The following is a 57,671-nucleotide window of genomic DNA, read 5'->3' as shown; positions in this document are numbered from 1 at the left end:
ACATGTCACGATGATAGTCCTCATGGTAGCCATGTGTGTCTGCATATCTCGCGGCGTCCAGCCAGTTGAGAGCCATCCGTTCCCCGTAGGCTGATGACCTCAGCAACCGATCCACGACGTTCTCCCAGGCTGCACTGCTGCTGTCGGCGAGAAACGCATCCACCTCCTGCGGTGTTGGAGGAAGTCCCGTGATGTCAAAAGACACCCTTCGAATCAATGTGCGTCTGTCAGCCTGTGAAGAAGGTTTCAGCCCCGCAGCCTGTAGTCGCGCCAGTATAAAATGATCAACGGCATTCTTCGGCCACTCGTTGTCACTCAGCGGTGGCATCAACGGACGCTCCGGTGGAATGAACGACCAGTGTTCCTGCCAGTGCGCCCCCTGTTCAATCCATTGACGGATCAGATCGATCTGTCCGGCGGTCAGCGAGAGACCTGAATCAACTGGTGGCATGTGTTGATCCGGATCGGAAGAAGCGATCCGCCGGTACAGTTCGCTTTCCGAGGTCTTGCCTGCAACAAGCATTCGTTTTCCGTCTCGTTCCACGAATACATCTGCTGGTCGATCAAGTCGCAGACCCGCCTGGTTCCGATTCGTATCCGGCCCGTGACACCGGATACAGGCCTGCGACAGAATCGGTCTTATGTCACGATTGAACTCAACCGAGTCGGACGCTGACGTACAGCGACACACCGTGCACCCTGAGTACACCACAATTACGTACAGCAGAACGCACCCCCTGCTGTACCGTGCACCCGCAATCAGAAAGTCACCGAACCTGAGGCATCTCGCAACAACGTGCTGAGCACGTGATCTGCATTGGCCTGACCTGTTACCATTCATTTTCGTGCCCGTATAAACATGGTCCGGGGTAACAGCAGACCAGCATCGCAGGTTCCCGGCCCCAAAACAACAAAAGACCGAACGCGAAACGTCAGGCATGTCACACTTCCGATCCGGATTCCGGCCGGTTCAAAACCTCACGGCCTGCTGTTCCGGGGTCATCCAGGCTCAACAAAATGTGCGGTCGTTCCGGCTGAACAGGATAACGGTCTCCACTCCCGGGCGGAAACCGCTGATTCACGACCGTCAAAGCTGTTCGTTTACGAACGAAACGTGAAGAGCGGCTCCTATATGCAAAACAGATTCGTCCATTTTGAATTGTGGATGGTGCAGTCCGTGGACAGATCCTGCAGATTCGCTGCGGCAGCCAAGCCCCAGGAAACATGTGGGAACAAAAGCCCCGTAATATGAAAAGTCTTCGCCGCCCATCACCGCGCTGCTAATCGGAACATTGCCTTTACCGACAATCCGCTCACCCATTCCGACGACGTCCTCCCACAATTTCGGATCGTTTGCGGTAACAGGGTAATCTGTGCCCACTGCAACAAACTCTGCAGTGCAGTGATCCGCCGCAGCCAGTGTGCGTGCTATTTCACCGATGCGGAGTTTCAACCGATCTTTGTTAGCCACGGACAAGGAACGGATAGTCCCTTTGATCGTCACGTCTGTCGGAATAACATTGTACGCGGTTCCGCCGTTGATGGCCGTGATGCTGACCAGGCCGGCTTCCAGCGGATCCTGCTCACGGGAAATCAATGTTTGAACCCCGGTTACAATCCTCGCTGCTGCCATAACGGGGTCATTTGCCAGGTGTGGGAGTGCGGCATGCCCCCCCTGTCCTGTAATTTTGATTTCAAATGCACTGGTTGCAGCAAGAAAAACGCCAGGACGACCTGTCAGCTGACCGGACGGAATCAGTGGCCATACGTGAATGGCGAATGCTTTTTGAACGGCTGGACTGCGCATCACGCCTTCCTCGCACATTCTTTGAGCGCCGGCCCCGCCTTCTTCGGCCGGCTGAAAGCATAGTTTCACCGTTCCTTTAAGGCTTGATTCCCGCTGTTTAAGAATCCTGGCGGCACCAAGCAACATGGCGGTATGGCAGTCGTGTCCACAGGCGTGCATCCGACCGACATTGTTGCTCTTGAAATCAACGTCCGCTAATTCCTGAATGGGAAGAGCATCCATATCAGCGCGCAGCATGACACAGCGTGATTCATCATGTCCGATGGTTGCTACAATTCCGGTTTCGGCTATCCCCGATTCAAAGGCAATCTCCAGACGATCCAACTCTTCACGAACGATCTGCGATGTTTCATGCAGTTCATACAGCAACTCAGGACATTGATGCAGTCGGCGACGGATCCGGATCATCCACGGTTCAATTTCCCTGGCGAGTCTGAGTGTTGTTTCGCTGGCGGCTGCCGTCATACCGGGTCTCACTGATCAGGGTTAATTAAGGACTGTCGTGTGTCATCCGGTTCAGATCCGGGTGACGGAAACAGAGATACAAACAAACATCAATCCTCAGACCGGATAAATACGAATCAGGAAGGACACCGACAATAACCCCAGGTCTGAACCGGGCAGGACAAGCACTAGGGACGGAAACACTTCCAGTCCGCAGTTCAAGTGCTGTCGAAGGTGATCCAAAGTAGTGAGTATCTCCTGTCAGGCAGCATGATGAATGATTGTGATCAGAAAATCATCTGCGACCTGCGCGAGGATCAGTTTCCAGCATGAGTGAAGACGGACTGCTGACGAATGGAGAGGTTTAACAAAACTTTCGTCACTGGTGATGCGACAGGCCAAAGAGTTTTGCGGCCACGCCGCCAAATATGCCGTCACGCTCCGTCTGTGGCCGTGACGCCAGTTCGATCATCGGAAGACCCAGAGCATTTGCGTAGCCCTCGCGAAAGCTAACCGGAGGAAAATCACTGCCCCACATGACTCTTCCGGAAAACGCGTCACAGGCCCGCTGCAGGAGTGACAAACCTGCACGCTCGAATGGAAATGACTCCTCCACAGGAATTTTACGGCGACAGAACTCACCCAAACCATGAATTTTCATGAAGGCATTGGAAAATCGACCGAGGCCAAACACCGCGTCCTGTAAGACTTCCACCGATGATTCAGGGTGTGCCGTCATCCCGCCGAGGTGCTCTATGATCACAGGAAGGCCGGGAAACGACTGGAGGACTTCGGCAAACGCGGAAGACGCGAAGGTTTGAGGTGTTCCGGCACAGGAAACAATCATTCCCAATTCTGCAGCCTTGCTCCATATCCACAGTGGATCGTTCGGATGAAGCCGCACACCTTTGGCCCCCTGAGAAGCCAAATCCTGCAACTGCCCGCCGGCGGCGGTATCGCTGGTATCGACAAGTACGACTGACGCAAAACGACCCGGATATCGTGTCTCACATTCGAACTGGTAACCATTGTCGAATTGCCCCTGCATCTGGATCAGTACAGCTCTGTCCACACCAGTCCGATCCATCTGATCTACCAGACTCTCCACCGGTTCGTACCAGCATGTCGACACGTGACAGTGGGAATCTACAATAAACATGAGCAGTTGTACTTAGGTTTCCAGTGATCAAAACATCCGGACAAATCGTGCAACGCTGCTTTTGCCACCAACACCACCTGACATTAATTCAATTCTCGCTAAGCACATTCATGGACAAACACGAGTGGCCCATCAAACATCTCCCGGATAAGCAGATCACACACACACCCCTTCCGGTGTCAGATTTCCGGACGGGATTGGTCAGGATCAAATCACCGGCATGTGATTCACTGCCGCTGGCCTAATACCATGCGGACTTGTCAACAATATTCCGAAGCGGTCTGCCGGTCGCAAATCTCCGGGCATTGTCCAGTAGAATTTCAAACTGGCGTTCAGGAATATTATCAGCATCTCTGGCCGCGACATGCGGTGTCAGGATCACATTTGGAAGGTTCCAGAGCCTGTGATCTCTCGACAAGGGTTCCTGTTCAAACACATCCAGCGCACACCCGGCAATCTGTTCACCTTCGATCGCGGACACCAGATCGTCGAGTTTGGTGGTAAGTCCCCGTCCGATGTTGATAAAAAACGCAGATTGCTTCATGAGCTGGAATCTACCCAAATTCCACATACCCTCCGTCTCAGGTGTGTGCGGCACGGTCACCACGACAAAATCCGCCTGGGGCAGAAGCAAATCAAGTTCTTGAGGATAGTGTTTTTCCAGATATGGAACTTCGTATTCCCATCTGGCGTCAACACCGATCACACGTATTCCGGCTGCAGTAAATATCCTGGCTGTTTCCTGACCGATTCCGCCGACACCGACGATGAGTGCGGTCGATTCAGCCAGATCAATGTAACGGCTCCTGCGAGCGTCAGGGGCCCAGCGCCGCTGTCGCTGAGCTTCCAGGTAATCCGGTAACCCACGCGCCAGACTCAGGACATACATCAGGATATGCTGGGCAATGTGGTCGTTGAATGTTCCGCGCGGGTTGGTCACCACAACCGGATGCTCTATCAACGCCTGGTAGTAAAACTCTTCCGGGGGCGCAATCTGCGGGCTGTGAAGCCATCGCATTTTTTGAGCCAGTGGCAGTAATCGGGGAGGCACCCAGCCAAACACCGCATCCGCTTCGCCGATAACTTTCTGTGCTTCGGAATCATTTTCTGTCAGAACAATGCGATCGTCCGACAATGCCTCCTGCAGACGTGCGGCCCACTGCCGTTTGAGGTCGTCTACTGGCGGTGTGATGACGAGTTTAACCAATTTCTCAGGCCCTGGTTCACATTAAAAAAGACGGAAAAACGTTCACTTAACACATGCCCTGGATGTTCTGCGCGATCAACCAGTTTTTCACCGGCAGTTTGAGGACGCAACGCTGTTATTGGTTCGTTAAGTCTAACAACTCACCAAAACGGATATCAGTCACCCGCGGGAAGACCGACCGCCAGGTATTTTCGTCTCACGACACCCGTCGCCATCCAATCTGGGTGCACTGCAGATCATGACATATCTACATTCGAAAGACGTCATTAAGACTCCGTGCTTTTATCCACCGGTAAAGTCGTGGATGGAGACAGATCTAAATTCAAGATCCGTCGTCGGATCGTGCCCCTGTAAACTGATGTGCCCAGGTTCCAGACGTCTGCCTCGACGCGGATTTTCGTCAGCTTCACGGGTATCCTTCCAGTTAACCACCTGATATCCGTTGACCCAGGTTGCAATGCGATCACCCTGCGCAATCAACGTGCCGTAAAACCACTCATGGTCATCGGCGACGACGTAGCGGGCCGCAACACGACGAAACACGGCACCTGTCCCGGAATCGGCAGGTTTTGTACGGTCGTCATTTTTGAAACCATGGTGTATCTGAAATTCATAACCGTGGGACGGTGAATCTTTAGTGCCCGGCATCGCCCGGAAAAATATTCCACTGTTCAATTCCTTGCCATTCGTGCGAGCTTCCACATGAAGACAGAAGTCTCTGTGCACGGAATTTGTCTGCAGGAACCCTGGCCCATTGCTAACGTGGATCGCTCCATTGACCACACCAAACTCACTCTGACTGCCATCGACGACTGACCAGCCTTTCAATGATTCCCCATCGAACAGCTCCGTGATTCCAATTGGCCTGATGAACACATCGCGAAAGGCGATACGACCTTCCCGCATCTGCAGGCCAAGGACCCCGGTTGATCGCTGGCTTCCGGATTCATCGGTAAAATCCACAATGGACTTCTGGTCCAGCCAGACCTGAATGTGCGGTCCGTCACAGATGACGCGGAACAGATGCCAGGCACCTTCAACCGCCGGAACGTCAACGGCTTTGTGGCGCGCGACCAGACTCCCGGTGGGGAACGCTTCATGGGAATCGCAAATGTTCAACTCATAAGTATCAGTTGCCGGGTCGCGGGGATCCGCTGCTGTTCGCAGAAACACGCCACTGTTGCCATCGGGTTCCAGATAAAACTCGCATCGAAGTTCGAAGTTGTCAAATTTGAACGGAGTTGTCAGCAGGCTCTCTTCACCGCTGTCCGCAACAATGCAACCGTCTTCAACATGCCAGTTTGTCAGCGCGGGGACATCCCAGCCGAACAGAGTAGCTCCATCAAACAAGCTGATCCAGCCGTCGCGGATCTGTTCGGGAGTAAGATTCGGTGTCAGAAAATGAAACGGCTCTGCTTCCGCAGCCTCTGCAGTCTGCGAATCTGATCGTTCCCCGACCGGTGATTTGTCTCCGACCGCGCGTGGAACTTCGGTACTGTCGTGTTGACAACCTGACTGAAAGAGAGTGACGATCAGCGAAAAAACTGCGATCCGACATAACATATCAATATCCCTGTTTGCATCCTGAGTAAGACTCCGGCTGCCCGCTTCGTCTGCAGAAAACCTGGGCGTCCGACCGCGGATTGTCGTCTACACATCTACATTGCCGGCTGACCGGAAGCACACGGACCGTGAACTTAACAATCAAGATCAGATCATTCCCGCGAATTTATGAGTCCGAGGCTGAAAGCCGCCATCGAAGGAAAGATTCCAGGAAGGTATCAATTTCACCATCCAGCACAGGCTGCGGGTTACCAACTCTGGTCCCTGTGCGTGCATCCTTTACATACTGTTCGGGATGCAGAACATAGTTACGGACAGTCGCACCCCCAAAACCAATCTTGGACTTATCGCCGCGCCGAGCCGCTAGCTCAGCATCTCGCTTGTCAATTTCAATCTGGTACAGCCTTGCCTGCAGCATTTTTCGGGCCGTTGCACGGTTCTTGTGCTGGCTTCGTTCATTCTGACACTGTACGACAACACCCGACGAATGAGTCAAACGGACCGCAGAATCCGTTTTGTTCACGTGCTGACCTCCGGCGCCTCCGGCACGGTAAGTGTCTTCACGCACATCACGATCCCAGTCTATTTCAATCTCGCAGGTGTCACCAAGGTCAGGGCTGACATCAACAGCGGCGAACGCGGTATGACGACGACCGGCAGAATCAAAAGGACTGATTCGAATTAACCGATGGTTCCCGGTTTCTCCCTTGAGGTACCCGAAAATGTGGTCACCACGAATCAACAGTGTTGCATTGCGGATACCGGCTTCTTCACCTTCCGAAATGTCAACCTCCTCAACCTTACAGCGTCGTCGTTCCGCCCAGCGAACGTACATACGCATCAACATAAGCGCCCAGTCCGCCGAGTCCGTACCACCTTCTCCGGCCTGAATCTGCACGTACGCTGCACAGGCATCTTCCGGTTCGTTCATTGTCGCCTGCAGTTCAACGCCATCGACCTGCTTTTCCAGATCATCGGCAGCAGACTGCAGTTCTTCAGCGCTGTCGGGATCCTCTTCCGCAAACTCCATTAATACTTTAAGGTCCTCACCATCAGCAACCATTTGCCGAACTGGTTCTACGGACGCTTTTAAACGCTGCATCTCTGCGACAGTCTGCTGAGCTGATTCCTGATGGTCCCAAAAGTCTGCAGCCGTCATACGGTCATTCACTTCCGTCAGTCTCTTTTCCTGATTTTCCAGGTCAAAGACAATCTCGGAGATGAAGGATACGTTCTATCAGTTCATTGCAACGGGCCCTAAGTTCAGCTTCCATGATTCCTGTCTCACCGAAGTGAATCGAATACAGATTCGGGGGCGGGATTTCAGCAAAGTTGATGCCAACATGCAATCAGGAGCCGATATGCAAAACCGATAACGCAGAACTATTTCAACACCTCTCAACACACCATCATTGCCTATAATACGGACGGAGCCCGGCCCCACAGAATACGTTTCCAGTTGACTGGCCGCAGACCGGAGGCGACGCTACGCACTGAAAGCACCCCTTTCTGCATCCCAGCGATCAGTTAACGCACTGTCAGTTTTTCGTAAAGTACTGCGTCAAGAATGTCCAACCCGTCACAAGAAAGTAAACCTGAAGATCAGTCGAGATCCGATGATCTTGTTGATCGCACCATTGGTGAATTCCGACTGCTGCGTCGACTTGGTTCCGGGGGCATGGCCGATGTCTATCTGGCCGAACAGCCATCACTGCAGCGGGTGGTCGCCATCAAAGTCCTGCAGCCCGGTCGCATCGCCGGATTCGACAGTTCGATCGTGGATCGTTTTCAGCGGGAGGCCAGAGCAGCCGGAGGTCTCAGTCATGCAAACATCGTACAGGTGTACCAGACCGGTGAAGAGAACGGGATTCACTTTATCGTTCAGGAATACATTCAGGGCAACAATCTGGCTCAACAGATCCGCCGCGTCGGTCCGCCAAACCTGTATCAGGGTCTGCAGTGGATGCAGCAGATTGCTAATGCTCTTCATGCTGCCGATCAGGCCGGGATTGTCCATCGAGATATCAAACCTGAAAACATCATGCTCACCCGTGATCTGACCGTAAAAGTTACGGATTTCGGGCTGGCACAGCTCAGTCAGCAGGGAGATCAAAAGAATCTGACGCAAACCGGTATCGCCATGGGAACGCCTTTGTATATGAGTCCCGAACAGGTTCGCGGCAGTAAAGTCGATTTTCGGAGTGATCAGTATTCTTTTGGTGTAACGTGTTACCACATGTATGCAGGGAGGCCTCCGTTCTCATCCGGAAATCCGGTGACGGTTGCGGTCCAGCACCTGCAGGATCCACCGCCACCTCTCGCGGGTCATCGAGCCGACCTGCCACCGGAAGTCTGTAATACGATCCACCGAATGATGTCAAAGGAACCATCCGAACGATTCCAGTCCTCGGCCGAGGTCCTCAGGACAATCGCCCCTCTGCACCAGCTGCCGATCAACTCAAGTCTCCGTCAGTCGATCGGAATTCGACGCTGGTTTCCGGGTGCACTGCCTGCCTGGCGTCTGACTGTCGGAGTAATCGCTGCCACAATTCTGGCCGGCACACTGGCCGGTCAACGGTTGGCCCCTCGTCCACTGGTTCCCGATATCCATCCAGTCTCCATAACGCCCAAAGCGTCGGCTGCACAACAGTTCGCAGAGGCGATGCTCAATCCTCGCGACGAGTCGGGCTGGCTGGCGATCCGCGAACACTATCCTGACTCAGATGAGTGGCGATACGCTCAGCTACATCTCGCCATGTTGTATCTCAGTCGGATTCCACCAGAGAGTACTCAGGCGAACCTGATCCTGGAAGAACTGGTCACTTGGACTGATTTGAAGCCGGCAGAATACCGTCGTCTGCGCGCACTGGCTGTGATGGCAGAGGCCATGGCGGCACGTCAGGCTGGAAAACAGTCTGACGAACGCGTCTTTCTGCAACAACTTCGCGACGACGAACTGCTCAGTGAAGACGATCGTGAAGATCTGTCTGAGATTGCCCCCCCGCCATTACGCAATTACGCGAATCAAATCCTGCAACCGAATCCCGATCGCAGTCTGCCGCAGAGACGCAAATAAACACGTTGGATTCGACCGTCCGCAGAAAACAGCTTGCACACATCGTCAGCAGTTCAATGACTTTTGAAATCGTGCAATGTTTAACAGTGACAGATGTTAACGGGGTTTCAATTCGATCGTATCCAGGCGACTCAGGCAGCCGAGGTATCAATCAAACCGGCTGGTGACTCGGATCGGGGCAGTTTCAGCGTGAACTTGGTCCCTTTCCCGGGAACACTCTCAACCCGCATACGACCATGATGAGCTTCAATAATACGACGACACACGGCAAGCCCCAGACCGGTTCCACCCTGACCTCGTGCATCCGCCTGTCGTGTGGTGTAGAACGGATCAAAAATCTTTTGCAACTTGTCATGAGGAATTCCGGAACCATTGTCTCCTACTGAAATTTCCGCCCAGCCTTCATCGGAATTATCACGAACCGTCAGCGTGATACGTCCTCCTTCGTGCATTGCCTGTCGGGCATTCACAATTAAATTCATAAGGATTTGCTGTATCTGACTGCTGTTGACCTTAGCCCAGACCCCCGTGGTGACATCCCGGTCAACACCGATTCTGTGAATTTCAAGATCTTTCTGGACCAGCACCATCACGTCGTCAAGCAATCGGCTGAGTTCTGCCGGATCGTAACGGTCGCTGGTGTTACGTGAGTAGGCCAGCATCCCTGTGGTAATCTTGCTGGCTCGCTGACCGGCCGCCAGGATTTTGTCGAAGGCCTTGTCCCGGGTCACTTCATCCTTATGCCGAACACCCATTTTTGCATAGTTAATCACTGTCGTCAGGATATTGTTGAACTCATGAGTGATACTGCTGGCGAGAGCTCCCACAGAACTCAGTCGCTGAGCTCTCATCAACTGATCTTCCAGCTGTCGGATTCGATCCTCTTCTGATTCCACCTGCTCAATGCTCATCATTGAATGCCCTGATTCCGCTGACTTGATGTACAAACATTAATTATTCCAGGCGGGTCCGTTTTTTGGTCATCTCGACTCACTACGACCGGCACGATCCCTCCTGCAGATATTATCGGCACCCGGTGTTGTTCTGCGGCAACATGTGATTCAAATTCTTGTGCAGATTCTGCCGGTCTGCGAGACACGCCGGGAATAGGGGTTGGCCGCGGGACACAGCCATGTTGATCCCCGGCAACACTGAAAAATGCGAATTCTTCTGCTTTCGTGAAACAGCTTGCGACCGACGGTCGGTGATCTAAGTTTTCCCGACACGACTCGACCTACCGCAGTTACGGCAGACTTAATGACGCCCTGCCATCGCAGTACGCTGCAGGTCGTTCAGAGAGCAGCACTCGATGGAACAACCAATATTTCAAGGAAAGTCCGTAAGGAAACGTCGGGGCACGACACTGGTCGAAACCGCCGTAGTGCTGCCTGTGTTCTTTATATTTCTCTTTGGCTTTATCGAATTCGGTCATTGTTTCATGACGATCCACACGCTGAATTCGGCAGCCCGGCGTGCAGCCAGACTGGGTGTTGGTGAAAACGTAACGACAGAGCAGGTCAGAAATCTGGCTCATTCCATCCTGGATTCGGCAATCGATGCAGATCTGGAAGGCGTGAATATCTCCGTCCGGGATGCAGGCATCTTTGATACTGCCGGTGTGGATGCGTCTGCCATTAACTACAACGACCTGCCGGACATCGAGGTTGACGATGTCGAGTCACGCTCCCTGTTTCTCGTACGCATCGAGGTTCCGTATTACGAAATCGGGATCCTGGGACCAAGATGGATCGACACCCTGAATCTCCACGGCCAGGCCGTGATGAGGAAGGAGTGACGGAAATGAAACAACTTCGAATTCGAGAAGGAAGGAATGACCGGACCGGAATCGCCACCGTTGAGTGTGCGATTATTCTGCCGATGATGCTGGTTCTGGTGCTGGGACTCATTGAGCTGGGAACAGCACTCCGGGCAACCACGATCATGCAGTCAGCTGTGCGTGAGGCCGGGCGTCTGGCTTCCATGGACTGGCGGTATGTGGTCGAAGACGGTGATACACCAAACGATAAAGTGGAACAGGATATTCGAAACCTGGTAACAGCATCAGGACTCCCGGGAGAGGATCTGATCGTGAACATTGAATACGCCGAAGGAGACAGCGAGGGCTCAGCCTTTGATATTTCAAACCCGAACAACGAACTGGAACTGATGCTGATTGAAGTGGAACTGCCCTATGCAAGCATCAGCCTGTTCCCGGTTCGGTATCTGGGGGGAACAAATCTGCGTGCCGGTGTCGTCTCACGAGCGGGAATCGCCGGTGGCAGTCTGACTAACTAACCGACCTTATCATCAGACTCGAACACTTCCCTAGGAACACCACTGCCGGCGGTATCAGACGCGACGACCAGCGTCTGAATGACAACGAAAACAGTTACTGGTTGACAGACATCAGGCGAGATTGAATCGAGGGGAAATCCGAATGAATCGAACCAATCCAATCAACAGGCCTTCGGGATACAGACAGCAAAGGCGCGGCATCTTTATCGCCCTGGCTGCCCTGTGTCTGGTCGCAGCGATGACGTTCGTCGGGATGTCCGTCGACCTGGGAATGATTACTGTCACGAAAACTCGTATGCAGGCAGCCGCCGACTCAGCGGCTCTTGCTGCATCGCAGGAAATCGTAGTCGCGATTCGCGCGGCCGGTCAGGCAGGTGAAACCGACGTTCAGACAATCCAGGCGATCGCTGCTGCTGATGCTCGTGCGATGGCCGCACACGTCTGCGACCTCAACGGATTTTACATCGATCCGGCCACAGACGTGATTCTGGGCTCACGACTGCTCGCAGAAGACGGCGAGTCGTTTGTCGAAATATGGGGATCCCCCCCCTATAACATGGTCAAAGTAACGATCCGCAAGACCAACTCAGACAAAACGGCTCCCGATGCAAAGCTGCCGCTTTCGTTTGCCCCGGGTCAGGATGCCCGGTCACACACGCTGACAGCAGAAGCCACAGCGTTCATCGAGTCGCGTGACATTGTTGCGATCCTCGACTACTCAGGTTCCATGGCCTACGACAGTCTCATTCACTCCGCGACCATCAATCGAATGAGTCTCTCTCAGGTCGAATCGAGTCTGGACGAAATCTGGGATGCACTGGTCGCTTCCACTGTCGGATTTAGTAACGACAGCGGCACGATGAAATTTCCGTCCGGTGGTCTCGGTCGAATCGATTCGTACGAAGGATTCTACATCGGCAGCAACAGCGTCAACACAGTTTTCGATGCGCTGGAACTCGGCGGAGACGGCGAAGGAGCCAGGTTTTACAACAAGAACAACTACAAAAAATTCATGGTGGAACTGGGACCGGGAACGTATAACCTCAACGACATGAGCGGAAGCCTGGATGATAAAATCAACTCCTTCCGCGTGCCCGATGGATACACTGTCACACTATGGGATCTCGAGAATGAAGGTGGCTGGCAATATGGCCCGGTAACATCCGATGTTTCATCGATGGGCGGCGGATACAATAATGACGCAGAGTGGATCGTCATAAGCGACTCTGCTGGTTCCGATGGATACGTTCCCTTCCCACAGGAAGGGAAGACATCATCCGGCGGTACACTGAAAGGAAAACCGTCCGGGAGTACCAGTGAATCAATGTGGAAGGACTACATCGAATTCGTCATGACGGATAGTACGCTCAACACATACGGCTACCGGAAGAAATATGGCTACCGCACGTTGATGCACTACCTGATCTACAGACGGATGATGAACCACGAATCTGAAGATTTGTGGAGAGCTCCGATCTATCCGCATCACGCAGTGAAAGACGGCATGTCAATGTTTGCGGAGTTTCTCGACAATCTGGCATACGGTGACAACATTGGACTGGTCACCTACGCCACGACTTCACTGAGACAAACCGGGTTGTGGGATGACGGCACGGAGGTGACGGTGGATCTCAATGGAGAACACCTCACAGATAACTACGATGCCATTGATACCATTCAAAGACATAAACAGCCCGGTCACTACAATCGCGCAACAGGTATCGGATACGGACTGGAAGATGCTATTCAGCTGATTGAGGAACAGGGTCGTTATGGTGCCCAAAAATCGGTTCTGCTCATGACAGACGGCCAGCCCAATCAGTATCCGTCCGGGTTCGGCGAAGATGATCTGCCAGGAGGATGGGACTGGAACGACATCACAGATTTCGATGGTGACGGCCTGGCTGATTTCGAAATCGACAGCAGTTATGGCGGATGGGACTCCAACTGGCAGGCCGCACTCTACGCCTTCATGGTGGCAAAGGAGGCGTCGGATGCAAACATCGTGGTCCATACAATTTCCGTCGGATCCGGTGCTGACACCGATCTGATGGGGGCCATTGCAAGCATGACCGGAGGCAACCATCTGTGGGTGCCGGGTGGCTCCACGATTTCTGAAATGGAAGAGGATCTGCAGACAGCATTTGCACTCCTCGCCGGACAGGTTCCTCCGGCTCGACTGATTGCTGACGGGAACTGACCTGCCCCAGCCGCAAAAGTCACGACTGCCACAGGCACCGTTCAATTGACGACGCTGCCTCTGGCCTTGACGTTTTCCGTGTACGATCAGGCTGTGAACGTTCGCCGCCCGGATCCCGTTACTTCTGCCGCGGCAGAATAGATCGGCCGGATTAGTCAATTTTCAGTCGGAATCCTGGACACAACACGTCGGATGAGACGACAATCCCGACCGGCTGAGTCCACATTCAGTTCTTTGTCCGCCATTCCCCACAGAGTGATTTGAATGACTGAACCTGTCCCCCGACTGCCGAGCGTCATTTATCAGCTTGTGACATTCACATTACTGGTCAGTTCGACCGCCTGGGCCGATGTTCGTATGCCGGGCTACTATGGCGACCACATGGTCCTGCAGCAACAGATGCCGCTGCGGATTCGGGGATGGGCGGATTCCGGTGAACAGGTCACCGTATCTCTTGCCGGAAACACGGCAACAACTGAAGCCGGATCGGATGGACGCTGGACAGTCACCCTTCCGGCTATGGAAGCAAGCAGCACAGCAGTGATTCTCAGTATCACGGGCCTGAATACCATTAGTTTCAAGGACGTGCTGATTGGTGAAGTCTGGCTGTGTTCCGGACAGTCGAATATGGAATGGCGTGTGGCCTCCAGCACCAATGCCCCGGAGGAAACAGCGTCAGCAGAATATCCTCTGATCCGACATATCAAATTTGAACACCGTGCATCCCCGGTTCCGCTGGACGATATTTCTGCAGACTGGCAGCTCTGCTCACCGTCAACGGCAGAAAATTTCACTGCCGTCGGATACTTCATGGCTCGTGATCTGTACCGGGAACTCCAGGTGCCGATTGGCCTGATCAATTCATCGTGGGGCGGTACACGAATCGAACCGTGGACACCACCAACCGGCTTCGCACAGATCAGGGCGCTCAGTGGTCTGTACCGAAACATCCTTATCAGAACTCCAGGCACCGAAAAACACAAAACCCTGCTGCAGCGTCACATCCACGCAACAGAACGCTGGCTGCTGGAGGCCAAACAGGCACTTGCTGCTGACACCGAGGTCCCGGCCAGCCCCGTCTACCCTTCGGCGTTGTCTCCACTCAGTAACCGTCAGGATCCAACCGCTCTGTACAACGGTATGATTCACGCACTCGTCGGATTCCCGATTCGAGGTACCATCTGGTATCAGGGAGAGTCGAACCACACCGAAGGCATGCTGTACTACGAAAAGAAGCGGGCGCTTATTAACGGCTGGAGAAAACTTTGGCAGCAGAAAGATTTTCCGTTTTATTACGTACAAATCGCACCGTTTCAGTACGGCGATGAAGACCCCGAAATACTGGCAGAACTCTGGGAAGCACAGGCCGCTGCGCTGACTTTGCCAAATACCGAAATGGTCGTGATCAATGACATTGCCACTCTCGATGACATCCATCCTCCCAACAAACAGGATGTGGGCCGGCGTCTCGCTTTACTGGCTCTTCAAAACGATTACGGCCGCGAACGCGTAGCCCGCAGCCCGGAGTTCGATGAAATGACGGTCAGCGGCAAAACATTAACAATAACTTTCCGCCATACAGGTGGAGGCCTCAGAACGCGTAACGGCCAGGCTCCGACCCACTTTGAAATCAGCGGGCCGAATTCTGATGGCTATCAGACCGCAACCGCCAGGATACGAGGAGACTCGGTTATTCTCAGTGCGACAAACGTCTCCAGCCCGACCGCATTTCGTTTTGCCTGGCACAAGCTGGCCCGGCCCAACCTGACCGGGGGCACCGGCCTCCCGGTTGGTGCCGTTCGTGGTGGCGACGCGAGCCACTAAGCTGACAAGCCGATTGGAATTCTACAGCAACCGCGCATGCTGCCCGCAACAGTAATCAACCCAACCTGTTCTTTAAAGAATCCCCAAAACCTTTTGCACGCAGCCCCTGACAGTTGTCGCAACTCGACAGGGTCATCTGCGATGACGATCTACTGAGGCACGCGAAGCCTGATCGGAATACCGTCAGTCATCAGAACCTTCCGCAGCCCCAATCTGCTCAGAACCCGTTGACCACTGCGATAACTAAGTAACACCGTCTGTCGAATTATGTGCAACACCGTGCTGGTATCCGGACATAACCGGATCTCACTCACTGATCGAGACCTTCTGCCTGGCAACACGGCACCCGGCAAACACGTTCGGCAGACTCAATCATTCCGCAACAGCACGCTGCTTCCGGAGTATTCGTGACCTGCGTCACACGGTATCCGCAAAAACATTGCCGGAGGCAATACGAACAACGTCACCGATTCTAAGGCGTTGAGCATCTCCGGTCGTACTGATCACACAACAGTCATGATACCAGTGTGAAATTTCCACGTCTGGAAAATCCGGAAGCCATACTGGTGCAAATGTCTTCATAAGCGGGAGCCCCGCATTGATAACAGCCGATTTGAGCGCCGGACGTGAAATGACTTCGGCTTCCCACCAGATCACAGGCTCACCATGATCAGACGACTGGAACAATGTCTGATCGCGGAACTCTGTCACAAACGTATTGTCGCCGGGAATTGCATCCCAGCTGCCGTCAACACTAATCAGGTCACATTCAATTCCAGCCCTGCGGAACTGGCGCTGAGTGTGTGCTGTGGATTTCATAACAGCAACCGACTTTCCTTTCGTGACGATCGAGGCACTGATTCCGACAACTCGAAGACCTTTCAGCCGACTGACCCCCTGAGCCAGCTGAACAGCGTCCAGGCCAGGCCGGACGCCAGGCCCCGGCCCGTTGCCCCGCAACAATATGACAACCAAAACTTCATCCTCACGTCCGGAGAGGTGGCGTGCCAGCAGTTCGGCCTGCACAAAATGATCGACGGTCAGCAGCAGTGGTGCCGAATTCGAAAATTTTTCGAGGAACGGTATTTCACTGATCGTTGGCGGAAGACTGACAAAAACTGACCTGATTCCGATGTCTGCGAAACGCCGGGCCTGCACAATCCCGGGTACAGAGACTCCGGCGGCTCCTTCCAACAGACACACCTCTTTAACAGTCAACGGCACATGAAGCGGCAGATGCGGTCGCCATACCACATTCTTTTCACGAGCCAGTCGCATCAGACGACAAACATTTTTCTGAAGCAGATCTCCATCAAATCTCATACGGACCATGAACTCAGCCTGCCTGTGACAAAACCTACAGGGAACTCAGAAATTCGGCGACTCGCTCTCGTCGTTGTTCCGACCCCCATTCCGGATAAATCACCGACGTCACTCGCAGCTGCCGCGCCGCCTCGTCCGGGTCTCCGAGTTGAGCCTGAATTCCGGCCAGCTGGACACATGACTCCAGCCACAATTCAGACCCTTCTTTGCTTTCTCGCCGGATGCGTTTCCAGAATGTTGATTGTGCCGTCAGCTGGTCCGGCGTCCGTCGGCCGGTTAATTTTGGAAGTACATCCGCAATCTCCATGCTTTGCTCAGTGGTAAGATCCTGACGAATCAATCGATTCAGTACCTGAAATGTGACGGAATCGTCATTTGTGACCTGATATGCCAAACCGGCAACCTTCAGAATTTTCGATAATTCTTCAGCTGATATCTTCATTGACATCCGGGCAATGATCAGCTGATCGATTGTAGCTGCAATCAGTCTGTCACCCAGCTGAGTCCGGGCACCTTTGCTGAGATAACAGCTTAGCTGAACAGCAGCCTGCAGATGGTCAGCGGTGGTCCCGGACAAATACCTGTGTTTCTCAAGCTGTAAAACCCTAGTATCTGTGGAGATTCGGGCGGTACTCACCAGCCTGACAAGGTTCAAACGATTTAACGTTTCCGGATCGACGTTTTCAATCACCGATCCTGCCTCCATAAGTCTCGCCGATATCCGGCCCCAGAACTTCTGTGTCCTCTCTTCCCCGGTATTGAGTGTCACTGACAGCAACAACAGCCGAGCCGACTGATCTGTCAACTCTCCAGTCGTCAGATCATGTTTCTCACACAACATCTGCAACTCACCAACCAGTTCGGACCAGGTTTTGACAGATCGAGACTTACTGACCGATCGTCTGGCCTGTTCCAGTTGTTCGCCCAACCGAATCGTCCTGCGGAGACGTTCGGAAAAAGAAACCGGTTCAGCTGCTTCCTCAGCCAGAACCTGTGCGGCATAAAGAGAATCGATCTGTTGAGTCAGCCGAACCAGCCATTCGGTGGACTGCTGTCGAGTTCTCTCCTCTGGCCAGCGAAGGCGATGCTGAACGAGACTGTCAAAATATTGATTCCGGAGTGAACGGTCACCAGGTGCCAGTTTCCATTCCTGTCCACGGCAGTATGCAATCAGCAGCTCTGCCGTTGATGCAGACTTGTTTCGCGTGCATGCCGCAAACAATTGTGCCGCCCGCTGCAGTACCGGAATTGCGCCCTTCCAGTCCTGTTGCGTGATCAGGATCTCCCCTAACCGAAGACTGATCGCAGCGCGGGACTGCTCCGATGCCCATGTTGGCAACAGTCGATTTGCCCGCTGAAGTTCTCGAAAAGCTTCCGTAAGACGGCCGGCCGACCGCAGTCGTTCAACCCGTTCGACCAGCTCTGTGACTTCCGTACCAACAGCATCGATAAGCTGATACCGGTTGATGATGCGTACGGCAGCATCCCTCCACACGGATGGGTTCCATTTCAACGCCACCCCGGAATACCGTGCAAACTGCTCATCCGTACGCTGTGAAGCCGACAAATCCTGCAGATGATCAGTCATTCTCCTGAGCAGCAGCATTGACTCCAGCCGAAGCACAGACAGTTCACTGCCTGTGTCTGACGACGTACTGCCAAGCGCATTGCAAAGCTCCAGTGCCGATGTTGCTTTGCCCTGTCTCAACAGTCCCCGAATGCGCAGACCGTTTCGCTGTGATTCGCTGAGCGAAGAATTCTTTTGTTTCAGGATCAGACTGAGACCGTCACCGTCTCGTGAATGAATCTGAAGTTCTGCCTGCAGCTGCTGAGCAGTCTGCCGGGTCGTCAGCAACCTTCCGGTGCGTTCAAACACCCGGAGGCGTTTTCTGAGACCCTTTTCCGACATCGCAGCCGACACACGATCTGCGGCTGCTGCTGACGACAGGAAACGGATGACAGCCGTTTCAATCCGCAGACGTTGTCCCCGTTCCCTTAGAAGAATGGTCCGCCCCCGCTCCAGTTCACCTCGATTTTTCTCCAGCTGACTGAGCAGCTCGTCAGTCAGTTCACCGGCACGGTCGACCAGCGAGATCACGCCCGATGCCTGTGATCGTCGCATTTCAGCCATTGGCCCGGTATGCCCTGCGGAATGCAGTAAACGATTGATCTGCGCAAGGTTGACCAACCCCTCAATCTGATTCAAACGCAGTGCCAGTTTTGTTTCTGCAGACACATCGTGGTCACGGAGGAACCCGTTAATCGACTCAACGATTTGTTCTGTGAGTGACTGACGACTGGCAACGGATTCCTGCCAGGTACGTAACCGATAAACGGCTGCAAGCTGATCAATCCAAAATGCCTGTGATTCTGCACCGGATTTCCGGCGGGCACGATCCCGGGCATAGTCCGTTGCCAGATCGTACAGCTCTCGACGATTAAGTTCAGACAGAAACCCGCGATCGAGGGTGTCCGCATCGGACGGTGCTGGAATCTGCGTATAGCCCGTACTGTAAATTGTTAATACAATTACAGTAAACGGCACCGTACGAATCCGGAAGAACCACCGGCTTACAGTGACACTCAACGCGATGAAATTCCAGAAAGACTCCATGAACACCCAGTATAACGCGAGTGTTCGACCACATGCCACGGAATCATAAAATCGTTGACTGCCCGCTGCCGGTCTTTTCATTAATTCAGACAAGGAGGATCAATGCTCAACATGGGAACAGTAGAATGATACAGAAAACGGTTCTCAGTGTGGGTCAGTGTGGTCCGGACCATGCTTCAATCTCGCGGTTTTTAGTTGGACATTTCAATGTGCAGGTGATCGCCACAGACTTACCGTCCGATACACTGGAAACACTGTACCGCCAGGACGTCGACCTGGTACTCATCAACCGCAAACTGGACACGGACGGTACAGACGGGATGGAAATACTCAAGACGCTCAAAAACAACAAAGAACACGCGCACGTGCCTGTGATGATTGTTTCAAACTTTGATGATGCTCAGCTTGCCGCCGTCCAGGAGGGAGCCGTTCATGGATTTGGTAAAGCGGAATTTTCGTCTCCAGCGGTCAGAGAACGTCTGAGTGAAATACTTTCCGACCAGTAACGATGCCTTTCTGCCGTTTCTCTGCTGAAGCGTCCGGATAGCCGGACCTGACAACCGGCCGCAGGCCGACCGGGACCATCCGATTTACAGTGTCGTTTAATTAGTCATCGTCCGGAGCACACCGACACCACACACCAATTTTAATCAATGACACCGTTGGCTTTTCGTTCTTCCGGGATCATGCCGTGATTTCCTAAACTTATCACAGGCCCCGCATCCTGATCAGAACCTGACAGCCAAGGCCGGACCTTCGTCGAAGGCGCCCCATCAGACACATGTACTGACGGGAGCGGACCTTCAGCAACCATCGCTAAACAAACGTATAAAATCGCAAACGCAGCAGACACCACCAGGCCTGCTGCAGATACAAGCCGGAATCGGTACCTGTTTCGCGGGCAGACGACCTGTTCCTGGCACCTCAGGAATGTCCTGGAGCGCAAAGCAGTTGACAACTCCGGTAACGTATCGGCAGCACGAATCAGTTCGGTTTCAGACAGAGTCGGTTCGGGAAGACGCTGGTAAGGAATAGACATGAGACGTAGTCCGGCGGCAGCAACGCCAAATATTGAAAAAAAACAAATGCATAACCACAGTAACCTGACCAAGCCACCATAAATCAGATCGGCCAGGAATCATAAAACAAGAACATTAGACATGAGATTCCTGAGCACAGTATTTCGAAGGAACCTTACCAGGTCGCGAATCAAAGGCTGCAAACTCAGCTGCAGATTTTCCATGGCATAACGGTATCGGCTGGCCACTGTGTTTTGTGACTTACCAAGTGCTTCTGCGATCTCGGGAAAGGTAAGATCTTCCCAATGTTTCAGGATGACGACTTCATACTGCGCAGAGGGCAGCGCCCGGACAATTCGCGGACCCGCTGCGCCGTTTCTTCCTGCTGGAAAATTTCATCAGGAGTCGGCGTATTTCCGGATCGGTCTTAGTCTCCACACTCTGAAGAACGTCTCTTCTGTGCAATCCTGAGTGCTTCATTTCGAGCAATGCGGATGAGATAAGGCCAGAGGAGACCTGCTTTGGCCGTGAGTTTGGGGCGGGCGGCGACTCGTAAAAAAGCGGCCTGCAATGCATCTTCAGGGTCGGATTGACTCGACGCAACGGTCATAGCCAGCCGCACCATTCTTTGGGCGGACAGATCACATATTTTCTCTATCGCAACACCTGGATTCTTCGTCAGTTGACTGACCGACCGAAGGAAGTGGCGATGGAATTCGTTGGAGTTATTTGCGGACACGACAAACTCAATGAAACCTGCCGCGAACGTACTTGTCTGTCCAATCCGATATTTTTTTAAATACGAAAAGCTGACAGACACTCATGAATTCCCAAATATAGACGGATGATCAACACATATCATGACCATGTTTTCCAACTGTTGTCCCTGCCGTATCTCTTTTGGATATACGGGTAATCACACCCGTTGGATTTACTTCGGACAAACAACAAACTCAGTCCGTTGAGTCCGGCAACTAATGACCGACCGGTTCAACAGTCGTAGTACATCGTAAATTCGAATGGGTGGGGACGCTGACGAATGGCATCCACTTCATCAGCCCGTTTATGCTGAATCCAGGTCTCAAGCACGTCCGATGTGAAGACATCTCCCTGCAAAAGGTAATCCTGATCCTGTTCCAGCGCCAGCAGGGATTCACTGAGAGAACACGGGATCTGAGGCAATCCCTGTTGTTCCTGGGGCTCCAGATCATATAGATCCTTATCCAGTGGCCGGCCCGGTTCGATCCGGTTCTGGATACCATCGAGCATCGCCATCAGCACGGCGGCTCCGGCCAGATACGGGTTACAGGCCGGATCAGGACAACGGAACTCCAGAGACCGACGATCATCGTCACCACAGTTCACGGGAATTCGTACTGCAGCAGAACGATTCCGGTAGCTGTAGGAAACATTAACCGGTGCGTCGAAACCTGACACCAGCCGTCTGTAACTGTTGGTTGTTGGACAGCAAAACGCCAACAGTGACCTGGTATGCTGCAAAATTCCGCCGAGTGCAAACATCGCCGTTTGACTGAGACCACCGTATCCGTTTCCGGCGAACAACGGTGAATTGTCTTTCCATAAAGTCATCCGCAGATGCAGCCCGGACCCGTTGTCATTCCACAACGGCTTGGGCATAAACGTAGCAGATTTGTCATGACTGGCAGCAACGTTACGCACGAGGTATTTCAGACGCATCAGGTGATCGGCAGTACGAACCAGTGAGTCAAAATCCAGATCCACCTGACATTGACCGGCTGTCGCGACTTCCCGGTGCTGTGCCTCGGCCGGCACACCTCCTGCCTTCAGAGCCAGCATAATTTCTGTTCTGAGTGAGGCCAGTGAATCAGCCGGCGGCATCGGCAGGTATCCTTCGCGATATCGCACCTGATATCCTTTCGATCCCGCTCGACCACGATTCCACTGTCCCTCGCGACTTTCGACGTGGTAGAACGCCTCGTGCTGCGATTGATCAAACCGCACATCGTCAAATACGAAGAATTCCACTTCAGGTCCGAGTCCCAGTTGATCCGCAATTCCGGTAGAAACCATGTAGTTTTCTGCCTTGCGGGCAATGTTCCGGGGATCGCGTGCATAGCTTTGATGAGTTACTGGATCTTTGACGTTACCAATAATTGCGAGCGTCGACGGCATAAACGGATCAACGAACGCTGTCCGGGGATCCGGTATAATCAACATGTCGCTTTCATGAATCACCTGCCAGCCACTCATGGATGATCCGTCGAAACCAAACCCGTCATCAAAACAGTGTTCTGTCAGTTGTGCAGAGGGAATCGTGAAATGCCGCTGATAGCCTCGAAAATCAGTGAATCGCAGATCAGCAGCCTGAATTTCACGCTGCCGACACAGCGCGATCACTTCACGCGGCGAATATTCATTCATTGTCATACTCAGCCCTAACGGAGATCCCGATACAGAAATTGACTCACGGGAGCAAATGTCGCTCGTCTGTTCCCGAGACGGATCGACCTGAGCCGCAGTTTGTCTGCCGGCCGCGAACTCGCGCGTGAACATGCCTATAAATATTAACAGCGTTCAGCCCGCACTGATTCTACCGGAAGTCTGCGGGTATCGCGATCCACCCCGATAACACAGCAGCATCATTGTTTGGTGAATGTTCTCGCCTGACAACACGTTGAACGAAAACGGTTCACATCGTCTCTTGAAACCAAATCCACACGACATGGCACTGGATCAGCGGAGGATGGAAGGGATTTTTGCACCCGCCACGTGTTTTCACACTGTTAGGTCGAAAACCGACATGACACCCGAACTGTTTGTCTGCGTGAGAACAACCAGGCCACGTTCTTCGGCAAACAGACGTACCGGTGGTTGCACGTCATTTTTTCTGAGAAACTAATGGTTCATCGGGCGTTACAATTTCGACATTACGCAGTTCCTGACGCTGAACCTCCAGCGGCAGGCGGGTTCTACGATCCGGAATACAGGCACCGGACGTAATTCCGTCCGGAACATACACTGACCCGGCCGATTTCGAATCCCCGGAAAGGTACGTCTGTCCAGGAGTAAACCTGCCGGCTATCAATTTTACCGGACTTCGCCGTCACCCAAATCAAACGACAGAAGCCCAATGCTGTCCGGGATGAACCCGATGGTTGCGACACCGAATCAGTGATTATCCGTTTCCTGGCAGATCGATACAGAGAACAGTATTCCTGGGGATTGTGTCGGATGGATTCCAAGAATCATAAGTGATGTACTGGCCATCCAGTTTCTGAGCATGATGACCACGCGGATATTTCACGCCAGGTCCAACTGATTCCGCTTGGCGGTATGCGCCCCTTCCGACGACAAGCAAGCGTGCCTTCGGGAACCGCTGAAACAACGAATAAATATCGGCGTAAGTAGATGCAGATACTTTTCCGTACTGCGTGAACCTAACCAGCCCAGGGTTACGCCGGGCTTCTTCATGTGGGGCACGCTGAAGAATGCGCTCCGTATTTTCGGCAACCTCCAAGCAATAGGCTCGCGCTCCCAAAGCCTCAGCCTGACGTTTTAAATACTGATTACCAGCCACCACTACGTCCGCGAGTTGGTTGGTAAATAGGCATCTAACCAGCGAGCCTGAAGCACCCCTGGTTTGTAAGCTTGTACGGATTCAATTGCAGCCAATGACGAATCCATATAAAGCATGGGGTCTTCAAGGACTTTTATTATTTTTTCCGAAAACTCAGCAGGTTCAAAACGATCCACCAGAAATCCATTTACTCCATCGCAAATAAGCTCGGGTATTCCACCCGCCAGGGAGGAAATCACGGGCACACCGAGCGCCATGGATTCAACGGGCACAAGCGGAAAACCCTCTTGTCTTGAGGTCACAAGGCAAAGATCAGCAGCGTCTAACGTTTCCAGAACGTCGACATGAGAAATGGAGCCGAGAAGAGTAACTTTATCGGTGAGCCTTAGTTTTGATACTTGTGCCTCCAATTGCCCACGCATGGGCCCATCTCCGATTATCGTGCAATGAAAAGACAACTGTTCTTTTAACAGCTTCAAAATTTCCAGCAGAACATCGAAACCCTTCTCATGAACCAACCGCCCCACGCTCACCAAAGAATACACCTTTCCACAGGAACTCAGCGCACGCCGTCTGGAACGCTTGTCGACAAATTCCATCACATCTTGCGTAATGCCATTTGGAATAACCAATCGGCAATCTAATCCTAAATGTTGGTTGTAATGTTCTCGAACCGCCCCGCTCACGGCGATCAACCGATCTGCGTGCTTTAATAACCTGGCATGTAATTTCTTTAAAAGCCTCTTACGGAGGGTTACCGCAGGGTAGGCGTCATAATGCATGCCATGTAAAACGGCGACAACAAAAATATTCTCAGTCGAAACACCACTAATCCACAAAACGATTCTAGTGTAGAGATCATGACAGACGACGGTCACCATTCCGTTCCCCCCGCCCCGCAACTCCTGCCTTAACGATCTTCCAGCTTTGAGCAATCCACGCCATCCCACATGGCCTAAACGAATTGACGAAATTTGCGCAGATTCAAGTTCATCAACGAGGCCATCCGAGCCGTGAATGTACGCAACTTTTACCGGAATATATTTTTCCTGAGCAAATTTTGCGTTATCAACGACCTGACGCTCTGCTCCCCCAAGCCCTAGTGTCTTGGAGATATGTAACAATCGCCATTTCAATTGGGTGCAACTTCCATTTTTAATTCACTATTGATCGTTACACTGAACTTATTACATCGAAACAGGCTAGGCTTGTTGGTCATCGCGAACCATACCGCGAGTGCTTGCCCCTACTCTCTCTAATTAGTCGCGTGATCTTCCTAACGTTTTTGGATCTATTGCTGCGCCATCCGAAAAACATCGTACTCGAGAACAAAGACCAACTGCAAAGCTTTGTTTGACGGGTCCGAATCCACATCTGACCGTTGACATCCGCGGACAGCAGCAGAGACAATAAACGCAGGAAACAGGTGAAACTTCATGAATACCGACTCCCTTCGGTGAATTTTTCAAACCATCGCAGTGGCTGCTGGCCTTTTCCGGCTGAGGCGCAAGAATAACGAGCACAGTCCGCTGCGATAACGATAAAATGAAGGTGACCGGCTCCATGGCTTCCCATCCGAATCCGGAAACATTGACGGCTCTCAACGCACCGACAGACACTGTCGGCGCACGCCCCGACGTGTTCCGGCGACACAGCCGAAATTTCGCGCAAAACAAATTCGTCTATCCTGTGGTGTCACGCCGCAGCGAAGGACTTTCGATCGGGATCAATCTGAACCCGGACAGGATTTGCAATTTCGACTGTATCTATTGTCAGGTCGATCGACGTTCTGATGCGGATACAAAATTTGTGAGCATGGATCAGCTGCTGGACGAACTCCGAAATGTACTGAAACTGGCCGTTTCCGGAGAAATCTATACATCAGTGCGATTCCAGGACACTCCATTCCGACTCCGGCGACTCAATGACATCGCCTTCAGCGGAGACGGAGAACCAACAACCTTTGTCAACTTCGATGAGATTATCTCGCGAACAGCGGAGCTGCGAAAAACACTGACTCCTGCGGAAACAAAGATGGTACTCATCACGAATGCTTCAATGTTTCACCGAGACCATATCAAACGCGGCCTGCGGACACTGGACCGTAATTGCGGACAGATCTGGGCCAAGCTTGATGCGGGAACTGAAGAGTATTACCGGCTGATTGAGCGAACAACCATTCCATTCAGACAGATTCTGGACAACATTACCGCAGCGGCTCAGATTCGTCCGCTGGTAATCCAAAGCCTGTTTATGAACGTCCACCAGCAAGGCCCCTCAGATTCTGAAATCACAGAATACTGCAATCGCCTCAACGAGGTAATTGCAGCCGGAGGCCGGATTGAGCTGGTACAGATCTACACAGTCGCACGCCGACCGGCAGAGTCGTTTGTGTCTCCGCTGACAGCCGGACAGCTGGAGGACATCGCAGACAGAATCCGTTCCCGCTGTGGCCTTACAGCAAAGTTTTTCCCGTGATTGTAACGATTACAGTCGGGCGGTAGCCTTAATGGCCAGTCCCTTCAGGTGCGACCAGTTATTATCAGCGGAATTCGGATCGATATCGATGAAGATCGGAGTAATTGCAGACATTCACGATAACGTCGATAATGCACGGCATGCTGTCAATCTTCTTAACGGGATACAGGTGGACGTCGTCCTGATTGCCGGCGATTTTGTTTCGCCTCTGGTGGTACCATCCCTGCGGAAACTCCGAGGTAAGGTTATTGCCTGCCTTGGTGACAATGACGGCAACCGGACTGGAATCGCGGGTGGAATGAAAATCGTTGGCACACTCGCCCACGGGCCGGTCTGCTTTCGCACTGGAGACGGTCTGAATATCCTGATGGCTCATCAACTCACTGAAATACGCGACTACATTGACGGTGCCGATGTCGTTGTCTTCGCCCACAGCCACCGTTCCAGCATCGCGAAAGATCGACACGGACGTGTGTTTATTAACCCAGGCGAAATCGGTGGCTGGATGTATCGAAAACCATCTCTGGCTGTTCTGGAGACCACAACCCGTGAAGCCAGAATTGTAGACCTTCCACAAATGTCTGAACCGGTTTACGTGGACGGCTGAATCCGGACAGTATCAACGGGTAAACTGAATCAACGGGTAAACTGAGGATCACCAGGCACAGGAAAAACAATGACCGGAATCACTAATGATCTGTTTGATTTGTCGAACGATACCGCTGTGGTTATCGGAGGCACCGGCGTTCTGGGTGGAGCAATGGCCGACGCTCTGGCAGCATGCGGGGCGCGCGTCGCCGTGTTAGGACGCAGTGAGAAACGCGGAAGTGAAAAGGTTGCCCGGATCCGATCCGCCGGAGGGACGGCTCTTTTCCAGAGCGTCGACGCGCTGGATGCAGAATCACTGATGTCAGCACGCGACGTCGTCACCAGGGAACTGGGTACCGTTTCAATTCTTGTCAGTGCTGCCGGCGGAAATCATCCGGATGCGACTCTGCCGCCGGGAAGTGATTTCTGTGCCCTGCCACGGGAAGCCTGGAATCAGGTATTTGATCTAAATTTGGTCGGTGGTTCACTGATGCCGGCCCAGGTGTTTGGAGAAACAATGACTGAGCAGGGACGAGGCAGCATTATCAACATTGCATCAATGGCCGGCATGGTTCCTCTGTCTCGCGTCGTTGCATACTCGGCTGCCAAAGCCGCTGTGCTGAATCTGACGCAGTTCTTATCACGGGAATGGGCCACGCGTGGTGTCCGTGTGAACGCGATCAGCCCTGGATTTTTCCCGGCCGAACAAAACCGTGCTCTTCTGTACAATGAGGACGGCAGCTACAGCGAACGTGGCGGACAAATTATCGGCCACACGCCGATGGCCCGATTTGGCCAAGCCGAGGAACTAGCCGGAGCCGTAGTGTGGCTTGCGTCGGAGCGAGCCTCCAGCTTTGTCACCGGACAAAATATCGTGGTCGATGGTGGATTCAGCTCGACAACCATTTAAAACTCCTGAGACCAGCTGCAGTCCCCCCCTTTGCCGTTCCAGAATGGAAGAGACGGAAGTGAATCTTTTCCGATCGTCTGGTGACGTGACCGCCCATCATTAAACCAGGGGGTCTTATCTGAATTTGGCGGTGCCTGATCACGAATTGGCTTCGCTGTGTCCCGATAACTCAAAAAGACTTTAACACTGAACACAAACCACGACATCCTCAATACACTCCGCGACCTCATTCCCGATGAGCACCGGCGTCAGAGTGCTGCGCGACTGCTTCAGGGATTTCTCACGCCGTCCGAAGATGCTGCCCGAGCCGCTGATGTGAGTGCTGAAGTGGATCTTGACCGGGCGGCGCGGTGCGGGTTTCCTGAAGTTATTTACGGAGAAGGAAAATCGGCAGCACTGATTGTCGAAATTCTGCGTCGACAGGACGAAGTGGGGCAGCAGGGATTTGTCACCCGTGTTGAACCGGAGCCTGCCAAAGAAATCTGTGCGGCTTTTCCACATGCCGCCTACAATCCGGTTGCCAGGACAATCATCGCCCAAGGTTGTCCGCCAGCCGACCAACATGCCGGTTCAACTGCTGTTGTATCGGCCGGCAGCTGTGACGCCCCGGTGGCCCAGGAAGCCCTGGAAACACTCCGGTGGATGCGGATCGACTGCCAATTGATCGAAGATGTCGGTGTCGCGGGGCCTCATCGACTTCTTCGTCATATTCCCGTTCTGCAGACAATGTCTGCCATTGTTGTGGTTGCCGGACTGGAAGCGGCACTGCCGTCAGTTATTGGAGGACATGTTGGCTGTCCGATCGTCGGAGTGCCGACATCAGTGGGTTATGGGGCGTCCCTGGGCGGGGTGACGGCTTTGCTGTCGATGCTCACGTCATGTGCAAGTAACGTCGTCACTGTCAACGTCGATGCTGGATTTCGCGGCGGATATGCAGCCGGATTGATTGCCCGCCAAACCTTGGCACCAAAGGATTAAATGACATATCGTGGATGTTCATACTCCCGAACAGCGGTCGTTTAACATGTCACGCATTCACGGGCGTGATACCAAACCGGAGTTAATTGTTCGGTCGATCGTCCATCAGATGGGCTACAGATTCCGACTGCACCGCACGAATCTGCCAGGCAAACCGGACCTTGTGCTGCCCGGCCGAAATAAAATCATATTTGTCCACGGGTGTTTCTGGCATCAGCACCGCTGCCGTTTCGGCCGGGTGGCTCCCAAAACCAACGTTCAGTTTTGGCTAGACAAACGCAACGGCACCGTTAAGCGTGATCGACAAAATCGTCGCGCACTTCGAGCAGCCGGCTGGGACGTATTGACGGTATGGGAATGCTGGACCCGGGAACCGGAACAACGAGTGATTCCGAGACTGACTAAATTCCTCGGCCAATAGTCGGAAGTTTAGTGGGTGTCATCGCGCACAGTGATGTTTGGGTCATCCTGGAGTAATTCCGCCGTCTGAGGGTCGATGTCTTCAACGACTCTATATTGTCCGTTAAACCAGCGGAACAAATCGACACATCGGCACCGATCGCTGCAAAAGGGAAATAAGGATTCGGAGTTTTCCACGTTCGGCTCGAACTCTTTCTCGCAGACGGGGCATCGATGTGGCATGATCATGATCAGAGAAACATTCAGTGTATGCCGAATAAGTTGGCGACAGCCTCTCCGGGTATCGACTAAATGTCAAGCACTTGCCGGTCTCGGCTGATCCGAATATCCCAATCATTGTTGTCGTCAGGGTAAATTCAGTATAGAAACGGATACCGTCACCTGACGAAACCATTCCGGTTCAACTGAAGCTGCACCACACTCCAACGGGTTGGACGCATCCGGTCCTGGCTGTCGCAGGCAGCATCACCGCACAAATTCATGGAACTATCGGACACTGCAACCAGATGGCTGATCAGCTTCACTTTATGATGGGCAACTTTCGGGCCGGCATTCCCGGTGACCGCGGCTATTCACCAAGACACCTCTGGCTAAAAGCACTGGATGATGAGGTGCTGCGTGTCGGCCTCACCGCCTATTCTGTCCGCCTCCTGCAGGATGTGTATTTTTTGGAATGGTCGATTGATTCCGGAACCCCGATTACCGACCGTCAGGAAATTGGTGAAATCGAAAGTTCGAAAGCAGTCTCTTCGTTGTTTGCTCCGTTTGACGGGTTCCTGGTTAATTTCAACGAAGCGTTGCTCAATGATCCCTCGGCAATCAATACAGACAATTACGGCACAGGGTGGCTGTTTGACATGAAAACAGAAGATACACTGCTGACACCCGAGCAGTATATTAAGTTTCTTGCTGACGGATGGGAAAAGACACAGCGTACCATCAAGGGCCAGTTAAACTGAAAGCTTTCCGTTTCCATCAGGTTTCTGATCACATTCTATGCGTTCGTTGCTGACGACCCGATCCGCCGGTAAAGACGGAGTAGATCGGCAGCAACAGACATCTATCTGAAACGTGTATGGAATGGCGTGATGACGGCGTTCACCCTGCGCTTCATCGTACTTCAGTAATGACCTTCAACAAAACAGTTGCGATGCACTTCAGCAGACTCTTGTGGAACAGACGAGATGGCAAAAAACGTACTTGGCGGCGATTTGATTGTATGCTCATCCGATCCGATGACAGGCTTCTTCCGCACCGGCACGTGTGACACATGCGGGGATGATGCAGGAATGCATACTGTCTGTGCTGTGATGACGGCAGAGTTTCTCTCATTCTCCAAAGCGGCCGGAAATGACCTGTCAACTCCTCGACCCGAATTTGAATTCCCCGGTCTCAACCCAGGTGACCGATGGTGTTTGTGTCTGCCGAGATGGATTGAAGCACTGGAAGCGGGGTCCGCGCCTCAGATTGTTCTCCAGGCAACACATATGTCCGCAATTGAGTTTCTGTCTATGGAAACACTGATCGAGTACGCCGTCGACGCTGACGTCGTTTAACGACGTCAGTGACTTAGTAACGGAAAGTCCGGTGAGTTGTCAGAACCACGCATCTATCTTGATAACAACGCAACGACCCAAATTTTGCCCTGTGTGGCTGCGGCGTTGTCCGAAGCATGGAATCGATCCTTTGCCAATCCGGGTAGCCAGCACGACTTCGGCCGAGACGCTCGCAAACTGATGGATTCATCACGGGACGTCGTTGCCGAGACTCTGAACTGCGAACCGGACGAAGTCATCTTCACCAGCGGAGGTACTGAATCTATCAACACGGCCATCCACGGCCTGCCTGCCGGGCAACGCGGCGTGATCGCACTGACGGCCGGCGAACATCCTGCCACAACGGCCGCTTGCCGTCAGGTGGCTTTGTCGGGAATGAAACTGGTCACTATACCGGTAGACCAGGAAGGGCTGCTTACCACAGACTCTCTGGACAGCCTTCCATGGGCTGACTTGAAATTGGTGGCTGTGATCCTGGCCCACAATGAGACCGGTGTTGTTCAGGACCTGACCCGACTCAGTCAGCTGTGTGAAAAGCATCAGGTCCCGCTGTTTGTCGATGCAGTCCAGGCTGTCGGTAAAATCAACGTTGACTTTCGGGCACTGGGTGCCACCGCACTGGCCTTCGGGGGACATAAGTTTCATGCTCCACGAGGTATCGGCGGGCTGTTGTTGCGACGGGGAGCTCGTCTCAAACCACTGCTTGAGGGGGGGCATCAGGAAGTTGGCCGTCGGGCCGGTACGGAACCGGTTCCACTGATTGCCGGAATGGCAGCATCCCTGAATCACTTTCGGGAATATCCGGACGAACGGATCGACAAAGTGCGTACACTTCGAGACGATCTCCAGCGTCGTTTGGAAGCAAATTCGCCGTCAGTCATCGTACACGGTTCTCAAATTCGGCGGCTTCCCAACACGCTTTCGGTCGCGTTTCCTGGACTGGAAGGTGAGGCCATGCTGATCAATTTTGATCTGGCCGGTATTGCATGTTCACTCGGAAGCACATGTTCCAGTGGTTCGGCGGATCCAGCCCCGGCGCTGCTGGCCATGGGCATCCCCCCCGACCTGTGCATGTCCTCAGTGCGATTTTCTATCAGCTGTCTGAACACGGCCCAGGAGATTGAACTGGCCGCACAGCGCATTTGCAGTATCGCCGCGCGCATGTCCTCAACGTCGGACGGACCTGCGTTTCGTCACTGAACGGCGGGCGTTTTTCTTTAGCCTGATGCTACCGACAAGTGCCTCGTTTCCATTGCGAATAATCTGAAACGATATTTCGTCCAGTGCCCTCAGCCGGTATTCGTTCAGAACGAAACTCAGATTCTGTTCGGCAAGCGTCTCGTATCCGTCCAAACCAACAAGAACATCACCGTTCCTCAGTCCGTGACGTGCCCCGGCGCCGTCACTCCGGACAAACAGAATCTTCATACCGCCGTTGTAACGGGACGGCAGCAGTCTGCGTTCAGATTCAGATAATTTGGCAACTTTGATACCAAAATGCTGCCAGGCTCTTTCAGAACCATTTTGTACTGAAGGAATCTGCCGTTCCGCCGCCCGTATGCCCGGACGGCCGGAAACAGATGCCGGATGAGCTGTCACATATGTTGTTCCCGACCCGGCACCACCAATTGTGAACTGCAGCGACATTGACTCCCCTGCCCGATCCACCGTCAGGTTCAGCCTTTTATCGTTCGTCAGGTCCAGCAGAGATCGTTCCCAGTCTGCTTTGTCACTAATCAATGTTTTCTCCACCTGTCGTACTACGTCACCGGCCTTTAGACCGCATCGATCGGCGGGACTGCCGGTAATGACATTGTCTATGACAAGGTGCTGATCGTGCGGCAGGTTGATATCAGTTCCCACAAGACCGTGAGCAATCGGGTCCGGGGAGCCGGAATTCAACATTTGAGCAATCACAAGACGCGCATCATCAATGGGAATGGCAAACCCAATGCGCTGAGCACCGGCACGGATGGCAACATTGATTCCAATCACTTCCCCGTCCAGATTCAGCAGTGGACCACCACTGTTTCCGGGATTGATACTGGCGTCGGTCTGAATCAAATTTGTGTATGACTGTGTTTCATCCACCTCTACATCTCGAGAGACGGCACTGACGATTCCCGCAGTAACCGTATGTTCGTAACCAAATGCGTTACCAACGGCGAACACCCGCTCACCCAGCATGACGTCAGACGACATTCCGATGTCTATGACTTTCATCGGTTTATCAGGAAACACACGAATGATCGCAAGATCGTGAGCTCTGTCAGTCTGGTAAACGCGCCCCGTGTATACCTCACCGTCTTCCTGAGTAACCACGATCACGTCCACGTTGTAAATCACGTGGCAGTTGGTGACTATATATCCCCGCTCATCAACAACGATGCCCGTACCCATACCGGTCACTGTGCGTTCTTTGGGTGTAAAGAACCGGTTTTGTCGGTCTGCCGACTTTTCAGTATGAATGTTGACCACTGAACTGCGGCATTCGCGAACCGCTCTTACGAGTGGTGTCTCCCGAACGCTGATTTGATCAGATGCCACAACCGACACACAGGTAAAGGCAACTGCGTTGAAAACCAAGAATCGGACTAGGCTAGCCGACATGCAGCACCTGTGCCTTTGAATAAGGCTGTCGAACCGCAGGCCGTTGAATGCTCTCGCGGCTCCGACCTCGTTCCACCTAACAGAAACCATACTTCCACAGGTGAACCGAGGTCAGAACCGGAATGTCTTCAGCAGTGGCTACTGTCCGAATTTTACGGATCAAAATGAGTGAGACTGACAGAGTCGAGCATCGGTTGCCTCGGATTTTCTGCTTGAACGCAGTGAATTAAACACGGAAAAGTTTACCTGGCTGTAAGCATGTGATTCTGGGTAAGATGTTAATGCGGCCGGGCGGAATGCGTGGCTCATATCTGGAATGCCAACTCGGATGCTCAAGGACGACCGGCAAACAAACCGCTGAATCGGGTCGTGGCAGTACGGGTTGGACAGTGTCTGAAATTGTTCGGCAGTTCCGGCATGAGGGGCGACAACCAGTCGCCGTCGGACGATGATTCCTGCAAATTCAATTCAAGTACATTTCCGCTGTAACTTTTGCACTCGGCACAATATGCCGGACGCGAACCTTCATGAAGAGACCGGTTCATGTCGAATACCCCATCCGCACTTGTTCGTAAAGCCAGACAACTGGTCAGGAACAAAGAGTACAACGAGGCCGTGACGACACTACGCAGTGTTCTGAAAGAAGCTCCAGGCGACAGAGTCGCTCAGGAGATGCTGGGAGTCCTGCTGTTCCGCCTCAGGCACGTGGACGAAGCTGCGGAAGTCTTCCGTTACCTTACGCGACTCGACCCCAGGGACGCAGGTGCATGGGTCAACCTCGGCGCAGCGCTGAACAGCCGCGACGATTACAGGGGTGCAACCGATGCGCTTCGCAAAGCCATCCAGCGGGACAAAAAATGTGCGATCGCCTACTACAATCTGGCGATAGCCCAAAAACGACTGGATCAACCCAGGATGGCAATATCTGCACTCGAAGAGTGCATCAGACTCGAACCCGATAATACACAGGCAATAATCAATCTGACAAACATGCTTCTTGAGCAAAAAATCTATCTTAAAGCCTCTCGGGTTATCACCGCCGCATTGGAACGTGATCCGGATTCTGTAACGCTACACAAACTGCAGGAACAGATCGACAGCCGAATGAGGGACGGCCGGATCGAAGCATCACCGTTTGGTCGACTGGTCGATGAAAAAGTCCTGGCACGATCTCAACGTTCGATCGTTCCCAGGAAACTTTCCAGAGGAGACCGGAACCAGGAACGCGAGTTCATGAGAACAACGGCGAGAGAACTCCGGCACGCTGTGCAACCGATGATAGAGATTCTGGATGATTCACTTCCGAAACAAATGCATACACTTCATATGGCTGCGTCACGAGAGGATTCAAGAAACAAAGCATTTTCCGCACTGGAATCCCTGGACGCCACAATCTCTGAACTAGCCAACATGAAGGATACGGTCGCCGAATCCGCAAATGCCATTCGGGCACATATGAAAAAGCAGATCTAGACATGTAATACGTCTATAGGTTCATCGGTATCCGACGAAAGACAGTTTTTTCCGGATCCCTGCGTGAACCGATGCAGGTCTTGAAAGCTTCATAACCAATGGCAAGTACTTCATCATCCCAAGGTCTGTTCGGTGTCCTCAATCTGCACAAACCTGCAGGAGTTACCTCTCGTGAGGTCGTCAATACTGTGCAGTCTCTGGTTCGACCGAACAAGGTCGGACACGCCGGAACACTTGACCCGATGGCCACCGGTGTTCTGCTTGTGTGCGTGGGCCGGGCTACCCGTTTGGTATCGATCCTGCAACAGCCTTCGAAAAGCTACCGGGCCCGTTTTCGCCTGGGCCAGTACAGCGATACTGATGACAGCACAGGCAACATCAGGAATGTTCTTCCCCTGCAGGTCATTTCGCAGGAAAAAATCGAGAAAACGCTGCAGGAGTTCTGCGGAGTTATAGAGCAAATCCCGCCCGTCTATTCTGCGGTCAAAGTTCAGGGCCAACGAGCCTACACCCTCGCCCGACAGGGAAGTCAGGTAACACTGCGCGCACGCCCGGTTCGAATCGATTCCATTGAATTATTAAATTTCCACTGGCCAAACATCACTCTCGACATCCAGTGCGGGTCAGGAACCTATATACGATCAATTGCCAGAGATCTGGGTGATCGACTGGGGTGTGGCGGATTAATGACGGCTCTGGAACGCACCCGGATCGGTGCATTCTGCCTTGATGATTCGGTAGATGTAAACAGATTGACCGCTGCAAACGTAATTCAGAACCTCCTGCCGGCAGTCCAGGTCACAGGCCATATTTCTCAGTACCGATGCTCTGAAACAGAACAGGAGATCGTCTCACGCGGAGGCTCTTTTGATTTGCAAAAACAGAGGTTTCAAAAACAACAACTTCCGGCTGATCAGCACGAACTGACCGGGCATCCATCGGTGGCTCTCCTGTCAGACTGTGGAACCCAACTGCTGGCCCTCGCCGAAATCCGAAAGCAGGGACGACGCATTCAGCCTCGTACAGTCTTCACACCCGACACCAATCGTCAGACGGAGCCATAAGCTAATGGACTCCGTTGGCCGTACAAGGCCATGTGGACATCAACACCCACCGAACCATATCAGCCACAGACGTTTCGCTAACCCGCTGAGGCTGACTCTCAGACTCACAAAGAGTCCCGACACGGACAGCAATGACGGATTGATGCCAGCGTGTGCCGGCCAGTGCTAACCGGATCACAGAAAACACAGGTCATTAACGCCGAACAACTTCCAAAGGGCGAATCGGTGTGCCGTACGCTTCACCGAATAGTGCGGCCGGGCTGTAGCGAACGCCACGGAATCGTTTAATCCGGTCGCCAACCGGCTCACGATGCACTGACGCACGAGTCCATTAATCTCAACCGAACACGACAGCGATACCACCGACGCAAACATTTCCACGGGCACAGAATCCCGACCATGTCACCATTTGCTGTACACACGTGTGCCTCTACACCAGCACCAGATGAATTTCACGGGCCGAACCCGCACACTCGATGCATTGTCAGATAAGCACTAGGCCGAATGAACTCCCGCGCGTCCTGCCTCAATCACAAATGTCCCGGCGGTAAAGACAGGAGAATCGGGTTGATCGACGAATGGTGTCGCACGAAAACGGGCTGTCCAGGTCTGTGGTGTAACTTCACAGGAAACATAACCACGATTGGAATCATACCATCGAACGAATTCGTTATTCGCGGCAGCTCGTTCAAATTCCGGAATGATGTTGCCTCCGTTTCCGCCGGAAGACATCGAGGTTCCAACCAGTTCCGCGGCAACAACAGGCGACGTCGAGTCGGTAAAATCGAGACGCAGGTCATTGACCCAGTTCACATGGATGTCACCCGTTAATATCACAGGGTTCAAACCGGTTCGCGAGTGGAAAAAGTTCAGCAGGCGTCGCCGACTGACGTCATATCCCGGCCACTGATCCATCTTGTATTTATCCTGATCGCCATTCCCTCGATTCACGGGCGCCATCATCACCTGTTGAGCCAGAGCGTTCCATACCGAGGTTGAATCCAGCAAACTTCCCATCAGCCAGCTTTCCTGTCTGTCTCCCAGGATCGTGGCACGCTGGTCAAACACTTTTCCTTCCATCGGCTTTAGACCGTCGCCGTTGGGTTGATCAGTACGGTATTGACGAGTGTCGAGGACGTAAAACTTTACAAGTCGTCCAAATCGGCACGCTCGATACAATTTCATGTGCGGACCCTGTGGAAATGCACTGCGACGCAGGGGCATAAATTCGTAATACGCCTGATAGGCATTCATTCGACGAATCAAAAATTCTTCCGGTGACACTCCGTCTTCCTCTGACACAAGATTGGCGTAGTTGTTGTCAAATTCATGGTCGTCCCAGGTCACCAGCCACGGAACGTGACGATGTGCTTCCTGCAGTGACTGCTCAAGACGGTACTGGGAATGGCGATTTCGGTAATCGACAAGACTGTTGAGTTCGTTACCGATGTGTTTCCTGAGTCGTCCGTCCCTGCCGGCATCCTCGTAGATATAATCTCCCAGATGAATAATCAGATCCAGGTCTTCCTGCTGCATGTGCGGATAGCCATTGAAATACCCGTGCTCGTAGTGCTGACACGAAGTGAAAGCAAACCTCATACGCTTCGGCATTGCATTTGCGTTCGGAGCTGTCCTTGTCCGTCCGACAGCACTCGTCTCATCACCGACGTGGAAGCGATAGAAATACCAGCGATCCGACTCCAGACCATCCACTTCAACATGAACTGAATGGCCCAGCTGAACAGAGGCAACAGCGACACCGCTGCGAACAACATCACTGAAATCTTCCTGACCTGCGACTTCCCACCGCACCAGCACAGATACGTTTGGCATCCCTCCACCGTTCAGAGGGTCGGGCGCCAGCCGTGTCCAGAGAACAACTCCGTCTGACGAGGGATCGCCCGATGCAACCCCCAGCGTAAACGGATTCGTTTTGAATTGTGTGTAGCCAATCGCCGACGCTTCAGAACGCAGAGCTATGGATGGAATCGCCGAAACCGCCGACAGATAACGCAGGAACGAACGTCGATCGACACCGTAACAACGGGACGGAGTTTTCCACTGGCTGGTCATAGAAGCAATTTTCCGTTCATGGGCTGTGCGATGTTGACAGTCAATTCTCAATCAATTCCTCAGATCACGCTCGTAAGTCCGGCCGCCCCCAGGTGCCCTGGGCCGTCAGTCTTCTGACAGTTTTTAATACACAAACGGTGTGTGCAACACTTCTCTTCTGACCACATACGACACATGGATTCATATCAAACATGATTCAGATTTTTGGAACGCATGCCACCAACATTTAAGAGGTCGCGTGAATGTTATTCCCAATTCACACAAGGGGCATAAGATTGTTCGCGTGGCAGTCAATGTCATTGATAAAACAAATTTTCACTGCCGCAAGAAGGTCCCGCTCAAACGTCATCCCAGCAAATCACGGGTACACTGTCTCCTACATGGTGTCCCTGACCACCGGGTTCCAGACAGGAAACACCATTGGCCTCCGCTGTTGAGCGTAAGTCAGCTGATCCCCCCCAAGCCACAGGTGTAGTCGTCAGCCCGGTCGCCGTGCGGACCAGTGCTGAAGGCAGATACGTTGGTCTGTCCCCCCGGATAGTGACATCCTCCGTTAAAGTCGCGATCCTGTTTCTGGAACCGTGTGGTGTCAGACCGGCCATTTTCTCCAGTGCCGGCCGAACAAACACCTCAAAACACACCATGCTGCTGACGGGATTTCCTGGCAAACCAAACACCAAACACTGTCGCTGATCACGCCGTAGTGTCCCAAACCACAATGGTTTTCCGGGCTTCATTCGAATCCCGTGAAACACCCGCTTCACACCGGCGCCGGCAAGTACCGAAGGCACTAAGTCCAGTATCCCGGCAGACACACCTCCGGAAAGCAGAAGGACATCCTCCTCAAGCCCGGCAATGATCCGATTGCTCAGTTCCTGTTCCTGATCACGGGCGATTCCAAGAGGCACAGGAACGCCACCGGCACGACGAATCTGTGTAACCAGCATCGGTTCATTCGAATTCCTGATACATCCTGGCGTCAATGCTTCAGAAAATTCGACCAGTTCGTCACCGGTTGCCAGGACTCCCACCGTCGGTCCTGGCATTACCGGAACATCTGCCACTCCGAATTCGGCCAGTACGGCAATATGCTGGGGACGCAGACATGTACCCTCATCAAGTAACCGTGTCCCTGATTTAGCAGACACGCCACGTCTGAGTACATTTTGTTCTGCTTTCACATATTCCGGTGAAATCGTTACGAATTCAGGAGAATCCTCATCGAACCTGGTGTGCTCGATCGGAATCACACAATCCGCAGTAGGGGGCATCGGTGCACCGGTCATGATCCGAGATGCACTACCTATGCCCGGGGAAAGCGTGGGCAGGGTCCCGGCAGTAATCGTCTCTATGACATTCAGAGTGCAGGACTTTCCGTCGAATACCCGTGTGCTGCTGACGGCAAATCCGTCCATCATCGATTTATCGAACGGAGGGGAGTCATGTGGAGTGTCCAGGGACCGCGCCAGAACCTGGTTGAGAGAGTCGTGCAAAGTTACGTCAACCGGCGACAACGGAGATGTCCGGTCAAGAATCCGGTTCAATGCCTGATCAACAGTGAGCATGGTGGACTGGCCAGGTACGGCGTTGGGTGATGAAGTTGTCAGTATTCTGGCGTGGTACGGAGAGGTCAGCAATCCACCGCAGGTTTTATTGGTCCGGTTAACACCAGGTCAACATTTCTTCGACCGTTACCACTTCGTATTCAGCAGTTCACCCCGACGAACACCGGACTGGAGTTTCGCATTCATCAATGTGGAAAGTACCGAGCGCCGGAGAACAGCGTTCTATCTTTGGAAACCAACCTGGAGTGACCTGTAACATTCCGGTCAGCGAGTACACTGACTGACTAGCCCCTGCCGGAAGTCCTGTTTCGCCGCAGAACAACATTTTGACGTCAACAGTAACACTCAACATGAAACCCACAGCCCCATTTCGCATCACAACGCTGCAGATTCCCAATCCGTTCTTCGAAGGGAAAAACTGTGTCTACGTCATCCATTCTGATCCATTAACAGTCATTGATACGGGAGTTGCCACTGAGAAAGCCCGAACGGAATTACGGGAATCACTGAAAGCCGAAAATATTGATGTCCGGGATATCGGTCGTATCGTGCTGACTCACAAACATATCGATCATGTGGGCAACGCATGGTGGCTACAGGAAGAATCCAGTGCAGAAATACTGATTCACGAAATTGAATCCGACGCCGTATCGAATGTTGATCCTGAGGGACACCGCTGGAGAACTCTCATCGCAGAACGTTTCAAATCATGGAACGTTCCCGCAGAGATAACACCAAAACCCGGCCGTGCCAAATGGGAGATTCATTCGGCACGACCAACCGCTGTTACCGGCGGGCAGCGGATTGATCTGGGTGGTGCAGTACTGGAAGTGATTCACACGCCCGGACATACAATGGGGTCCATTTGTCTCAGGCTCGATCGAATACTGTTCTCCGGAGATCATATTCTTCCGGATATTTCACCGAACATAGGTGGCGGTGATTTGAAGCACCAGGGTCTGCTGCGTGAATTCCTCAATTCGCTCCATCAGTGTCGCCAACTGGCGTCCGATATCGACTTGGTACTGCCCGGACATGGAATCGCATTTGAGAATCTGCACGCCCGTTGTGAAAGCCTCAATGACCACCACCAGCGACGACTGGACAATGTGGCGTTGATTCTGCGTCAGCAGGGGCCTTCAAATGTCTATGAGATCGCCATGGAATTGTTTGGAAACATTACCAATATTCATGTCATGCTTGGCTGCGCTGAGGCTCAAGCCCACCTGGAGTATCTTGTCAGCCAAGGTCGTGCGTCCTGCAACGAAGGCGAGTATTCAGTCGTATAACGTCGGTCGAACACTGAATATTTTGCGTCTTTTCCCTGAGTTCAGCAGACCGAGGTCCTCCAGATGACCGTGCGGGATATAAATCCCACCAAACAGTGTGATTCGAAGTCCTGGTGACACAAAATGCGACCAACGTGTCCCAGAACTGTGAAGCCACTTCAGATCCGATTGGTTTTGATGATGAGATCACTCAATGAGGACACTCGGGGTGAGAATGAGCCTCCGTGACCTATACATATTGCAGTGATTGACGACTATCCGGCTTTTCAGTCTGCACACGCAGCAACTGAGATCAACGGTCTAATGTTCGCTAAGTCCGAACTGATTCATTAACCTTCGGTGACTGATCCGTTCCAGGGCGTTCCGAAAACCGGTCCGACACAGGGATCGTAATATGCTGCATAACACACAGTGCACTCGTGCATGATCTGAAAGACAAACAACTCCGACCAGGGAATCCTTACGACTGCTGTCACCACGGGCACCCGAACACCCGCCGTCTGCGGGTTCGCGACCATTCGGAACACCACGACAATCTCAACTACATCAGAGTCGATATGTTGTATCCCCTCAAACGTCCACCGGATCAGCGAATCGATTCGCATTCTCAGAACAGACGTTTTGCCGGATATATTGAGAAAACGAAATCTCCGCTCGAAACCCGAACTGCCGTGACACCGGACGTCACCTAAGCCTCACTACAATCGTCAGCAACAGCCTCAAGAACTAAATATTCCCTTGAGAACCGGGTTTTGCTGAGACGATTGCCGAATCAAACTAATGATTACTTCCCTGTCGGTTCACTGGCAACTTATTTCAAATGTCGGTTGACTTGCCAGGCGTCAGGTCGTGTGAAACAATAAACCTGCTGCAGGAATTTATTTTACAGCAATTCAATACGGTGATACCGCATCATGCTTCCGCCGGATTCGGCAACTGACTGAGTCTTGCGTGAACCTGAACTGCTGCCACTCGTCATCCCAAATTCATCATCAAAACATCCGACTCGAATTTTCCACAGAGGTGGTCTTTCTTTACGTTTTGCTCTCGACTGCAAAGTATGTCGGTGTTCGTGCCAGGCTTTATTTAGTGTTCTGCGTCTGCAGTTACACTCCAGTCAAAACAATGCGTTTTCAGGTCTGCAGGAATCAATACAAGTTGGCACAATTCCAGGAGCCTGAGGTTTCCCGATGCGTCCCTGCTTTGCCGCACGTTCAACACCTTTCCATACTGAACAATGAGTTGCGGTGAACGCGTCACACAAATTCGGCAGTTGCGTTTTGCAAACACGATGTTGTCCTTTTCCGATGAATCGTTGATTCTGCCCTTGAAGATCCGGTCACGAACAATAACCTTTGCGCCCTTCCGTCCATTTGACTTTTCTGAAGTGAAATAGAGCATGGATGTTTTCCTGAAACGGCAGCCGAACGGGATCTACCTTCCACCGCAGACCAGTCAGGAATTACTTCAGTCAGAACCTCTCCACGCTCAGTCTCCGACGGAACTTGCAGATGAAGTCGCGGAACTCAAAAGCAGGCACGTTCGCCTGGTTAGTGTTCGACGTCAGCAGATCATTCGTCTTGGGCAGCAGGAACTGCAGCACGTGCTGGACGCAAACGGACTTCAGGTGTCCGCCATCGGTTACGCCGGCGGCTTCACCGGAACCCTTGGACGAAATTATGAATCTGCTGCCGCCGACATTCTGAGGGCACTGGAACTGGCTGCTTCGTTCAATGCTCAGTCGCTGGTCGTTGTGCCGGGTTCACGAACAGGCCATACCTGCAATCATGCCAGCCGCACCATTCAGGAAGGACTCAATCGATGTCTCGACGACGCATTGCGGTTTCGTATTGATCTTCAGATCGCACTTAATAATGTGATCGGAGGGCGCGATGATGTGTTTGTGCCGAAAGACGAATCCCCGCTTGACTGGGTTAAAGGGCTGGGAAGTCACCGCATTAAAGGAATGATTGTTCTGCGGGGTGGTAGCCCGTGGAAGGACCTTCCGGACTGCTGGCGCCGTTGTATCCTGTCCGGAGGCATCCTCCGACTGAGTCGCAGCTGTCGTCAGATGGCAGGCACCGGCTACGTGATGTCCCGCATTCTGAGCGGCCTGAATGAGTTCTCGGCTGCAGCGACAGACACCGCGTTCGTGTCAAACTCGTAATTGCCCCTATACTCCCGGATACTGCTTGTCGTCAGCGGAAGACCTTGCCACCCAGTCCCTGCAGAAGTTTTTGACTCTGATCCAGCTGACCACGAACCCTGGCGCCTGTCTTCTTTCCCAGAATGCCGGATTTAGAGACCTGACGAATGACATCCTGCGGTTTCATCTGTCCGGACAGCAGCTGTTGAGTCTCCTGAACCTTCTCCAGTGTAGCCTTGTGGTCAGCAACCAATTGACGGTAGCTGCCTCCCAGATCCTTCGCCAGTCGCTGTTTTTGTTCTGCAGCAAGTTCCGCAACCTGACGGACAGCGTCAGTCTTCAACTGCTTCACCTGAATTTCAAATACTGACTGTAGTCCGGTAGCAAGAGTCTCACCAAATCCTGACGCAATCTCTATGGCAGGAGCGTTGACAGGCCCGTTAAAGCGAACGGTCGCATCCACCGTGTGAATGTCGGCGAAAACATCGGACACTGCCTCTCGAATCACAGGTGTCATGTTTTTGGATGTCAACTCAGCACTGTGAAGATCGGAAACCAGACTGATTCGGCCGTCGATATCACTGCCGGTAAGCTGAATACGTACACTCCAGCGGAGATTCGCTAGTGCAGCATCGAGTGCTACCGTTTCTTTCCTGCCAACACTCAAAATGCGAGGCTGGCTCTGATGGAATCCTGCCGCCACATCCGTCTGTGGAATTTTTTTTGTGGCATCATGGCGAACCATCATTCGCAAAGGCTTCTCACCCTGTGTATCCAGCCGAAACTCTGTGGGCTGGCCGGAAAGTCTGGGATTGCTGCTCAGATTGGAAAGTACGGCCTGAAACGGCTTCAGTTGCTGGTCGATTGTTAGTTCTCCGCTGAATTCGGCGCGGCGACATTCAAATTGAGGTGTCGGATTAAGAAGCTGAAACTCGAGGTCCACACCCCGATGACGCACAACCCGCATTTGCCGGCGTATCTGTTTTTGATATTTCGAACCAAGTTGCAGCCAGGTCAGAGCCTGATGTAAATGTCGATACAATTCCGGACCGATCAACGATTCAGTAATCCCGCGGGGGCTGACTTTCAGCTGCCGAATTCTCTGTACCAACTCCCGCTGGTCATTTTGTCGGGCCACGTCGAGAAGGGACAGATCGGCTCCAGCTTCGGGAACAATTGTCTGAATCTCGTTTTGCAGACGCCGGGCATCCCGAAGCAGCGTTTCTCCTTCCTTCGCAAGTTGCAGGTATTGCTGCGTCTGAGCCACCGGTCTCAGCTGTTTCACGCTGTCCATCTGATTCTGCAGAATTTCAACTCGTGACTTAAACGCCCCCAGTTCTTCCCGCAGTGAATCCAGACGCTGTTCCCATTTTACGCTAAGTATCCTGCCGGTGCGCAGAGTTTCCAGAGCATTCGGATCCAGTTCCTGCCGCACATCGAGAACCAGGTCTTCGAGCCATGCGTCACCAATGTTCCTCAGTCTTTCCGCAATCCATGATGGCTGCTGATTTCCCGGTTCAGACTGTATTTCCAGCTGCCCGTCAGCATTACGAACGGTTCCGAAGCGAAGTCCGGTTACCCGAGCTTCTTCAATCACCAAACATTTGCGCAACAGCGGATTCCGACTGATGCGGCAGTTCAGTTCATCGAATTCTGCTAGGTTCGTGCCAGGTGAAGTGGCACTGGCCAGCGCCACTTCTCTCACACTGAGTTTAGGAGGAAATATTCCGGTCATGAATGCATTGATATCGACTTTGGCCCCGGTAGCAGACTGTGCGGCGCGGATGGCCGTATGCCGGAGCAAAGGATCCATGCCAAATGCAAACGTGGCCCAGATCAGTGCCAGAAGAATTAACCGAGGTATCAACCAGGACCATCGCACAATAGATCTCCTGTAACTCCTGTTCCCGCCAGGGCAACCGACTCCTGTATGCAGCACCCGTTCAGACCTTGCCCAACATCTCGCCCGGCAGTGGAACTTTACTCAACAGCGCCGACACGCGCGGCCCACTCCGCGCCCATGAGTGCGCGGGTAAACCAAGATCGCCGAACCCATCCGGCAACTGCATCTGAATATTTCTCAAATACCGGACGACTGAGCCTGTGAACCGGATAGAGCAGAATCAGACCAACAACAAAACTGCCCAGGACAACGGAATTGTTGAAGGCGGTCCAGGGAACCACCGGCAGGTTGTACAACCATGTCCAGAATGCAGTGAGCCCGGGCTGCTTCAACAGCCAACTGCCAATCACATGCGACACCGGATCGATCAGCGGGGACGCCAGACTGCAGCATACAATCGCTCCTGCTGCGATCCCCAGATTGACACGTGATGCAGCCAGGATCGCCGCAAGAGAAACCGCAATCAAATTTCCCTTCGGAACCAGACCGACCAGAATTCCGAACGCAAGTCCCATGGAGAGCTGTCCTGGTGACGATTGCCCGGATAATGCAGCCAAACAGAGTCTTACAGGTTTCAAAAACAGGAACATCACGCCACCATGAAGAAGAGTCGATTAACTTCGTTGAACGTGAATCTGCTGACTGTCTCCCTGGTGGTCAAGATGAGGCAACTGAGTTCGTTCGAGCAACTGTTCAGCCACATTTTAACCCGGGTTCGTTTTGGTGATATCTGCAGCAACCCCCCTCCGGGCGGTCTTTCCTGCCGAATCACGACCGTAGTGTCAGTCAGTCGGTGCAGGGTCTGACAGGATTTGCAGCAGATCAACAAACCGCTTTGACATAAGTCCCGGGAGCCGGGAACGACCGTTTCCACATCGCCGTTCATGTCGTCACGGTTCCTGACGCAGGCGTCTTTTCTGCTCTCAGATAATTCGTACCCGTAAGGATCCGGTTCTGCACGATCACAACCCTCGCAGTGTGGCGACGCAATGATGTTCCCGTAATGACCGGCAGTCAGACGACACAGTCCATGTTGTTTTTAAAATAAGCGACGAAGGCAACAGGAAATACTGCGTCATCAACGGGAACGTGCATAACGCGGGCCCCTCCGCGACTTTCTCTCCACTGCAGCAGTCGTCTCTACAAAATGACTGTCATCCTGGATTTCATTATTTTGCAGAATACGATCTCCCTAACATCTGATCCGACGTTGGTACATATCCGATGTTCGTTTGACATCGAGTCAAGGATGAACGTCACATTGTTGCCGCGCGACAGCTCACACCGAAATCGTCAAAGACAGAGAGAGATCAGCCGAACCTCTGCGCAGGTATATCTGCCTGCCGGCTGCCAACAGAGACCATGACTAAAATTGACATCGCGTATTCAACCCGTTGTGCGGTCTGCACAATCAGCGTTCTGTGGTTAAATACTGTAATCGCCGCTGCGACAAATGATCGCCCCAACATCCTGTTCGCATTTGCTGACGACTCTGGCCGGTATGCCGGAGCTTACGCAGCTATCGAACCAGGGGGACCGAGTGATCTCATTCAAACTCCAAACGTTGACCGGATTACCCGGGAAGGTGTCCTGTTCACAAAGGCATTCGTTAATGCCCCCTCATGTACGCCCTGCCGCAGTTCACTGCTCTCGGGTCAGTATTTTTGGCGTACCCGACTCGGGGCCATTCTCCAAGGGCCGTCTGGGACCAAACAATCCCTACCTACCCTCTCATTTTTCAACAGGCCGGATACCATATCGGATACACCTACAAGGTCTGGAGTCCCGGTCGCCCCGCAGACGCACCATACGGATCCAAGGCTACCGGTTACGAAACAGCAGGAATATGGTTCAATCAGTTTGTTACCGGAAAGGATAATCAACAAGCGGCAAAACAGTTGTTACCGGAAGAAGAGCTTTACGATCTGCGGATCGATCGGAATCAGGTCCGCAATGTGGCCGACCGCCGGCATGAGAATGCTGTGAAAGCCGAATTTTCACAACGTCTGATCCAGGTGCTCACTGAAACGCACGATCCACGTGTCACCGGAGACGGATCGACATTTGACAGACTGCCATTTACCAACTTGGCGTAACAGTCGTTCATCAGCAGGACAGGCTCAACCTGCAGCCTCCTGGCATGACATAACCTGAGGAGACCGTTAAATGATTTCAGGACTCGTCTCAAACTGCTGGCGAAAGCAACTTTTGGAGGAGATCCCCATGGAAACTCTGATCACGGAAGCTGTGACACGAGGGTACCGAGCAGTCGAGTTGCGTCAGACATGTCTCGGTAAATTTGAATCCGGTCCGGAGCACATGCCGAATACCGAGGCACTCTCGACCTTACCAAATCTGTTCCCAACCGTGCAGTTCAACATGGCCATGGCAATGCCCGTTCTTTCAAACACGCTCGTCCCGGACGCACCTCTGGTTCAGGCGGGACTGCAGGCAGCACGCGCCGTTTCCGGGCAATTCAAGCCACATCTCAGACTCGTTGATCTGACGACACAATTCACTGAATTAACGAAGTCTCAAACGGAGAAGATCGTAGATACGATGACCCGGCTCGCCGACGCCGCGAAACTCCGCAACGTGACGCTTTCCGTTGAAAATTCAATCCAGCCGTGGAGCCTGTTTCATCAAATCATGGAGCAACAGCGGTTAAGACGCGGGGATGACAGCCCACTTCAACTCTGCTACGACGCAGCAAATCTCCTGCTGCAGACTGAAAAGATCGCCCCAGACGTCATTACCCGATCACTCCGGTCAAATGAAATTTCCATGGTGCACTTCAAACAGCGAGCAAACGGGCAATTCCTGGAATCTGTTGATGACGGTGACATCAACTGGTCAGAACAGCTTGATGCCCTGGCTCACATTAACTTCAACGGAGTCGCCTTGTTCGAAATCGAGTCATCATCCACCGTCTGGCAGTCTCTCGATTCCGGCCGTGACTACCTGACGGCACATGGGGCCCGATTTGAATCGTGATCCCCGCGGCCAGCTCACTGCTGCCTGACCGAGTCACTCAGATTGTGAGCCGTTTCGGAAACCGTGTCGTCAATGAAACCGGCCCGCTGCTCGCGAGGATTGCATTGGAAAACGGGCACAAGCCGGAACGTGTCCAGTCAATAATGGCCCTCCTGCCAAACGCCGACATTCGTGGTGGTTTGAAAGTGTCTCAGAGCCCGGCTGCGGCCTGCCTTGCCTGCCGCCGCAGAGCCTGTCTTGGCGGGCAGATCGGTCCTGATCTGAACCGGATTGTTGAAGTTCGCAGTGAATGCGATCTACTGGAATCCATTCCGTTTCCCACCGGGCAAGACCGTCTGATGCTATCTACCGGGGTTACCAAACTCGGCCCCCAGACAATAAACCATTGAACGGCCCGAATTTTCTGTGGACAGATTTGGCGTCAGTACTACAACAAACTTGGACGTTGCGTAGCTCCTGACCACCAAGATAATTGTGTGCATATCCAACAACACCCGAACAGCCCCCTCTATTCGCCCTAACCAGTCTATTCAACCACGTGCGGCACGGGAGTTTCCGGTATAGGCCATCCGAATAACACCCGATTCTGACGTTAGTACTGCTCCACTTAGATGAATTGCCGACATCCACAATGTCTCGAAGAGTGCGGTACCAGCAGGCACTCACTTACCGACGGACGTCATGCGTGTATCCCGCGTTTGTCACTGGCTCAGTAGGCCACGACAAAAGAACGAAACGACATGCTTCACAACATAAATTTTCTCGGGCACCTCAGAACCTCACGCCCGCATCAGTAATCATCTGATAAATCGATCAATGGAAACGGGGACCGTCAATGTAACCGGACGAATCTGTCAGTTTGTATTTACAAGCTCTCATTGAACCACGGCAACCAGATTCACATCAATTCAGCTTCAACCGGACTATCAACACATTTCGTCATCAGCCCCGTAGACATTGACGCAGTAATCAGCTCATTATGAGTTCACTCGATTAACAAACGCATTGATTGGCAGACACCCCGTCCCTTCGACAGCAACACCAAGTGTCACAGATTCGGAATCACCGCAGGACCGCTGCCGTTTTGCCGGCCAACAAATAAAGGCACAACGCAAAATCATAAAACCTCCCGAGAGATTCAACTGGTCAGACCCCCATCCCCCCTATGCAGCAGACATCAACAGTGACTTCTGTTGCGGGAACTTGTTAACACAGACATAGCACAGCAGTTAACAACACTAAAGGCTACTCAAGATGAACCCGGTTTATCGTTTCAAGGATCTGGAAATCACCATTGTTAACAGTAAAACGCAACAGTTCACCAGCGAAGAAAACGGTGAAACCAACCTTCCGACACCAACTGCCTCAAAAGCAGAAACAACGACGCCGGAGATTCATGATTTATTTGGCTTAGTCGAAGCCATTGCACTCTATGCAAAAGACCTGGAAACTTTTGACGACTATCTAACAGTAAAATTCAACGTAAACACCATGTATTAAATCACCACGAAAACAACAAGAAACGCCGTTGGATCAACACAAAACACTACCGTAAGCGTGACGGTACGGGGATCCGACAGCCTGTGAACAATGCTCATTTTTCAGCTTCGGAATGATTTGATTTTTAGAGCCGTATTCCCGGCAAATCAGCAGGCATCTGCGTCCCGCCAACTTCAGGTCAGAACACCATCAGCCAGGGTCCACATCAGTTCAGAAATTGTCCTTTGCTGACTGGCTGAACCAGGGAGTTGTTCATCAGACCGTATTCGTGCCGGCCTGGAATCGTAAGCCATCAGCCTGGACCGCAACATGTTCAGTCAGACCAGTGCCACAGGTCGTCAGTCCGCTCTGTCACCAGCTGATGCTTTTGTCCCCGGGGGATCGACAACTCGAACAGACGGCTGCGAGACAGTGTCCTGCTGACGAAATCTATCCGACGGTCGTGATCCACCGAACTGTCTGATCGTACGCTTGCGAAACCAGTCCGTCAGACGGAGCCGAAGGCGCTGTCGGATCCACGGAATCAGCAAGGCAAATCCAACGGCGTCTGTGAGCATGCCAGGAGTCATCAACAATGCCCCTGCAAATAGAATCATGACTCCGTTGACAATCTCCACGGAGGGATTGTTCCCTTCGGCCAGCTGACGATGAATACCTCGCCAAACAGCCAGTCCCTGACGTCGAGCCAGACTGACGCCCAGTATTCCGGTGAACACGACGACCAGCAGGGTGGTGATAAAGCTGGTCCGCAGGTACAACTGATGAAGAAGGGTCAGCTCAATCAGCGGCACCAGAATGAATGCCAACAGCAGCCTGCCGGTAATTGAGATTGGCACGGATTGCGTCTTCATCGTCTTTCCGGACGAGTGCCCCGTATGACTGGAATGTTACCCACGATTCTAGTCGCCAGGGCGTACGAGGAACAGTATCGCTTTTAGCAATGATCTGCGTCCGAAAAAACTGCGATGGTCTCCCTCAGTACGGTTGATCAGAATCAGTGCTGTCGTTCGGATTTCAGGTCAGGTTCGTGCGAGCAGCGATGCACAAAGTTGTCGGCGGACACACACCTGCACAATGACCAAGTGGTACATCTTCTGCTCTACTGCGATTTTTACAGTTTCCGGCCCGGATTCGCCGTCAGTCAACTACATGAACAGTAACTCCGCTGACTCAAATCCACAATTCAGCTGGCTGACCGCAGTGATCCTGGGAATCGCAGCGTTCCTGATTTCGTCGTCACGAATCAATCATGGACTGGTGGACTCATTTCTCCCGGATGGTCCAGGTCTGACCACAGATGAATCCATCAATATTCGTCAGGGAATCTATCTGTGGAACGCATTTGCTCAGCATGGCCCGCTAATGATGCTGCCGGCAAAAGCGGAACAGGTCTACGGAGATCCAAACTACCTGCCAGACTACGTACCTCTGGGACGTTTTCTGCTGGGAGCCACTCACGAACTAACGTCGTGGGCAATCCCAGGCGCGGAACTGTCTGTCGTCAATGTTCCGGCAGCCCGTCTGGCTTCGTCAGCAGCTTTGGCTTTCACCGTGTTTCTGATGGCGCTATGGACCGGTCGCCGTTACGGCGTAACAACGGCCGTCATCGCAGGCGTGCTGCTGATGACAATGCCACGAGTTGTCGGTCATTCCCGAATCGCATCGCTTGAGACTCTGACAACGCTTGCTTGGTTTGCTGCTCTGATGCCACTGCTCAGCTGGTGGACTCGCGCACGTCCGCCGACAGCTCTGCAGGCCACCGTCAGCGGATGCCTGTGGGGTGTCCTGATGCTGGTCAAGATCCAGGCCATTTTTCTGCCACCGACTCTTGTCGTCTTCGCAATTTCAAGGTATCGACTGAAGTCTTTGATTCCGTTGAGTATCATGGCCGTTACGGGACTCGTCGTCTTCTTCTGCGGCTGGCCATGGCTTTGGCTGGATCCACTTCAAAATACACTGTCATACCTGAGGTCGACAGCTGTTCGATCACCTGTCAACAACTGGTACCTGGGTCATCGCTTTGTCGACAAGCTGACTCCATTTCATTACCCATTAGTAATTGCTGCAGTCACGATCCCTCTGCACACAATAGTCTGTGTGTTGACCAGACTGTTTCAACGTCGTCTCCAGCCCGAAGAAGGTCTGCTGCTGTTATCTGCAATACTGCCGTTGTCGGTATTTGCCATTCCAGGAATTCCAGTATACGACGGAACGCGACTGTTTCTGTTTATCATGCCGGCAGTGGCAATCCTTGCCGCGCGAGGCCTGGCGCTGATGTTCGACACAGCATGGAACTCAACGTCTGCATCGACATCTCCCTCTCCCCGGAAACAGCCCGATCTGCCAAAACTATTGACGGGAATTCTGTGTGTACTGCTGCTTGCAGATGCTGTAATGACGGCCACCCAACTCGGTCCGTTTGCAGGAGATGCCTACAACGTCATCGTACGTGCGTTTGATCCCGATGATGAAATGTTCGAATGCAGTTACTGGGGTGACGCACTGAACACACAATTCTGGGAACAGGTTCCGGAGGGAAGCTCCGTGGCAGTTGCGCCCGTCCTTCATTCGCCTCTGCTGCAACACATGATGGCAATGATCCCGTTGGTACGGCAGCGAGGAATTCAGCTGGAACCGTTCTTCTATGATCCCAACGAACAACGGGGATTGATTCTGCTGATCCATCGTCTTGCCGACCTGCCTCCCGTATTGCGCAATCCTCCAGCGGACAATCAGCCCCTGGTGGAAATTCGCCTGAATGATCGAATTCTGGCCCAACTCATTGATACCCGCAAGACGACCTGGAGTCGGAAACCTGCGTGGTAACAGGCAAGTTGTTCGTCGTCGCCGTACTTTCCCGCCGCTCATCCGTGACTGTTCAGGCAAACAGTTCGTGCACTACCTGACCACAGCCTTCGGTCAAGTGAAAATCACACCCGGAAACACGACACATCCAACATTCGTGATCGCCCTCGAGGACGTACACTAATGGTGCGTGCAGATCAGGCTCAGGCACTGGATTGACCGTCCACGTCACGGCCCTAACAATTCCGCGGAAAAATTTGCAGAATTGCAGCAAAATGAGGCTGCGCCGAGTACCACCATCCAGTTACCCTTGGTGATTATTCTTCCACTGTCTCACAACACCTTCAAGACTCCGGGCAACAGATGTTTTCACCTTTCCATCTCCTGTCATTGCTGGCCACAACTGTTTCGACCTTCGTTGTCGCCGGGAATGAGACTTGCTTTCCCACGAAGCTGGAGTGGGGTGAGATTGTCACAACGGTAAAGACGGTCGAACTTCGAATTCTGTCTGTCCCGGACGATCGAGTGGTCAGGATTCCGCGCATTAACAATCCGTATCAGCGGATCTTTCTTAAATCTGACGAGAAGAAAACTCAACTACAGTTCGTGCCCGAAGTGTCAGAGTGGTTGATCACACTTCCTGAAGCAGTAACAGCACCCGCCACCGTCGTGATTGAAACAGTGGGAAGCCCTCAGTTGTTGACTCAGCCGTTCCTCGTGCAACCCTCAGCCGACGGTGATTTCGTTCTGCCCGCTCATCATGCGGTGGTGCACGGCCGACTACTGCGCTATGAACCTCAGCCGCACAAGAATACGGTTGGCTACTGGGCAGACGAAGAAGACTGGTGCCAGTGGCAACTGAATATCACACAACCAGGGACATACGAAGTCCACATTCTGCAGGGCTGCGGCAAAGGGCATGGCGGATCTGAGGTAAAGATCAGCGTCGGAAACAGTGAACTGACTTTTCTCGTCGAAGACACCGGACACTTTCAGAACTTCAAAGAACGAAAGATCGGTAATTTGACGATCAGCAGAAAGGGAAGCCAGTCACTGAAAGTCGAGCCGGTTACCAAAGCCAACGCTGCCGTGATGGATGTTCGTCAGATTCACCTGATACCGTCTGACCGTTGAAGGCGATGGTGCAGAGATGTACAGCGGTCGAATGCTTACAGACACGCAAGTCGCGTATCGGCATCACCGAAGTGATCCAGTTCAACACCCATACGATCCATGATCGACAGGTACAGGCTGCACAGCTTGCGATTCTCGTCACCGGCCTCGCTGTAATCCAACACTCGACCTGTTTCCAGTGTACCTCCCAGATTTCCGGCAAGCAGCACCGGAACTTTACTGGAGTCGTGTTGACTTCCGGACCACATGCTTGAGATGAACAGCAGGCAGGAATTGTCCAGAACAGTACCGTTGCCTTCCGGCATGGCGTTGAGTCGTTCCGCAAGCCAGGCAAATTGACTGCAGTAGTAGCGAGTCACACGCTCATAGGCCTCGGACTCGTCATCGTGTGAGGCCGGATGGTGTGCGGTGCGCACATCCAGAAACGGGTAAAACAGGCCGGAAAGGTCTCGGCAGAGTAACAAAGTCGCGACACGTGTCTTGTCCGTCTGAAAAGCGATCGCGATCATGTCGCACATCAGCCGCATATGCTCGCGGATGTCTTCCGGCAGCCCGTTGTCCGGACGATCCATGGTGATGGTTGTCCGGCCCTGATTTCGGGCGTGTTCACCTGCCCGGTCTTTCATAGCTCGCATCCGCTCAACACGTTTCTCCACCTCTCGCACACTGGTCAGATATTCGTCAAGTCTGCCTCGATCTGACTGGCTGACAAGGCGACTGAGGTGCGCGGCATGTTCTTTCACACGATCCAGAACGCTTTGAGTCCGTCTGCTGCCCTGATTATCGAAAAGACTGTCGAAGGCCAGTGAGGGATAGACTTCCATCGGGACGGGCGCCGTTGGGTTCTGCCAGGAGATGTGTGAACTGTAAGCCATCGAAAAATTGGATTCGTGGTAACCCGTCAGTGGATGTTCGCAGCCAAGCACCAGACTGGGCTGGACAGTCTGATCGCCCAGGTGTCTGGCGAGCATCTGGTCCATACTGATATCCCCCTTGAGCACAGCCCCTCGCTGCAGCGAAGCCCCGGAAAGAATATTTCCGGTCTGCCCAGGGTGAATGTGGACATCTGTCGCATTTTTGTTGAACAGACCCGTTATGAAATTCAGCCTGGTCTTCAGCGGTTCCATGGGCTCAAGGCACCTGCCGAGCTGCATCTCGGCACCCGTTCCTTTGGCCCACCAGTTACCGGGGTTAATGCCGTTGCCCATAAACATCGCCGCGAATCGCCGGGGATAATCAGCGGACTCACTGTCGGTGGCAGCGTTGTCGGTCACAGCACTGTCACCCCAAACCGGAATCGACTCAAGCCACGGGAGAGCCATCGTGACGCCCACACCGTGGAGAAATGTTCGTCGGCCTGATTTTGAGTTGCTGGTATTCATTGTTCTGTCTCTGAGTACCCATTAAACACTGATGCCACCGCAAACTGATGATCAACATCCTACCGTCGGCATTTGTTTTATTCGATATCAATGCTCAGTTTCGTAATCTCGACCGCGTTTATTGAGGAACTGGGGGCTGGTAACGATGGTTTCCACCAAACTGCTAAAGCAGAAACCCTGGTCCGCCAGATTATCTCGCATATTTTGAATCGCAGCCTCATCCGAAAGCAGCAGGCTGCGTCCGAGGGCATAGGCCAGTAACCTGCGGCAGAGGTTATCGACAAAATCGTCCTGGCGGTGTTCAGACAAATAGAGGCGCAGACCGTCCAGTCCGGTCCCCTCGTCACCACCCGGAAACGTTGCACGAGTATCGACGGGCCGACCGCCGAGATCCTCTTCACGCCGCTCACCAATCGGACCGTAATCTTCGAAGACCAGACCAATCGAATCGAAATGATCGTGACAGCCGGCGCAACCAGGATCATTACGGTGTCGGGCCATGATTTGTCGCAGTGAAAGGTCCCCCAGTTGTGCCTCGTCCTCCGGCAACTCGGGGACATTCGGCGGGGGTGGCGGAATGTGCTGGCCAAGCACGCGACGGACAACCCAATAGCCACGTTTCACCGGACTGGTCCGCAGTCCCGGTGAATTGCTGGTCAGGAATACAGACATCGGCAGCAGCCCCCCACGTCCGTAACGCCGCGCGTCTTCAATCCGGACCCAGTCGTCTCGCTCCACATTTGGTGACGGCATTCCGTAGTGTTCGGCCAGAACGGCATCCACAATTGTGTAGTCGCCATAGATAAAATCGAGTATCGAGCCATTTCGCTGCACGAGGTCAACAAAGAAACGCAGAGGCTCTTCGTACATCGACTTTCGAAGTTTGTTTGTAAAGCTTTTGAAACGCCTGCGGTCGACGCTGTTGTGCTGCTCGAACCGGCGAAAGTCCAGCCAGTGACCGCCAAATTCCGTAGCCATACCCCGGACGCGTTGGTCCCGCAGCATGCGTCGTGTCTGAGCAAGAAGAACCTCACGCCTGTGCAGGTCTCCGGCCGCGGCATGGCTCAACAACTCGTCATCAGGCAGGCTGGCCCAAAGAAAGTAGCTCAGCCGACTGGCCAGATCGTAGTCAGACAACGGACTGGTAACCCTGCCGGCCTGGGGAAGATCGGCGCGATAACAGAACCAGGGTGACATCAGTGTGCTCACCACCACATCGCGGACAGCATCTTCGTGGTTCAGGCCTTCCTCTCGCAGAGACTGATAGAATGCAGGAATCCCACTGCGTTCTGACTCAGTCAAGGGACGTCGGAAGGCTTTCTCTGAAAAATCCTGGAGAGCCTCAACATGACTGCTGTGGGCGTCCAGACGCGAACGTTCCACCCTGCGGATTCGGGCAGACATACTCGTAAAATATTCCTCGATCGCCTGCAGAGCCTCATCCCGGCCGCCGTGTTTTTCGGAATCCAGTCCATACTCCTCGTCGTCGGTCTGTGACTCAGGTGGTAGACGGGCCTTCGTCAGATAGACCTCGGCAAGTCGCCGGATCATTGCTTCAGAGCTGACGTTCTTGTCCTCCGCCCGTGCAAAATCAAAGATGGAATCCCGCATGAACCAGCGAGGTTCCGCGCGTTCGAAGAAGATGAAATCCCTGTATTGCCGTACAGGGGCAAACGTAATGAAATCGAGTTCCTGCCAGAGAGCGTCCAGTTCCTGCTGCCGTTGTTCATCCAGAATCAGCCGGTACAGTGGTTGATCGTCGCGGAAGTAACCAACCATCAGATGGAAACCAGCGCTCAGCAACCGTCCCTCTTTGCGATTTGCCGGATTGACGGAAGCGTCGCGTTGCGACACGAAAAACGTATCGGGAAAAATCTCACAGAAATTTGCAATGTCTTCCTCATGAGCAGACGTCAGCTGATCACCCTCGTCAGAGGTGGTTTCCGGTATGTGATATTTCATACGGTGCTCAGCCAGTTGACGATTCTCCCAGAGTACCAGAGGCTGAGATCCCCTTGAGATCCCCTGCAAACCAATGCTGCGCGGGGGGACGACAAATTTGAGTCGCTCACGATTGACGAAGTCGCGCATCTCTTCACAGGCACTGCGGACAGCATCAGAGTGTTTGGCGTTCGGTTCCGGGAGTTCCCTCCACATCCCCTGAAGATCCCCAAGTGGCCCTCCGGCCTGCCGTTTTCGGGTCAGCAACGACCAGAGAGTGGTCAGATATTTGGCGCTGACACCTGCCTCAGCAGCAACATCGACCAGTGACGCGTCCGACTTACCTTCATCATGGCGATGTTTGTATTGCCAGGCAGCCAGGAAGTAGTCGGCATAGTCGACTTTCTGTCGGCGATAGAAGTCAACGATCCGATGGACACAGTACTTATCCCGGTCGGTGTCCGTGACAGCAGGATGTGGCGCAAACACGAACCCCTTCGGTTTCAACACGATGTGGTCCGCCACGGATCGCGCAGCCGCCAGGTACTTCCGGAACAATGCCGGGGACATCGCCAGGGATTCACCTGAATTGTCGAATCCCGCCTCATTAGCGGGGTCGATCGGGAACTCCCGTGTTGGTCTGATGTCAACGCCCGTCAAATCGCGAATGGTATAGTCATACTCGGCATTACTCAGACGACGAGGCAGGACCCGCCCAGGATCACCGGCCCGCCGCTGCGCTTCCTGACGGCGCAGTGCCTGAAGCGAGTCG

47 protein-coding genes (2 of these 47 cut by a window edge) are annotated in these 57,671 nt (G+C 53.0%); 25 read left to right on the top strand and 22 right to left on the bottom strand.

The annotated features are described in order from the left end of the window. The 6 genes from MK110_03490 to prfB form a co-directional block, all read right to left on the bottom strand. Positions 1–451, bottom strand: partial view of a DUF1553 domain-containing protein gene (locus tag MK110_03490; protein MCH2210339.1) — the beginning only. The gene continues 2,405 nt to the left of window position 1, outside the view; 451 of the gene's 2,856 nt are visible here — the first part of the coding sequence; its start codon is at positions 449–451; its stop codon lies beyond the left edge, outside the window. A gap of 636 nt (positions 452–1,087) precedes the next feature. Beyond that, on the bottom strand, positions 1,088–2,272 hold the full coding sequence (locus MK110_03485) for an amidohydrolase (GenBank protein ID MCH2210338.1): 1,185 nt from the start codon (positions 2,270–2,272) through the stop codon (positions 1,088–1,090). Positions 2,273–2,630: 358 nt separating this feature from the next. Further along, entirely contained in the window at positions 2,631–3,410 is a 780-nt protein-coding gene (locus MK110_03480; GenBank protein MCH2210337.1) for an amidohydrolase, read from the bottom strand. 241 nt (positions 3,411–3,651) lie between these two features. Then, positions 3,652–4,617 (bottom strand): D-2-hydroxyacid dehydrogenase, encoded by a 966-nt coding sequence (locus MK110_03475; GenBank protein MCH2210336.1) that lies wholly within the window; start codon positions 4,615–4,617, stop codon positions 3,652–3,654. Between the two features lie 282 nt (positions 4,618–4,899). After that, positions 4,900–6,180: a DUF1080 domain-containing protein gene (locus MK110_03470; protein ID MCH2210335.1), complete on the bottom strand. Its 1,281-nt coding sequence runs from the start codon at positions 6,178–6,180 to the stop codon at positions 4,900–4,902. 166 nt (positions 6,181–6,346) lie between these two features. Then, positions 6,347–7,454, bottom strand: a protein-coding gene (gene prfB / locus MK110_03465; protein ID MCH2210334.1) for a peptide chain release factor 2 whose coding sequence is annotated in 2 segments (ribosomal slippage) — positions 6,347–7,384 and positions 7,386–7,454 — 1,107 coding nt in all. Because the reading frame shifts where the segments join, the coding sequence is not laid out codon by codon here. Positions 7,455–7,747: 293 nt separating this feature from the next. Here prfB and MK110_03460 point away from each other — a divergent pair. Further along, a complete protein-coding gene (locus MK110_03460) occupies positions 7,748–9,256 on the top strand; it encodes a serine/threonine protein kinase (protein ID MCH2210333.1) in 1,509 nt (502 codons plus the stop codon). Between the two features lie 131 nt (positions 9,257–9,387). On the opposite strand, the gene MK110_03455 is transcribed toward MK110_03460, so the two are convergent. Then, positions 9,388–10,167, bottom strand: a complete 780-nt coding sequence (locus MK110_03455; protein MCH2210332.1) for an ATP-binding protein — start codon at positions 10,165–10,167, stop codon at positions 9,388–9,390. Positions 10,168–10,565: 398 nt separating this feature from the next. On the opposite strand from MK110_03455, the gene MK110_03450 reads away from it, so the two are divergent. The 4 genes from MK110_03450 to MK110_03435 all read left to right on the top strand — a co-directional run bounded on the left by MK110_03450 (position 10,566) and on the right by MK110_03435 (position 15,575). Then, the gene (locus MK110_03450) at positions 10,566–11,051 is read left to right on the top strand and encodes a pilus assembly protein (protein ID MCH2210331.1); all 486 of its coding nucleotides are present in this window, start codon (positions 10,566–10,568) and stop codon (positions 11,049–11,051) included. Between the two features lie 5 nt (positions 11,052–11,056). Continuing rightward, positions 11,057–11,551 (top strand): pilus assembly protein, encoded by a 495-nt coding sequence (locus MK110_03445; GenBank protein MCH2210330.1) that lies wholly within the window; start codon positions 11,057–11,059, stop codon positions 11,549–11,551. A gap of 142 nt (positions 11,552–11,693) precedes the next feature. After that, the gene (locus tag MK110_03440) at positions 11,694–13,751 is read left to right on the top strand and encodes a VWA domain-containing protein (protein MCH2210329.1); all 2,058 of its coding nucleotides are present in this window, start codon (positions 11,694–11,696) and stop codon (positions 13,749–13,751) included. Between the two features lie 264 nt (positions 13,752–14,015). Beyond that, positions 14,016–15,575 (top strand): sialate O-acetylesterase, encoded by a 1,560-nt coding sequence (locus tag MK110_03435; GenBank protein MCH2210328.1) that lies wholly within the window; start codon positions 14,016–14,018, stop codon positions 15,573–15,575. 417 nt (positions 15,576–15,992) lie between these two features. Here the strand turns inward: MK110_03435 and MK110_03430 are convergent, their stop codons facing one another. Together MK110_03430 and MK110_03425 are read right to left on the bottom strand one after the other, a co-directional pair. After that, on the bottom strand, positions 15,993–16,907 hold the full coding sequence (locus tag MK110_03430; GenBank protein ID MCH2210327.1) for a hypothetical protein: 915 nt from the start codon (positions 16,905–16,907) through the stop codon (positions 15,993–15,995). A 25-nt stretch (positions 16,908–16,932) separates the two neighbouring features. Further along, positions 16,933–19,443, bottom strand: a complete 2,511-nt coding sequence (locus tag MK110_03425) for a hypothetical protein (GenBank protein ID MCH2210326.1) — start codon at positions 19,441–19,443, stop codon at positions 16,933–16,935. A 194-nt stretch (positions 19,444–19,637) separates the two neighbouring features. On the opposite strand from MK110_03425, the gene MK110_03420 reads away from it, so the two are divergent. Beyond that, positions 19,638–20,018 (top strand): response regulator, encoded by a 381-nt coding sequence (locus MK110_03420; GenBank protein MCH2210325.1) that lies wholly within the window; start codon positions 19,638–19,640, stop codon positions 20,016–20,018. A 940-nt stretch (positions 20,019–20,958) separates the two neighbouring features. Here MK110_03420 and MK110_03415 read toward each other — a convergent pair. The 3 genes from MK110_03415 to MK110_03405 form a co-directional block, all read right to left on the bottom strand. After that, the gene (locus MK110_03415; GenBank protein MCH2210324.1) at positions 20,959–21,351 is read right to left on the bottom strand and encodes a hypothetical protein; all 393 of its coding nucleotides are present in this window, start codon (positions 21,349–21,351) and stop codon (positions 20,959–20,961) included. A gap of 170 nt (positions 21,352–21,521) precedes the next feature. After that, complete coding sequence (glnA, locus tag MK110_03410; protein MCH2210323.1) at positions 21,522–22,934, bottom strand: type I glutamate--ammonia ligase; 1,413 nt, start codon at positions 22,932–22,934, stop codon at positions 21,522–21,524. Positions 22,935–24,092: 1,158 nt separating this feature from the next. Then, positions 24,093–25,226 carry a glycosyltransferase gene (locus MK110_03405; protein ID MCH2210322.1) on the bottom strand — a complete coding sequence of 378 codons (1,134 nt, stop codon included), beginning with the start codon at positions 25,224–25,226 and terminating at the stop codon, positions 24,093–24,095. 427 nt (positions 25,227–25,653) lie between these two features. On the opposite strand from MK110_03405, the gene MK110_03400 reads away from it, so the two are divergent. The 3 genes from MK110_03400 to MK110_03390 all read left to right on the top strand — a co-directional run bounded on the left by MK110_03400 (position 25,654) and on the right by MK110_03390 (position 28,066). Beyond that, on the top strand, positions 25,654–26,568 hold the full coding sequence (locus MK110_03400; GenBank protein ID MCH2210321.1) for a radical SAM protein: 915 nt from the start codon (positions 25,654–25,656) through the stop codon (positions 26,566–26,568). Positions 26,569–26,656: 88 nt separating this feature from the next. Beyond that, positions 26,657–27,175: a YfcE family phosphodiesterase gene (locus MK110_03395; protein ID MCH2210320.1), complete on the top strand. Its 519-nt coding sequence runs from the start codon at positions 26,657–26,659 to the stop codon at positions 27,173–27,175. A gap of 69 nt (positions 27,176–27,244) precedes the next feature. After that, complete coding sequence (locus tag MK110_03390; GenBank protein MCH2210319.1) at positions 27,245–28,066, top strand: SDR family oxidoreductase; 822 nt, start codon at positions 27,245–27,247, stop codon at positions 28,064–28,066. Here the strand turns inward: MK110_03390 and MK110_03385 are convergent. Continuing rightward, on the bottom strand, positions 28,063–28,272 hold the full coding sequence (locus MK110_03385) for a hypothetical protein (GenBank protein ID MCH2210318.1): 210 nt from the start codon (positions 28,270–28,272) through the stop codon (positions 28,063–28,065). The genes MK110_03390 and MK110_03385 overlap by 4 nt on opposite strands. Positions 28,273–28,381: 109 nt before the next feature. On the opposite strand from MK110_03385, the gene larB reads away from it, so the two are divergent. The 5 genes from larB (at position 28,382) to MK110_03360 (ending at position 32,220) form a co-directional block, all read left to right on the top strand. Continuing rightward, on the top strand, positions 28,382–29,044 hold the full coding sequence (gene larB, locus MK110_03380; GenBank protein ID MCH2210317.1) for a nickel pincer cofactor biosynthesis protein LarB: 663 nt from the start codon (positions 28,382–28,384) through the stop codon (positions 29,042–29,044). A gap of 46 nt (positions 29,045–29,090) precedes the next feature. Further along, entirely contained in the window at positions 29,091–29,465 is a 375-nt protein-coding gene (vsr, locus tag MK110_03375) for a DNA mismatch endonuclease Vsr (GenBank protein MCH2210316.1), read from the top strand. Between the two features lie 505 nt (positions 29,466–29,970). Further along, positions 29,971–30,423 carry a glycine cleavage system protein H gene (locus MK110_03370; GenBank protein MCH2210315.1) on the top strand — a complete coding sequence of 151 codons (453 nt, stop codon included), beginning with the start codon at positions 29,971–29,973 and terminating at the stop codon, positions 30,421–30,423. 225 nt (positions 30,424–30,648) lie between these two features. Then, on the top strand, positions 30,649–31,020 hold the full coding sequence (locus MK110_03365) for a DUF2237 domain-containing protein (GenBank protein ID MCH2210314.1): 372 nt from the start codon (positions 30,649–30,651) through the stop codon (positions 31,018–31,020). 36 nt (positions 31,021–31,056) lie between these two features. Then, entirely contained in the window at positions 31,057–32,220 is a 1,164-nt protein-coding gene (locus MK110_03360) for a cysteine desulfurase (GenBank protein MCH2210313.1), read from the top strand. On the opposite strand, the gene MK110_03355 is transcribed toward MK110_03360, so the two are convergent. Beyond that, positions 32,188–33,567: a trypsin-like peptidase domain-containing protein gene (locus MK110_03355; GenBank protein MCH2210312.1), complete on the bottom strand. Its 1,380-nt coding sequence runs from the start codon at positions 33,565–33,567 to the stop codon at positions 32,188–32,190. The genes MK110_03360 and MK110_03355 overlap by 33 nt on opposite strands. A 606-nt stretch (positions 33,568–34,173) precedes the next feature. Between MK110_03355 and MK110_03350 the strand changes: the two genes are divergently transcribed. Both MK110_03350 and truB read left to right on the top strand, forming a co-directional pair. Next, positions 34,174–35,103, top strand: a complete 930-nt coding sequence (locus tag MK110_03350; GenBank protein MCH2210311.1) for a tetratricopeptide repeat protein — start codon at positions 34,174–34,176, stop codon at positions 35,101–35,103. Positions 35,104–35,201: 98 nt separating this feature from the next. After that, positions 35,202–36,167 carry a tRNA pseudouridine(55) synthase TruB gene (gene truB / locus MK110_03345; protein MCH2210310.1) on the top strand — a complete coding sequence of 322 codons (966 nt, stop codon included), beginning with the start codon at positions 35,202–35,204 and terminating at the stop codon, positions 36,165–36,167. Positions 36,168–36,662: 495 nt separating this feature from the next. On the opposite strand, the gene MK110_03340 is transcribed toward truB, so the two are convergent. After that, positions 36,663–38,240, bottom strand: coding sequence for an alkaline phosphatase D family protein (locus MK110_03340; GenBank protein ID MCH2210309.1), 1,578 nt, complete (start codon positions 38,238–38,240; stop codon positions 36,663–36,665). Positions 38,241–38,578: 338 nt separating this feature from the next. Continuing rightward, a complete protein-coding gene (locus tag MK110_03335) occupies positions 38,579–39,805 on the bottom strand; it encodes a molybdopterin molybdotransferase MoeA (protein ID MCH2210308.1) in 1,227 nt (408 codons plus the stop codon). Between MK110_03335 and MK110_03330 the strand changes: the two genes are divergently transcribed. After that, positions 39,804–40,061 (top strand): hypothetical protein, encoded by a 258-nt coding sequence (locus MK110_03330; protein ID MCH2210307.1) that lies wholly within the window; start codon positions 39,804–39,806, stop codon positions 40,059–40,061. The genes MK110_03335 and MK110_03330 overlap by 2 nt on opposite strands. Before the next feature lie 94 nt (positions 40,062–40,155). Continuing rightward, positions 40,156–41,094, top strand: a complete 939-nt coding sequence (locus MK110_03325; protein MCH2210306.1) for an MBL fold metallo-hydrolase — start codon at positions 40,156–40,158, stop codon at positions 41,092–41,094. Between the two features lie 1,086 nt (positions 41,095–42,180). Here the strand turns inward: MK110_03325 and MK110_03320 are convergent. Beyond that, on the bottom strand, positions 42,181–42,495 hold the full coding sequence (locus MK110_03320; protein MCH2210305.1) for a hypothetical protein: 315 nt from the start codon (positions 42,493–42,495) through the stop codon (positions 42,181–42,183). Here MK110_03320 and MK110_03315 point away from each other — a divergent pair. Continuing rightward, the gene (locus MK110_03315) at positions 42,494–43,261 is read left to right on the top strand and encodes a sugar phosphate isomerase/epimerase (protein MCH2210304.1); all 768 of its coding nucleotides are present in this window, start codon (positions 42,494–42,496) and stop codon (positions 43,259–43,261) included. The two genes, MK110_03320 and MK110_03315, sit on opposite strands and share 2 nt — an antisense overlap. Before the next feature lie 31 nt (positions 43,262–43,292). On the opposite strand, the gene MK110_03310 is transcribed toward MK110_03315, so the two are convergent. Both MK110_03310 and MK110_03305 read right to left on the bottom strand, forming a co-directional pair. Next, positions 43,293–45,122, bottom strand: a complete 1,830-nt coding sequence (locus MK110_03310) for a TIGR03545 family protein (GenBank protein ID MCH2210303.1) — start codon at positions 45,120–45,122, stop codon at positions 43,293–43,295. 98 nt (positions 45,123–45,220) lie between these two features. After that, a complete protein-coding gene (locus MK110_03305; protein MCH2210302.1) occupies positions 45,221–45,658 on the bottom strand; it encodes a TIGR03546 family protein in 438 nt (145 codons plus the stop codon). An 847-nt stretch (positions 45,659–46,505) separates the two neighbouring features. Here MK110_03305 and MK110_03300 point away from each other — a divergent pair. The 4 genes from MK110_03300 to MK110_03285 all read left to right on the top strand — a co-directional run bounded on the left by MK110_03300 (position 46,506) and on the right by MK110_03285 (position 49,637). Beyond that, positions 46,506–47,129: a sulfatase-like hydrolase/transferase gene (locus MK110_03300; protein MCH2210301.1), complete on the top strand. Its 624-nt coding sequence runs from the start codon at positions 46,506–46,508 to the stop codon at positions 47,127–47,129. 237 nt (positions 47,130–47,366) lie between these two features. Next, on the top strand, positions 47,367–48,137 hold the full coding sequence (locus MK110_03295) for a sugar phosphate isomerase/epimerase (GenBank protein MCH2210300.1): 771 nt from the start codon (positions 47,367–47,369) through the stop codon (positions 48,135–48,137). Further along, on the top strand, positions 48,134–48,526 hold the full coding sequence (locus tag MK110_03290) for a hypothetical protein (GenBank protein ID MCH2210299.1): 393 nt from the start codon (positions 48,134–48,136) through the stop codon (positions 48,524–48,526). Before MK110_03295 ends, MK110_03290 begins: the two co-directional genes overlap by 4 nt. An 865-nt stretch (positions 48,527–49,391) precedes the next feature. After that, positions 49,392–49,637: a hypothetical protein gene (locus tag MK110_03285; GenBank protein ID MCH2210298.1), complete on the top strand. Its 246-nt coding sequence runs from the start codon at positions 49,392–49,394 to the stop codon at positions 49,635–49,637. A 338-nt stretch (positions 49,638–49,975) separates the two neighbouring features. Here MK110_03285 and MK110_03280 read toward each other — a convergent pair whose 3' ends face one another. After that, on the bottom strand, positions 49,976–50,488 hold the full coding sequence (locus MK110_03280) for an FxsA family protein (GenBank protein ID MCH2210297.1): 513 nt from the start codon (positions 50,486–50,488) through the stop codon (positions 49,976–49,978). Between the two features lie 298 nt (positions 50,489–50,786). Between MK110_03280 and MK110_03275 the strand changes: the two genes are divergently transcribed. Beyond that, positions 50,787–52,463, top strand: coding sequence for a glycosyltransferase family 39 protein (locus tag MK110_03275; protein MCH2210296.1), 1,677 nt, complete (start codon positions 50,787–50,789; stop codon positions 52,461–52,463). A gap of 342 nt (positions 52,464–52,805) precedes the next feature. Next, the gene (locus tag MK110_03270) at positions 52,806–53,576 is read left to right on the top strand and encodes a hypothetical protein (protein ID MCH2210295.1); all 771 of its coding nucleotides are present in this window, start codon (positions 52,806–52,808) and stop codon (positions 53,574–53,576) included. 35 nt (positions 53,577–53,611) lie between these two features. Here MK110_03270 and MK110_03265 read toward each other — a convergent pair whose 3' ends face one another. Both MK110_03265 and MK110_03260 read right to left on the bottom strand, forming a co-directional pair. Beyond that, the gene (locus MK110_03265) at positions 53,612–54,958 is read right to left on the bottom strand and encodes a DUF1552 domain-containing protein (protein ID MCH2210294.1); all 1,347 of its coding nucleotides are present in this window, start codon (positions 54,956–54,958) and stop codon (positions 53,612–53,614) included. Positions 54,959–55,045: 87 nt separating this feature from the next. After that, on the bottom strand, positions 55,046–57,671 hold the 3' portion of the coding sequence (locus MK110_03260; protein MCH2210293.1) for a DUF1592 domain-containing protein. The gene runs 326 nt beyond the window's last position; 2,626 of the gene's 2,952 nt are visible here — the last part of the coding sequence; its start codon lies off the right edge, out of view; the stop codon is at positions 55,046–55,048.

Source organism: Fuerstiella sp. (genome assembly GCA_022447225.1).
Taxonomy (GTDB): domain Bacteria; phylum Planctomycetota; class Planctomycetia; order Planctomycetales; family Planctomycetaceae; genus S139-18.
This window is presented reverse-complemented; position numbering and strand designations above follow the sequence as displayed.

Coding starts and splice junctions, on each gene's coding strand:
- MK110_03485 (MCH2210338.1), bottom strand. CDS start 2,272: ATGACGGCAGCCGCCAGCGAAACAACACTCAGACTCGCCAGGGAAATT.
- MK110_03480 (MCH2210337.1), bottom strand. CDS start 3,410: ATGTTTATTGTAGATTCCCACTGTCACGTGTCGACATGCTGGTACGAA.
- MK110_03470 (MCH2210335.1), bottom strand. CDS start 6,180: ATGTTATGTCGGATCGCAGTTTTTTCGCTGATCGTCACTCTCTTTCAG.
- MK110_03460 (MCH2210333.1), top strand. CDS start 7,748: ATGTCCAACCCGTCACAAGAAAGTAAACCTGAAGATCAGTCGAGATCC.
- MK110_03455 (MCH2210332.1), bottom strand. CDS start 10,167: ATGAGCATTGAGCAGGTGGAATCAGAAGAGGATCGAATCCGACAGCTG.
- MK110_03450 (MCH2210331.1), top strand. CDS start 10,566: ATGGAACAACCAATATTTCAAGGAAAGTCCGTAAGGAAACGTCGGGGC.
- MK110_03445 (MCH2210330.1), top strand. CDS start 11,057: ATGAAACAACTTCGAATTCGAGAAGGAAGGAATGACCGGACCGGAATC.
- MK110_03440 (MCH2210329.1), top strand. CDS start 11,694: ATGAATCGAACCAATCCAATCAACAGGCCTTCGGGATACAGACAGCAA.
- MK110_03435 (MCH2210328.1), top strand. CDS start 14,016: ATGACTGAACCTGTCCCCCGACTGCCGAGCGTCATTTATCAGCTTGTG.
- MK110_03430 (MCH2210327.1), bottom strand. CDS start 16,907: ATGGTCCGTATGAGATTTGATGGAGATCTGCTTCAGAAAAATGTTTGT.
- MK110_03420 (MCH2210325.1), top strand. CDS start 19,638: ATGATACAGAAAACGGTTCTCAGTGTGGGTCAGTGTGGTCCGGACCAT.
- glnA (MCH2210323.1), bottom strand. CDS start 22,934: ATGAATGAATATTCGCCGCGTGAAGTGATCGCGCTGTGTCGGCAGCGT.
- MK110_03400 (MCH2210321.1), top strand. CDS start 25,654: ATGGCTTCCCATCCGAATCCGGAAACATTGACGGCTCTCAACGCACCG.
- MK110_03395 (MCH2210320.1), top strand. CDS start 26,657: ATGAAGATCGGAGTAATTGCAGACATTCACGATAACGTCGATAATGCA.
- MK110_03390 (MCH2210319.1), top strand. CDS start 27,245: ATGACCGGAATCACTAATGATCTGTTTGATTTGTCGAACGATACCGCT.
- MK110_03385 (MCH2210318.1), bottom strand. CDS start 28,272: ATGTCGTGGTTTGTGTTCAGTGTTAAAGTCTTTTTGAGTTATCGGGAC.
- vsr (MCH2210316.1), top strand. CDS start 29,091: ATGTCACGCATTCACGGGCGTGATACCAAACCGGAGTTAATTGTTCGG.
- MK110_03370 (MCH2210315.1), top strand. CDS start 29,971: ATGGCTGATCAGCTTCACTTTATGATGGGCAACTTTCGGGCCGGCATT.
- MK110_03365 (MCH2210314.1), top strand. CDS start 30,649: ATGGCAAAAAACGTACTTGGCGGCGATTTGATTGTATGCTCATCCGAT.
- MK110_03350 (MCH2210311.1), top strand. CDS start 34,174: ATGTCGAATACCCCATCCGCACTTGTTCGTAAAGCCAGACAACTGGTC.
- truB (MCH2210310.1), top strand. CDS start 35,202: ATGGCAAGTACTTCATCATCCCAAGGTCTGTTCGGTGTCCTCAATCTG.
- MK110_03340 (MCH2210309.1), bottom strand. CDS start 38,240: ATGACCAGCCAGTGGAAAACTCCGTCCCGTTGTTACGGTGTCGATCGA.
- MK110_03330 (MCH2210307.1), top strand. CDS start 39,804: ATGGTGGACTGGCCAGGTACGGCGTTGGGTGATGAAGTTGTCAGTATT.
- MK110_03335 (MCH2210308.1), bottom strand. CDS start 39,805: ATGCTCACTGTTGATCAGGCATTGAACCGGATTCTTGACCGGACATCT.
- MK110_03325 (MCH2210306.1), top strand. CDS start 40,156: ATGAAACCCACAGCCCCATTTCGCATCACAACGCTGCAGATTCCCAAT.
- MK110_03315 (MCH2210304.1), top strand. CDS start 42,494: ATGGATGTTTTCCTGAAACGGCAGCCGAACGGGATCTACCTTCCACCG.
- MK110_03320 (MCH2210305.1), bottom strand. CDS start 42,495: ATGCTCTATTTCACTTCAGAAAAGTCAAATGGACGGAAGGGCGCAAAG.
- MK110_03305 (MCH2210302.1), bottom strand. CDS start 45,658: ATGGGACTTGCGTTCGGAATTCTGGTCGGTCTGGTTCCGAAGGGAAAT.
- MK110_03300 (MCH2210301.1), top strand. CDS start 46,506: ATGACTAAAATTGACATCGCGTATTCAACCCGTTGTGCGGTCTGCACA.
- MK110_03295 (MCH2210300.1), top strand. CDS start 47,367: ATGGAAACTCTGATCACGGAAGCTGTGACACGAGGGTACCGAGCAGTC.
- MK110_03285 (MCH2210298.1), top strand. CDS start 49,392: ATGAACCCGGTTTATCGTTTCAAGGATCTGGAAATCACCATTGTTAAC.
- MK110_03280 (MCH2210297.1), bottom strand. CDS start 50,488: ATGAAGACGCAATCCGTGCCAATCTCAATTACCGGCAGGCTGCTGTTG.
- MK110_03275 (MCH2210296.1), top strand. CDS start 50,787: ATGAACAGTAACTCCGCTGACTCAAATCCACAATTCAGCTGGCTGACC.
- MK110_03270 (MCH2210295.1), top strand. CDS start 52,806: ATGTTTTCACCTTTCCATCTCCTGTCATTGCTGGCCACAACTGTTTCG.
- MK110_03265 (MCH2210294.1), bottom strand. CDS start 54,958: ATGAATACCAGCAACTCAAAATCAGGCCGACGAACATTTCTCCACGGT.